Source organism: Streptomyces monticola (assembly GCF_042665355.1).
GTDB lineage: Bacteria > Actinomycetota > Actinomycetes > Streptomycetales > Streptomycetaceae > Streptomyces > Streptomyces monticola.
This window is the reverse complement of the sequence record NZ_JBHTCF010000003.1, coordinates 225329-281305: the sequence shown is the minus strand read 5'-3', so window position 1 is coordinate 281305 and position 55977 is coordinate 225329. Positions and strand designations below refer to the sequence as shown.

52 protein-coding genes (2 of these 52 only partly in view) are annotated in these 55977 nt (G+C 72.0%); 23 read left to right on the top strand and 29 right to left on the bottom strand.

Annotation, left to right across the window (positions count from 1 at the left end):
• On the bottom strand, window positions 1-335 hold the 5' portion of the coding sequence (locus tag ACFQVC_RS09680; protein WP_381828943.1) for a hypothetical protein. 2038 nt of this gene lie to the left of the window's left edge; only the first 335 of its 2373 coding nucleotides appear in the window; its start codon is at window positions 333-335; the stop codon falls past the left edge of the window.
• Window positions 336-509: 174 nt separating this feature from the next.
• Here ACFQVC_RS09680 and ACFQVC_RS09675 point away from each other — a divergent pair, with 174 nt between their 5' ends.
• Together ACFQVC_RS09675 and ACFQVC_RS09670 are read left to right on the top strand one after the other, a co-directional pair.
• Window positions 510-1553 (top strand): esterase/lipase family protein, encoded by a 1044-nt coding sequence (locus tag ACFQVC_RS09675; RefSeq protein WP_381828941.1) that lies wholly within the window; start codon window positions 510-512, stop codon window positions 1551-1553.
• Window positions 1554-1672: 119 nt separating this feature from the next.
• Window positions 1673-3931: a sulfatase-like hydrolase/transferase gene (locus tag ACFQVC_RS09670; protein WP_381828939.1), complete on the top strand. Its 2259-nt coding sequence runs from the start codon at window positions 1673-1675 to the stop codon at window positions 3929-3931.
• Window positions 3932-3967: 36 nt separating this feature from the next.
• Here the strand turns inward: ACFQVC_RS09670 and ACFQVC_RS09665 are convergent, their stop codons facing one another.
• From ACFQVC_RS09665 to ACFQVC_RS09630, 8 genes are all read right to left on the bottom strand, one after another.
• Window positions 3968-4600, bottom strand: a complete 633-nt coding sequence (locus ACFQVC_RS09665) for a hypothetical protein (protein ID WP_381828937.1) — start codon at window positions 4598-4600, stop codon at window positions 3968-3970.
• A gap of 145 nt (window positions 4601-4745) precedes the next feature.
• Complete coding sequence (locus ACFQVC_RS09660) at window positions 4746-6002, bottom strand: amidohydrolase family protein (protein ID WP_381828935.1); 1257 nt, start codon at window positions 6000-6002, stop codon at window positions 4746-4748.
• 71 nt (window positions 6003-6073) lie between these two features.
• Entirely contained in the window at window positions 6074-7276 is a 1203-nt protein-coding gene (locus ACFQVC_RS09655; protein ID WP_381828933.1) for a DUF6545 domain-containing protein, read from the bottom strand.
• Entirely contained in the window at window positions 7269-7706 is a 438-nt protein-coding gene (locus ACFQVC_RS09650; protein ID WP_381828931.1) for a hypothetical protein, read from the bottom strand. The genes ACFQVC_RS09655 and ACFQVC_RS09650 overlap by 8 nt, the downstream gene beginning before the upstream one ends.
• 167 nt (window positions 7707-7873) lie before the next feature.
• Window positions 7874-9241, bottom strand: a complete 1368-nt coding sequence (locus ACFQVC_RS09645) for an acyl-CoA dehydrogenase family protein (protein ID WP_381828929.1) — start codon at window positions 9239-9241, stop codon at window positions 7874-7876.
• A gap of 78 nt (window positions 9242-9319) precedes the next feature.
• On the bottom strand, window positions 9320-10321 hold the full coding sequence (locus ACFQVC_RS09640) for a sulfite exporter TauE/SafE family protein (RefSeq protein WP_381828927.1): 1002 nt from the start codon (window positions 10319-10321) through the stop codon (window positions 9320-9322).
• Between the two features lie 172 nt (window positions 10322-10493).
• Window positions 10494-11351 (bottom strand): crotonase/enoyl-CoA hydratase family protein, encoded by an 858-nt coding sequence (locus ACFQVC_RS09635; protein WP_381828925.1) that lies wholly within the window; start codon window positions 11349-11351, stop codon window positions 10494-10496.
• A gap of 81 nt (window positions 11352-11432) precedes the next feature.
• Window positions 11433-11891 carry an RrF2 family transcriptional regulator gene (locus ACFQVC_RS09630; RefSeq protein WP_381828923.1) on the bottom strand — a complete coding sequence of 153 codons (459 nt, stop codon included), beginning with the start codon at window positions 11889-11891 and terminating at the stop codon, window positions 11433-11435.
• A gap of 150 nt (window positions 11892-12041) precedes the next feature.
• Between ACFQVC_RS09630 and ACFQVC_RS09625 the strand changes: the two genes are divergently transcribed.
• Together ACFQVC_RS09625 and ACFQVC_RS09620 are read left to right on the top strand one after the other, a co-directional pair.
• Window positions 12042-12134 (top strand): putative leader peptide, encoded by a 93-nt coding sequence (locus ACFQVC_RS09625; protein WP_381828921.1) that lies wholly within the window; start codon window positions 12042-12044, stop codon window positions 12132-12134.
• A gap of 297 nt (window positions 12135-12431) precedes the next feature.
• A complete protein-coding gene (locus tag ACFQVC_RS09620) occupies window positions 12432-12962 on the top strand; it encodes a winged helix-turn-helix domain-containing protein (protein WP_381828919.1) in 531 nt (176 codons plus the stop codon).
• 52 nt (window positions 12963-13014) lie between these two features.
• Here ACFQVC_RS09620 and ACFQVC_RS09615 read toward each other — a convergent pair whose 3' ends face one another.
• From ACFQVC_RS09615 to ACFQVC_RS09595, 5 genes are all read right to left on the bottom strand, one after another.
• Window positions 13015-13878: a maleylpyruvate isomerase family mycothiol-dependent enzyme gene (locus tag ACFQVC_RS09615; protein WP_381828917.1), complete on the bottom strand. Its 864-nt coding sequence runs from the start codon at window positions 13876-13878 to the stop codon at window positions 13015-13017.
• Between the two features lie 147 nt (window positions 13879-14025).
• Window positions 14026-15720 carry a dipeptide ABC transporter ATP-binding protein gene (locus ACFQVC_RS09610; protein WP_381828915.1) on the bottom strand — a complete coding sequence of 565 codons (1695 nt, stop codon included), beginning with the start codon at window positions 15718-15720 and terminating at the stop codon, window positions 14026-14028.
• The gene (locus ACFQVC_RS09605; protein ID WP_381828914.1) at window positions 15717-16724 is read right to left on the bottom strand and encodes an ABC transporter permease; all 1008 of its coding nucleotides are present in this window, start codon (window positions 16722-16724) and stop codon (window positions 15717-15719) included. The genes ACFQVC_RS09610 and ACFQVC_RS09605 overlap by 4 nt, the downstream gene beginning before the upstream one ends.
• Complete coding sequence (locus ACFQVC_RS09600) at window positions 16721-17779, bottom strand: ABC transporter permease (RefSeq protein ID WP_381828912.1); 1059 nt, start codon at window positions 17777-17779, stop codon at window positions 16721-16723. Before ACFQVC_RS09600 ends, ACFQVC_RS09605 begins: the two co-directional genes overlap by 4 nt.
• Window positions 17779-19515: an ABC transporter substrate-binding protein gene (locus ACFQVC_RS09595; protein WP_381828910.1), complete on the bottom strand. Its 1737-nt coding sequence runs from the start codon at window positions 19513-19515 to the stop codon at window positions 17779-17781. Before ACFQVC_RS09595 ends, ACFQVC_RS09600 begins: the two co-directional genes overlap by 1 nt.
• Before the next feature lie 462 nt (window positions 19516-19977).
• On the opposite strand from ACFQVC_RS09595, the gene ACFQVC_RS09590 reads away from it, so the two are divergent.
• Both ACFQVC_RS09590 and ACFQVC_RS09585 read left to right on the top strand, forming a co-directional pair.
• On the top strand, window positions 19978-20406 hold the full coding sequence (locus ACFQVC_RS09590) for an Hsp20/alpha crystallin family protein (protein WP_381829526.1): 429 nt from the start codon (window positions 19978-19980) through the stop codon (window positions 20404-20406).
• 164 nt (window positions 20407-20570) lie between these two features.
• On the top strand, window positions 20571-20969 hold the full coding sequence (locus ACFQVC_RS09585) for a DUF2267 domain-containing protein (RefSeq protein WP_381828908.1): 399 nt from the start codon (window positions 20571-20573) through the stop codon (window positions 20967-20969).
• Window positions 20970-20975: 6 nt separating this feature from the next.
• On the opposite strand, the gene ACFQVC_RS09580 is transcribed toward ACFQVC_RS09585, so the two are convergent.
• From ACFQVC_RS09580 to ACFQVC_RS09565, 4 genes are all read right to left on the bottom strand, one after another.
• Window positions 20976-22046 (bottom strand): LLM class flavin-dependent oxidoreductase, encoded by a 1071-nt coding sequence (locus ACFQVC_RS09580; RefSeq protein ID WP_381828906.1) that lies wholly within the window; start codon window positions 22044-22046, stop codon window positions 20976-20978.
• A 51-nt stretch (window positions 22047-22097) separates the two neighbouring features.
• A complete protein-coding gene (locus ACFQVC_RS09575) occupies window positions 22098-22865 on the bottom strand; it encodes an amino acid ABC transporter ATP-binding protein (protein ID WP_381828904.1) in 768 nt (255 codons plus the stop codon).
• Window positions 22862-23812: an ABC transporter substrate-binding protein gene (locus tag ACFQVC_RS09570; protein WP_381828902.1), complete on the bottom strand. Its 951-nt coding sequence runs from the start codon at window positions 23810-23812 to the stop codon at window positions 22862-22864. Before ACFQVC_RS09570 ends, ACFQVC_RS09575 begins: the two co-directional genes overlap by 4 nt.
• A 101-nt stretch (window positions 23813-23913) precedes the next feature.
• Window positions 23914-25077 (bottom strand): LLM class flavin-dependent oxidoreductase, encoded by a 1164-nt coding sequence (locus ACFQVC_RS09565; protein ID WP_381828900.1) that lies wholly within the window; start codon window positions 25075-25077, stop codon window positions 23914-23916.
• 537 nt (window positions 25078-25614) lie between these two features.
• On the opposite strand from ACFQVC_RS09565, the gene ACFQVC_RS09560 reads away from it, so the two are divergent.
• Both ACFQVC_RS09560 and ACFQVC_RS09555 read left to right on the top strand, forming a co-directional pair.
• A complete protein-coding gene (locus tag ACFQVC_RS09560; protein WP_381829524.1) occupies window positions 25615-26643 on the top strand; it encodes an amino acid ABC transporter permease in 1029 nt (342 codons plus the stop codon).
• Window positions 26640-28706: an FAD/NAD(P)-binding protein gene (locus tag ACFQVC_RS09555; RefSeq protein ID WP_381828898.1), complete on the top strand. Its 2067-nt coding sequence runs from the start codon at window positions 26640-26642 to the stop codon at window positions 28704-28706. The genes ACFQVC_RS09560 and ACFQVC_RS09555 overlap by 4 nt, the downstream gene beginning before the upstream one ends.
• On the opposite strand, the gene ACFQVC_RS09550 is transcribed toward ACFQVC_RS09555, so the two are convergent.
• Window positions 28664-29806: an aryl-sulfate sulfotransferase gene (locus ACFQVC_RS09550; RefSeq protein WP_381828896.1), complete on the bottom strand. Its 1143-nt coding sequence runs from the start codon at window positions 29804-29806 to the stop codon at window positions 28664-28666. The genes ACFQVC_RS09555 and ACFQVC_RS09550 overlap by 43 nt on opposite strands.
• 192 nt (window positions 29807-29998) lie before the next feature.
• Between ACFQVC_RS09550 and ACFQVC_RS09545 the strand changes: the two genes are divergently transcribed.
• Complete coding sequence (locus ACFQVC_RS09545; protein WP_381829522.1) at window positions 29999-30559, top strand: helix-turn-helix domain-containing protein; 561 nt, start codon at window positions 29999-30001, stop codon at window positions 30557-30559.
• A gap of 517 nt (window positions 30560-31076) precedes the next feature.
• Here the strand turns inward: ACFQVC_RS09545 and ACFQVC_RS09540 are convergent.
• Window positions 31077-31286: a hypothetical protein gene (locus ACFQVC_RS09540; protein ID WP_381828894.1), complete on the bottom strand. Its 210-nt coding sequence runs from the start codon at window positions 31284-31286 to the stop codon at window positions 31077-31079.
• A 338-nt stretch (window positions 31287-31624) separates the two neighbouring features.
• Between ACFQVC_RS09540 and ACFQVC_RS09535 the strand changes: the two genes are divergently transcribed.
• Both ACFQVC_RS09535 and ACFQVC_RS09530 read left to right on the top strand, forming a co-directional pair.
• Window positions 31625-32344: a hypothetical protein gene (locus ACFQVC_RS09535; protein WP_381828892.1), complete on the top strand. Its 720-nt coding sequence runs from the start codon at window positions 31625-31627 to the stop codon at window positions 32342-32344.
• Complete coding sequence (locus ACFQVC_RS09530; RefSeq protein WP_381828890.1) at window positions 32269-32658, top strand: hypothetical protein; 390 nt, start codon at window positions 32269-32271, stop codon at window positions 32656-32658. The genes ACFQVC_RS09535 and ACFQVC_RS09530 overlap by 76 nt, the downstream gene beginning before the upstream one ends.
• Before the next feature lie 570 nt (window positions 32659-33228).
• On the opposite strand, the gene ACFQVC_RS09525 is transcribed toward ACFQVC_RS09530, so the two are convergent.
• A complete protein-coding gene (locus tag ACFQVC_RS09525; protein WP_381828888.1) occupies window positions 33229-34947 on the bottom strand; it encodes a cation:proton antiporter in 1719 nt (572 codons plus the stop codon).
• 234 nt (window positions 34948-35181) lie between these two features.
• On the opposite strand from ACFQVC_RS09525, the gene ACFQVC_RS09520 reads away from it, so the two are divergent.
• The gene (locus ACFQVC_RS09520) at window positions 35182-36231 is read left to right on the top strand and encodes an NAD-dependent epimerase/dehydratase family protein (protein ID WP_381828886.1); all 1050 of its coding nucleotides are present in this window, start codon (window positions 35182-35184) and stop codon (window positions 36229-36231) included.
• 88 nt (window positions 36232-36319) lie between these two features.
• Here the strand turns inward: ACFQVC_RS09520 and ACFQVC_RS09515 are convergent, their stop codons facing one another.
• From ACFQVC_RS09515 to ACFQVC_RS09505, 3 genes are read right to left on the bottom strand one after another with little or no spacing between them, the layout of a single operon-like run.
• Window positions 36320-36463, bottom strand: a complete 144-nt coding sequence (locus tag ACFQVC_RS09515) for a hypothetical protein (RefSeq protein WP_381828884.1) — start codon at window positions 36461-36463, stop codon at window positions 36320-36322.
• A 39-nt stretch (window positions 36464-36502) separates the two neighbouring features.
• Window positions 36503-37630: a sensor histidine kinase gene (locus ACFQVC_RS09510; protein WP_381828882.1), complete on the bottom strand. Its 1128-nt coding sequence runs from the start codon at window positions 37628-37630 to the stop codon at window positions 36503-36505.
• 1 nt (window position 37631) lies between these two features.
• Window positions 37632-38408 (bottom strand): response regulator transcription factor, encoded by a 777-nt coding sequence (locus tag ACFQVC_RS09505; protein ID WP_381828880.1) that lies wholly within the window; start codon window positions 38406-38408, stop codon window positions 37632-37634.
• A gap of 115 nt (window positions 38409-38523) precedes the next feature.
• Between ACFQVC_RS09505 and ACFQVC_RS09500 the strand changes: the two genes are divergently transcribed.
• Genes ACFQVC_RS09500 through ACFQVC_RS09490 form a run of 3 tightly spaced genes read left to right on the top strand, consistent with a single transcriptional unit; the run spans window position 38524 to window position 40579 of the window.
• Window positions 38524-39240: a glycosyltransferase family 2 protein gene (locus ACFQVC_RS09500; RefSeq protein ID WP_381828878.1), complete on the top strand. Its 717-nt coding sequence runs from the start codon at window positions 38524-38526 to the stop codon at window positions 39238-39240.
• Entirely contained in the window at window positions 39237-39884 is a 648-nt protein-coding gene (locus ACFQVC_RS09495; RefSeq protein WP_381828876.1) for a TIGR04282 family arsenosugar biosynthesis glycosyltransferase, read from the top strand. Before ACFQVC_RS09500 ends, ACFQVC_RS09495 begins: the two co-directional genes overlap by 4 nt.
• A complete protein-coding gene (locus ACFQVC_RS09490; protein ID WP_381828874.1) occupies window positions 39881-40579 on the top strand; it encodes a class I SAM-dependent methyltransferase in 699 nt (232 codons plus the stop codon). The genes ACFQVC_RS09495 and ACFQVC_RS09490 overlap by 4 nt, the downstream gene beginning before the upstream one ends.
• A gap of 41 nt (window positions 40580-40620) precedes the next feature.
• Here the strand turns inward: ACFQVC_RS09490 and ACFQVC_RS09485 are convergent, their stop codons facing one another.
• Window positions 40621-41058 (bottom strand): hypothetical protein, encoded by a 438-nt coding sequence (locus tag ACFQVC_RS09485; protein ID WP_381829520.1) that lies wholly within the window; start codon window positions 41056-41058, stop codon window positions 40621-40623.
• A gap of 110 nt (window positions 41059-41168) precedes the next feature.
• On the bottom strand, window positions 41169-42329 hold the full coding sequence (locus ACFQVC_RS09480; protein WP_381828872.1) for a molybdopterin-dependent oxidoreductase: 1161 nt from the start codon (window positions 42327-42329) through the stop codon (window positions 41169-41171).
• A 326-nt stretch (window positions 42330-42655) separates the two neighbouring features.
• Here ACFQVC_RS09480 and ACFQVC_RS09475 point away from each other — a divergent pair, with 326 nt between their 5' ends.
• Together ACFQVC_RS09475 and ACFQVC_RS09470 are read left to right on the top strand one after the other, a co-directional pair.
• The gene (locus ACFQVC_RS09475) at window positions 42656-43921 is read left to right on the top strand and encodes an LPXTG cell wall anchor domain-containing protein (RefSeq protein WP_381828870.1); all 1266 of its coding nucleotides are present in this window, start codon (window positions 42656-42658) and stop codon (window positions 43919-43921) included.
• A gap of 160 nt (window positions 43922-44081) precedes the next feature.
• Window positions 44082-44942, top strand: a complete 861-nt coding sequence (locus ACFQVC_RS09470) for an alpha/beta fold hydrolase (RefSeq protein WP_381828868.1) — start codon at window positions 44082-44084, stop codon at window positions 44940-44942.
• 32 nt (window positions 44943-44974) lie between these two features.
• Here the strand turns inward: ACFQVC_RS09470 and ACFQVC_RS09465 are convergent, their stop codons facing one another.
• Window positions 44975-45430 (bottom strand): MarR family winged helix-turn-helix transcriptional regulator, encoded by a 456-nt coding sequence (locus tag ACFQVC_RS09465; protein ID WP_381828866.1) that lies wholly within the window; start codon window positions 45428-45430, stop codon window positions 44975-44977.
• 193 nt (window positions 45431-45623) lie between these two features.
• Between ACFQVC_RS09465 and ACFQVC_RS09460 the strand changes: the two genes are divergently transcribed.
• The 4 genes from ACFQVC_RS09460 (at window position 45624) to ACFQVC_RS09445 (ending at window position 51605) form a co-directional block, all read left to right on the top strand.
• Window positions 45624-47216 (top strand): MFS transporter, encoded by a 1593-nt coding sequence (locus tag ACFQVC_RS09460; RefSeq protein ID WP_381828864.1) that lies wholly within the window; start codon window positions 45624-45626, stop codon window positions 47214-47216.
• Window positions 47213-48028, top strand: coding sequence for an SDR family NAD(P)-dependent oxidoreductase (locus tag ACFQVC_RS09455; protein WP_381828862.1), 816 nt, complete (start codon window positions 47213-47215; stop codon window positions 48026-48028). Before ACFQVC_RS09460 ends, ACFQVC_RS09455 begins: the two co-directional genes overlap by 4 nt.
• Window positions 48029-48123: 95 nt before the next feature.
• Window positions 48124-49977 (top strand): flavin-containing monooxygenase, encoded by a 1854-nt coding sequence (locus ACFQVC_RS09450; protein WP_381828860.1) that lies wholly within the window; start codon window positions 48124-48126, stop codon window positions 49975-49977.
• Entirely contained in the window at window positions 49977-51605 is a 1629-nt protein-coding gene (locus ACFQVC_RS09445; protein WP_381828858.1) for a hypothetical protein, read from the top strand. Before ACFQVC_RS09450 ends, ACFQVC_RS09445 begins: the two co-directional genes overlap by 1 nt.
• A gap of 16 nt (window positions 51606-51621) precedes the next feature.
• Here ACFQVC_RS09445 and ACFQVC_RS09440 read toward each other — a convergent pair whose 3' ends face one another.
• Window positions 51622-52140 carry a hypothetical protein gene (locus ACFQVC_RS09440; protein WP_381828856.1) on the bottom strand — a complete coding sequence of 173 codons (519 nt, stop codon included), beginning with the start codon at window positions 52138-52140 and terminating at the stop codon, window positions 51622-51624.
• A 354-nt stretch (window positions 52141-52494) separates the two neighbouring features.
• Here ACFQVC_RS09440 and ACFQVC_RS09435 point away from each other — a divergent pair, with 354 nt between their 5' ends.
• On the top strand, window positions 52495-53934 hold the full coding sequence (locus ACFQVC_RS09435; protein ID WP_381828854.1) for a glycosyltransferase family 87 protein: 1440 nt from the start codon (window positions 52495-52497) through the stop codon (window positions 53932-53934).
• A 50-nt stretch (window positions 53935-53984) separates the two neighbouring features.
• On the opposite strand, the gene ACFQVC_RS09430 is transcribed toward ACFQVC_RS09435, so the two are convergent.
• Complete coding sequence (locus tag ACFQVC_RS09430) at window positions 53985-55565, bottom strand: class I adenylate-forming enzyme family protein (RefSeq protein ID WP_381828852.1); 1581 nt, start codon at window positions 55563-55565, stop codon at window positions 53985-53987.
• Between the two features lie 337 nt (window positions 55566-55902).
• Here ACFQVC_RS09430 and ACFQVC_RS09425 point away from each other — a divergent pair, with 337 nt between their 5' ends.
• A protein-coding gene (locus ACFQVC_RS09425; protein ID WP_381828850.1) for a hypothetical protein crosses the window boundary here: on the top strand, window positions 55903-55977 show its 5' portion. It continues 1092 nt past the right edge of the window; only the first 75 of its 1167 coding nucleotides appear in the window; it begins with the start codon at window positions 55903-55905; its stop codon lies beyond the right edge, outside the window.

Genomic DNA, 55977 nt, shown 5'->3' with positions numbered 1-55977 from the left:
GCGGGGGTGGGGCGCGCGGCGGCGGTCGCCTCTTTGTGCGCGGCGGTCCCGCTCTTGTACGTGGCGGTCCCGCTCGTGTACGCGGCCGCGTGTGCCGAGGGGAGGGCGGCCGTGCACAGGAGTGCGCAGGCGATGAGGGCGCCGAGGAGTCCGCGGTGTCCGAGGAGTCCGCGGTGTCTGCGGCGCACCCGGTATCCGTGGCGTCCGCCGTGGCGGCCGTATCCGCTGTGACCGTCGTGACCGCTGTATCCGTCGTGTCCGTCGTATCCGCCGTGTCCGTCCAGTGCGCGTCCGCGCTCCGGGCCGGGCGCGGCGCCCCCGTTCCGCTTGCTCATTCGCGGCACTCTACCCAGGCGCCGCACGGCCCCTGACGCGGCCCGGTCCTTGCCGTGTGCGCGGGCGGTCCGAGTGCGGAGGGTCATCAAATGGAGCAGTCCGTGATGCGCAGAGTGACGGGCTGGATGACGGTGGAGACCTGCCATGCCCCTGACGTAACTGCGAGGTCCCGTATGCCTGTTCGCTCTCTCTCCCGGTGGGTCCTGCCCCTCTCCCGGTGGTCCAGGCGTGCCACCGCCGTCTGTGCGGCCACCGCGGCCACGGCGGTGCTCATGACGGCGCCCGCCGCAGCCGTGGCCGGGCCCGCCGGCAAGCCGGCCGACGAGCCGTTCGGTGACAAGGTGGCCGCCGCGAAGAAGTTCGAGACCAAGAACCTGCCAGGGGTCAACGACTGGTCCTGCAAACCCTCGGCGGCACACCCACGGCCCCTGGTCCTGGTGCACGGCACCTTCGACGCGGGCCGGGTGTGGGGCGAGACGGCCAAGGACTACAAGAAGGCCGGGTACTGCGTCTTCTCGCTCGACTACGGAAAGTCCGGCGGACTGCTCAGCCTCGTCGTCGGCGGCATCGACTCCGTCGCGAAGTCGGCGAAGGAGCTCGCCGTCTTCGTCGACGGCGTCCTGCAAGCGACCGGCAAGAAGCAGGTCGACATCGTCGGGCACTCGCAGGGCGGCATGATGCCCCGCCAGTACATGAAGTTCGAGGGCGGCAAGGACAAGGTCCGCACCCTGGTCGGCATCTCCCCGTCGAGCCACGGCACCGGCAACTCCGACTTCCAGGAAAGCCTGATCGAGAGCAACCCCGATCTGGAGGGGCTCCTGGAGAGCGTCAAGGGCATGACGGACATCATCGTCGGGCCGATCGTCGACATCCCGTGTCCGGCCTGCAACGACCAGCGGATGGGCTCGCCGTTCATGAAGAAGCTGAACGCCGGCGGGGACACCCTGCCGGGAGTCGACTACACGGTCATCGCCACAAAGAAGGACTCCGTCGTCACCCGCCCCAAGGACCAGTTCCTCAAGCCGACCGAGCCGAGCCACAAGGTCAAGAACATCCTGCTGCAGGACGTGTGCCCCGACAACGACGCCAGGCACCCGAACTCGGTGTCCGACCCCGTCGCCACGCGCCTCGCCCTCAACGCCCTCGACCCCGAGCACGCGGTGAAGCCGACGTGCCCGACGCTCGCCGACCGGCTCAAGGAGCTGCTCCCCTTCTGACCTTTCCGGCCTTCCGAGGAGCCCGCGCGGAGCTCAGCCGCGCACGGCCCTTGTGGTCTCGGGGCGGACCCCGCACACTCGCCGGGTCCGCCCCGCAGCCGTTTCCGGGAGGCCGAGCCGTGCCCCGCGAGCCGAGACCGGACCCCGCAGGATCCGATGCCGCCTCCGGCGCGGCCGCCGCCCCCAATGTCGTCGTCATCGTCCTCGACGACCTCGGCTTCGCCCAACTCGGCTGCTACGGCGCCGACATGGACACCCCGCACATGGACCGCCTGGCCGCGGGCGGCCTGCGCTTCAACCGGTTCCATGTCACGGCCATGTGCTCGCCCACCCGTGCCTCGCTGCTCACCGGCCGCAACCATCACGCCGTCGGCATGGGCTTCCTCGTGGACCTGCCGATCGCGTACCCCGGCTACACCGCGCGGCTGCCCAAGTCCGCGGCTCCGCTGCCGCGGCTCCTGCGCGACGCCGGATACTCCACGCTCGCCGTCGGCAAGTGGCATCTGACCCCGCGCTGGGAACGCACCGCGTCCGGGCCCTTCGACCGCTGGCCGCTCGGCTACGGCTTCGAGCGCTTCTACGGGTTCCTGCAGGGCGACACCAACCACTGGGCGCCCCAACTGGTGCGCGACAACCACTACACCGAGCCCCCGGCGGGCCCGGACGACGGCTACCACCTCAGCGAGGACCTGGCCGGCACCGCGATCCGCATGGTCCTCGACCAGCATCACGCCACTCCGCACAAGCCCTTCTTCCTGTACTTCCCGCTGGGCGCGATGCACGCCCCGCACCATGTGGGGCGCGCGTGGAGCGACGTGTACCGCGGCCGCTTCGACGAGGGCTGGGAGCGCTGGCGCGAGCGTGCCTTCGCCCGCCAGGTGGAGCGCGGCATCGTGCCGGGCGATACGACGCTCACGCCCCGGCCGCCGTGGATCCCCGACTGGCGCGCCCTGGACGGCGACGAGCGGCGGCTGTTCGCGCGCATGCAGGAGGTGTACGCCGGGTTCCTCACGCACGCCGACGCCCAGATCGGCCGCCTCCTCGACTTCCTCGACCGCATCGGACGCCTCGACGACACCCTCGTCCTGCTCATGTCCGACAACGGCGCGAGCGCCGAGGGCGGGCAGCTCGGCACGCCCAACGAGCACCGGTTCACCGCCCGCATGGGCGACACCGCGGCCCGCAACCTGGCCGCGCTCGACGACTGGGGCGGCCCCGCCACGTATCCGCACTACGCCTGGGGCTGGGCCTGGGCGGGCAATACGCCGCTGCGCCTGTGGAAGCGCTACACGTGGCTGGGCGGCACACGCGCCCCGCTCGTCGCGCACTGGCCGCGCCGGATCCGCGACGCGGGCGCCGTCCGCCCGCAGTTCGCGCATGCCGTCGACCTGATGCCGACGATCCTGGACGCCTGCGGTGTCGCGGCACCGGACGTCGTGGACGGTGTGCCGCAGCAGCCGGTGGACGGCCGCAGCCTGCTCCCCGTGCTCGACGCGGCGGACGCGCCCGCGCCCCGGGGCACCCAGTACTTCGAGATGCTGGGCTCCCGGTCGATCGTGCACGGCGGCTGGAAGGCCACCACCGACCATGTCTCGCGCGGCGTCGCCGACGAGGAGCGGCTCCTGCCCGGCAGCCGGGACTTCGCCACCGACCGCTGGTCACTGTTCCGCCTGGACGAGGACTTTGCCGAGGCCCACGACGTGGCGGACCAACACCCCGATGTCGTAGGCGAGTTGGCGGAGCTGTGGTCGGACGAGGCCGAACGCAACCAGGTCCTGCCCCTGGACGACCGGATGCAGGAGCGCCTCTCGGCGATGATCCCGCCGGCACAGCCGCTGCCCGCGCGCGCCGTGTATCTCCCCGGCGGCGGCCCCGTCCACGACGAGGCGCTGCCCCTGCTCTTCGGCGGGTTCACGCTCACCGCCGACGCCGAAGTGCCCGCGGCCGGGGCGGAGGGAGTGCTGTGCGCACTCGGCGACCTGACGGGCGGCTTCGTCCTGTACGCCGACGCCGGGCGGCTCGCGTTCGCCTGCTCCCGCGCCGGTGACCTGGACGAGGTGCGGGCCCCCGAACCGCTGCTGCCGGGGCGGCAGTTGCTCGGTGTGCGCTACGACGCGAAGAAGGCCGTCTTCACCCTCTTCGCCGACGGCACGGACCTCGCGGAGGCCCCCCTCGGCGGCGCCTTCCCCTACACCTTCCAGCACGGCGGCACGGGCCTGTGCGTCGGCCACGACCGCGGCCTGCCCGTCGTCCCGGGCTACCGCCCCCCGCACGCCTGGACCGGCCCCCTGCACCACGTGGTCATCGACACCGCCCACGACCCGGCCCCGGTCCGCCCGGTACGCGACGCGATCCGCGACGCCCTGCACGGCGACTGAACTCGGGGGCAGTATCGGCGCGAGACCGCTGACGGCTCAGCCGCGGAACTCGGTGAGCTGCAGTCCGGCCATCACGACCGCCAGCGTCAGGAGGACTCGGCGGGCGAGGGCCGCCTCGGTGATCTCGGGGGTGCAGATCTTGCAGTCGAAGGCTCCCCGTCCGACGGTGAAGCCGTAGGCGTCGCCCTTGCGGAACTCGTACCGGTAGGGCATGTCCTCGGCGACGTCGACCGGGGAGCAGGTCCGGATGCTGGTCGGCATCAGGTGCCATGCGCGCCGCGCCACCGCGCGTGAGCGGCCCTCGTTGCCGAGGCAGAGACCGAGGCCGGGCTGCTCCAGACGCCAGGTCGGGCGCAGGGCCGAGCGTTTGACGTCCCGCCCGAACGTCCCGAGGGTCTTGCCCCGCGCGTCCGTCACCGTGTACGAGGACAACTGGCGGCTGGCGTTGCTGGCCGTGCCGTGCGCGACCACCTGCGTCCGGGCCTCGTCGGCGCTGAGGACGAGGTGCTGCTTGGCGCCCGATTCGCGGCCCTGATGGACATAGGCGACGGTGTTGCCGTCCTTTCCGTCGGGCAGCACGAGGCGCACCTCGTACGGGCCCTTGTGCAGCTTTCCCACACTCAATTGCCGCTGCCGCTGGAGCGCCGAGACGAGTTCGTCGACATTCATTCCCGCCTCCTTCGGCCATAGGGGCGCATACGGGGCCACGGCCCCGATGCTGTGCGGCGGGTCCGGTGAGTGCCACTCGACATCGGTCTCGATGCTCGCGGCCGGTCTGAGTCCTGGGCCGGTCTTGTGAACCTGGCCGGATCGGTCAGCTGCCCTGTCCGGCCCGCGAAGGCATCGTGGTGCCCGTGGTGCCCGTGGTGCCCGTGGTGCCCGTGGTGCCCGTGGCGCCCTCAACGACCGGGCGGCCCGCGAGGTACACCGCGTGAACCCGGCGCAGGGCCGTCAGGTCGTCGAGCGGATTGCCCGGTACGGCCAGGAGGTCGGCGTCGTGGCCGGGGGCTATGCGGCCCTTGTGGCCGGTGAGGTTCAGGGCTTCGGCGGCCAGGGAGGTGACCGAGGCCAGGGCCGAGGTGGGGGTGCCGACGCGGGAGGCGAAGTAGGCGAGGTCGGCGGGCAGGATGTCGTGCGGCTTGTGCGGGTTGATGCCCGCGTCGGTGCAGCACAGGGTGCGCACGCCCAGGCGGTGCATGGTGGCGTGGTTCCCCCAGTACGGGTCGAGGGTCCCGAGGACCGCGGGCGGCATATCGGCCCGGGGGCGTGCCACCGTGCAGCCGACGAAGACGCCGCGTTCGGCGATGGCCTCGGCGGTGCGCGGATCGAAGCGGATGCCGTCCGGGGTCATGAACGTGCAGTGCTCGATGCCGTCGACTCCGGCCGCCACGGCGTCCGCGATGCCCTGCGCGGCGTGGGCGTGCGCGGTGACGGGCAGGCCGTGGGCGTGTGCGGCCTCGGTGACGGCGCGCAGTTCGGCCAGGTCGTACTGACCGCCGCCGGGCCGTGAGCCCTTGGTGGTCATGCCGCCGGTCGCCATGATCTTGACGAGGTCCACGCCGTTGCGGGCCCGCTCCGCCACGGCGGCCACCGCCTGTGCCACGCCTTCGGCCTCGCCGCCGAGGTACCAGCAGTGGCCGCCGGCGCTGGTGAGCGGGGGGCCGGATGCGACGATCCGCGGTCCAGGGACCCCGCCCGCGTACTCCTCGCGAAGGCGGAGCGCCAGGTAGCCGCGGTCGCCCAGATCGCGGACCGTCGTGACGCCGGCCCGCAGCGCGCGGGCGGCATGGGCGCGCATCCGGGACAGCACGGTGGCATCGTCGTCCGCGACCATCTGCCGCTCCGTGTCGCCCGCCGGGTCGAAGGCGAGATGGGTGTGGGCGTCCACCAGGCCCGGCAGGAGCGTGACATCGCCGAGGTCGGTGACCGCCGCGTCGGCGGGCGGTGCGGCCCCGGTGAAGTCGACGTCGCTGATCCGCCCTTGCTCGACCAGGACCATCACAGGACCCGGTCGCAGGGCTTCGCCGTCGAAGAGCCGGGCGGCGCGCAGGGCGAGCCGGGGGTTGTCCATGCGTGCTCCGCTTTACGGTACTTACGTGTGGGGGGTGTGCGTGTGCGGACCCGTGGGAGTGGGCGTGGGCCTCAATTCACCGCGCCCTGTGGGCTTTTGTGTACCTGCGTGGCGAATTCGGTGACGCGCCGGGATCCGAGGAAGCGGTAAAGGCGGAGGAGATAGCTGATCTCGCGGTGCATCGTCGATTCGCTGCCGTGTACCTCGGGCAGCAGATCCTGCTGCAATTCCTCGTGAATCTTCGGGGCCCCGGCGAGCGCGTCACGGCGGGCCGCCTCTATCCAGCAGGCGGTGGCCAGGAGCCGGTCGCGTTCGTGCCGGTCCGCGTCGGGCGCCTGCTGTGCGGCCTGCCGCAGAAGCTGTTCCGTGGCCCAGCCGTCCCGCAGGAAAATGATGCTGTCGCGGATGTCGATGACCCGCTGGTGCAACAGCTCCCAGGAATTGCGGAACGTCAGCAGATCGGACATACGTGACTGCGGTGTCACCACCAGGAGTTCGGGTGTCGCCTGCCGCAGCATCCGCCAAAGGCGGAAGATCCGCTGGCGCCGGTACCAGAACAGGGACGCCTTGCGCAGCGGGTCGATCGCGGCGAGCGAGCAGCCGATCGCGACCAGGACGAAGCGCGCGAACGAACACCAGAAACCGGCGAGTTGAAGTGACGAGGCGACCTGCGGGTCAAACCAGCGGATGGCCCGGATCGCCAGATACGGCACCTCCGCCGTGGTGCCGACGGCGAGCAGCAGCACACTCAGGCGCAGTACCGGGCTGACCATCTTCAGGCCGTAACGCCAGAACACCGCGCCCGCCCCGATGGCGGTGAGCAGCCCGTAGCCGATCCAGACGATCGCGTACGCCACCCACCAGCCGCGCGCCTGCTCGCCGTAGCGGTCCTGCTCGGGAGTGAGGACGAAGAACACGACGGCGAGGACGGCCACGGTCGCCGCGCACACCAGCGGGGCCCGCCGCAGCCAGGCCGGCGTCGGATGCCCGACGGTGCGAAGCGAGAGGGCGAACCACCACACGACGGCGAAGTCGGTGAGCGCGATCAGGGCGACGGCCAGCTCACCGGCCTTGGGGACCCCGGTCGTCTCGTCGACCCAGGCACCCACCTCGGCCTGGATGAACAGGGAACCGGCCGCGAGCACCAACAGCACGACCCAGACGGGGCGTTGGCGGGAGCGCCACAGCGCGGGGATGCGGACGACGAGCACGGCCCAGACGATGGCGAGAATGACGCCGCGCATGGTCTCGACCCAGGCGGGGACGTTATGCACCGCACGTTCCTCCGAGCAGTTCTTCGGCGCGTAGCTCCACCGGTCCAACGCCCTTGGGGCGCAACCGGCCGACCTTCTTCAGGGCGAGGGCCGCGAAGGTCTCCGCGAGCTCCTCTTCCGCGTCGCTGTGGGCGGTGGGCGTGCGAGTCGCCACTCTTTGTGCTGCCTTTCCGGGGCCGACGAGCATATGGCAGATTTCGTGCAGAATGATGTGATCCCTGTGGTAGCCCGTGGCCGACGACCGGTACAGAATGCGGTCGCCCCTGCCGTCGTCGATCCACATGCCGAAGGGAAATTCGGGCAGATCGACCGCGTGCAGCGTCAACGGCCGGCCCCGGCTCTCGGACAGGGACCGGCAGAGGGCTTCCACGTCCCACGGCCGGGGAAACTCCGGGAGCCGCGCGAGGAGCCTCTTCGCGGTGCGCCGCATATGCCTGTGAGTTATGGGCTCGGAACCTTCCGTGTGTACGCGGTCGCCGTCGGCTCATCGCTCCTGAAGGGATTACGCGATACGGCGCGGTACATGTAACAGCGTGATTCCGGTGCCAGCCAGAAGAAAACAAGTCATCTGCGGACTCAGGTGCGGGCCGCGGTCGTTCAGGCGCGCAGCGTCAGCGGTGGGGGAGTGCCGTTGAGGTAGTGGTCGCCGATGGCGCGCAGGCGGCGGCTGGGGGAGTCGAGTGCGGTCAGGACCCGCGCGTTGCGCCAGAACCGGTCGAACCCCGGCGGCTGCCCCGTGCCTTCGGTCCGCGCGGTCGCCGTGTCGTCGGCCCGCGCGGTGAGTTCCAGGACGCGGGTCGTGATCCGCAGCGCGGCCTGCGCGGTGACGGCTTCTGCCGCGGACACCAGGACGGCGATCTCGGCGCGCTCGTCGATGTCGAGCGCCGCTCCCCGCAGCAGCCCCTGAGCAAGGGCCTCGGAAGCACGGGCCACGACGGCACCGGCCGTGTGCGCGGAAGTCGCCAACTCCCCGTAGGCGAGAAGGAGATAGGGGTCATCGGCCGCCGGGCCCACGTCGTACCGGTCGCTGCCGCCGTACCCGTACCCGTCGTCCCTGTGCCCGTGTCCGTATCCGTCCGCGTACCCGTCCGCGTATACGGGCAGGTGCCCACCGGTGCCTGGCGCGGCCACCGGGCCGCCGTGCGGGGACGCGAGGCTGGCGTCGCGGGCCTCGGCGAGCGCTCCCTCCGCGTTGCCCAGGCCGACTTGGGTGAGCATCAGGCGCAGGGCGAGCGGCGCGAGCGCGGTGAACGGGGAGATCGCGTGCTCGTCGCGCGGCACCAGGCCCAGGATGTGGGCGGCGGCGACCGGCACGTTCTCCATGCCGAGCGTGCCCGCCCCGGTGAGCCGCTGCCCGAGCCGGTCATGGGCCGGTTCCGCGCTCACGCCCGGGTGCGCCGGGTCCACGACCGCGATCAGCGTCTCACCGGTGTCGGCGCGCGGTGCGGCGAGCACGAAGCGGTCGGCGACGGATGCCCCGGCCGCGAGCGCCCTGCGCCCGTTGAGGACATATCCGCCGCGCGCGGGGGTCAGGGTGAGCCGGCCCGGTGAGCGGCCGTGTGCCTCGGCCGGTTCGGTGGCTCCGCCCCACAGCCAGTGCTCTGCGGCGGCCCGTGCCTCCAGGGTGCCGGCCGTGCGCGGGCCGCCGAAGAAGCGCGGCGCCCATCCCGATACGTAATGGTGGGCGAGGAGTTCACCCACGGAGCTGTCCGCCGCCGCGATCTGCCGTACGACGGCACAGGCGGTCAGCCAGTCGGCGCCGCGCCCCTGCGGGCCCGGCGGGGTCAGGAAGGCGAGCAGCCCCGCCTCCCGGAGCCGGGCCGCCTCGTCGAACGGCGGCTTGCCCGCGCGGTCCCTGGCCGCCGCGTCGACGGCGAGGTCGTCCGCGACCTCTTGGGCGACGCGTGGCCACCTGCCCTGGCCTGCGGGGGCGTTCGGCGCATCCGGTGCGGTTGGTGCGGACACGCTGGACCTCCGCGTCGGGTCGGGTGGACGGATGGATGGATGGGCGGATGGATGGTCGGGCCCCTCATGTCGCCGCCATCAGACCCTGGAGGTCTCGTCGACAGGGGCGGCGCGGGTGGCACCGGCGTAAGTGGTTTCGGAGATGCCGGTGGTGTCGGCGGTGTCGGCTGCGCCTGGCGCGCCGGACCCGGCGGCCACGGGCTCACGGGGCGCGGTCCGCTGACGCAGGTGGGCCCGGATCGAGTACGCGAGGGCCGCCGCCCACACCGCGTAGATCAGGCCGTACGCCGCCCACTGCACGCCGTCGGACGCGCCGAGCCAGTCGCTCCGCAGCAGGGTGCGGACGTTCGTGAGGACGATGATGCCGCCCACGGCCGAGCCGAGGACGCGCGGCGGTACATGGCGCACCAGCCAGGCGGCGACGGGGGCGGCGATCAGGCCGCCCGCCAGCAGGGCGCCCGCCCAGGCCATGTTGACGCCTTCGGAGCCGAGGCCGACGAGGAAGCCGAGGCTGGCGGCGACGGCGACGAGGAACTCGCTCGTGTCGACCGAGCCGATCACCTTGCGCGGTTCGAGCCGCCCGCTGGCCAGGATCGCCGGGGTGCCGACGGGCCCCCAGCCGCCGCCCCCGGTGGCGTCCAGGAACCCGGCGACCACGCCGAGCGGCGACAGGAACCGTTTGCGCAGCGGCTTGCCGAGATTGCCGGACGGCAGGCCCATGAAGGTGAAGCGGGTCAGTACGTAGAGGCCGAGCGCCAGCAGGATCAGGGCCATCGCGGGCTCTGCGAGTTCGGTGGAGAGGCTGGACAGGAAGGTGGCACCGGCGAACGCGCCGACCGCTCCGGGCAGCCCGATCTTCGCCACGACCCGCCAGTCGACGTTCCCGAACCGCCAGTGGGCGACTCCGGACGCCAGCGTGGTTCCGATCTCGGCGAGGTGCACGGTGGCGGACGCGGCCGCGGGGTTGGTGCCGATGGCGAGCAGCAGGGTGGTGGACGTGACGCCGTAGGCCATGCCGAGGCTGCCGTCCACCAGTTGGGCACCGAGCCCGGCCAGGGCCAGCAGGATCAGTGTTCTCACGTCCACCTCGCAGGTTGCTTCCCTAGTTTTCCCACTTGATTGATAGGAATAGTGAGTGCGAACGGGCCGTAGAACAAGGGGGTGTTCAGTCACTGGACAGCACCGCCTCGAATAGTGAGACGAGCGTGCGGCTGGCGGTGCGGCGGGTCTCAGTCGGGGCCCGGTCCGTGTCTCAGTCGGTGAACGAACCGTGGCGGCCCGCGCCGGACGCGAACCGGGCGGCGCCGGACAGGGTTTCACCTGCGGTGAGCGGCACCAGGCCGTGCTGGAACTCGGCGGCCAGGGCGTCCGGTTCGCTCAGTCCGTGCTGTTCGCGTACGGAGAGACGGTCGTGGCGCATGCACAACTGCGGGAACGCGGCGAGCTCGTGGGCGAGCCGCTCCGCCGCCGCGCGGGCCTCGCCCGGCGGGACGAGGCGGTTGGCCAGCCCGATGTCGTACGCCTCCTGCGCGGGGACGGCCCGGCCCGTGAGAATCAGGTCCATGGCGCGGCTCTCGCCGATCAGGCGCGGCAGCCGCACCGTGCCGCCGTCGATGAGCGGCACGCCCCAGCGGCGGCAGAACACGCCGAAGACCGCGTCCTCCTCGGCGACCCGCAGGTCGCACCAGAGGGCGAGTTCGAGTCCTCCGGCCACCGCGTGGCCGCTCACCGCGGCGATCACGGGCTTGGACAGGCGCATCCTGGTGGGGCCCATGGGTCCGGCGCCGTCGGCCGCGAGCCTGTTGCCCTGCTCGGTGCCGACGGCCTTGAGGTCGGCGCCGGCGCAGAACGTGCCGCCCTCGCCCCACAGCACGGCGACCGCGGCGTCCGGGTCGGCCTCGAACGCACGGAAGGCGTCGGCGAGTTGGGCGGCCGTCGGGCCGTCGACCGCGTTGCGGACGGCGGGCCGGCTCAGCACGACGGTGCGGACGGGGCCGTCGTGCTCGGTCCGGACCGCGGGACGGGGCGACTCGGGTGAGTTGGCCGGGCCTGCTGAGTTGGATGACTCGGGCGGGTTGGGCGACTCGGGTGAGTTGGGTGACTTGGGCACGGCAGAACCCCCAGGTGGTCTGTGGTGCGCGGGTGTCCGCAGCGTATCTGTGCGGGTCCCGCCGGGCTCAGGGGGTGGGCGTCAGGGGTTCGTCCAGGCCGCCGGGTTCTTCGTCAGGCCGATCACGTTCTCGGGGAGTCCGGCCGAGGCCACATCCGCGAGCGAGACGCCCTCCAGGATCTGGCGGACGTTGGCCCGCACCGCGATCCACAGCGGCAGCAGGGACTCGGCGGGCCCGGAGTACGACAGCTCGGGCGGACGCACTCCCCGCACCGAGACCAGCGGTCCGTCCACGGTGCGGATGACATCGGCGATGCTGATCTCGGACGCCGGGCGGGCGAGCCGGTAACCGCCGTTGCCGCCGCGCTGGCTGAGGACGAGGCCGCCGCGGCGCATGTCGTTGAGGATGCCCTCCAGGAACTTGTGCGGAATCTCCTGCGCACCGGCGATGGCCTCGGCCTTCAGTGGCCCGGCGTCCGTGCACGCGGCTAGCTGGAGCGCGGCGCGCACCGCGTAGTCCGCCCTGGCTGAGATTCGCATGCCTGCAGTATTCCGTACGCCATTCCGTACGCCATTCCGTCCGCCATTCCGTACGTCCGGGGCGGACGCTTTCCCCGTTCCCGGGGTGCCCTCAATCTTTCCCTAGTATTTTGCTAGGAAACATTGACGCAGGTCCCGCGGGCACGGAGGATGGGGGACATGTCCCGTACGCAGCAGCCGCTCGTCCGCCGCAGGCACGTCGACTTCCGTCGCGTCGCCAGCGCCGTCTGCTGTCGCGCTTAAGAGGCGCTCGGGACGGGATCCGGCCCCGGAGGCGAGGGCGCCGCTGCGCCGATCGCCGTGAGCCCGGACAGCCGCGGGATCCAGGGCCCGCAAGGGTGTACGTCCGAACCCGCGCTCTCAACTCCCCGCGTCACCGGGCCAGTTGCCGTCACGGCGGCCTTTCTCACCCTCCCGGTTTCCCGGCTTCCCGGCCTCCCGCCTTCTCGCTTTCTCGGCGTGAGGCCCCCGTCGCATCCTCCCGGCTGCGGCGCCCGCTCCGCCGTATCCGGCCCCAGCGAACAGTGAATGAGGATCGCCATGACCACGGCCCTGCCCGTCTCCGCCCCCGCCGCGCCCTCCGTCCCGCGCCACCTGCACCCGGTTTCCGAGGGTGCCCGGGGGTTCGTCGGATATCTCGTCCTCCTGCCGGAGGGCACCGATCCCACGGAACTCTTCGCCCGCCACGGCATCAGGCCGCAGCTCCAGGCACTTCCTGCCGCGGACGCTCCGTATACCGGCACCCCGCCCTCATCTCCGTCGCCGTCGCCGTTCTCGCCGCGCGGTGGTGTGCGGATCGACTCCGAGCGGCATGTCGCCGAGCTCGACGGACGTGAACTCGACCTCACATACCTGGAGTTCGAGCTGCTCGCGCAGTTGGTGGGGCACCCGCAGCGGGTGCACTCGCGCGAGTATCTGGTCTCCCGTGTGTGGGGCTACGGCCACGTCGGCGACGGCCGTACGGTCGATGTCCATATCGCCCGGCTCCGTCGCAAGCTCGGCGAGGCCCATCGCCGGAGCATCGTGACGGTGCGGCGGGTGGGCTACAAGTACGTACCCGTCGAGGACTGAACGGCGACGCACGTCGTCAGTGCGTCAATACCTTGGCGCCTCAGTAGACGATTCAGTAGATGATGGACACGATCCGGCAGGCCGCTTCGGCGAGTTGAGGGTCGCCGTCGATGTGCGCGCGGCTCAGGGCGGTGGCCGGGTGGATGCCGCGGGTGCAGAGCCGCCAGGCCGTCTCCGCGTCCAGGCCGAGGCGCGCGGCCGAGTGCCCGGCGGCGGGCTCGGCCAGCGTCCAGCGGTCGCCGGTCGCGGTGACCGTCCACGTGCCCCCGGCCGGTCCGCCGACGTCGACCCGGACCTGTGTGCCGGCGGGCGCGTCGACCTCGCGCAGCGTGTGCGGCAGCGCCCGCATGAACGTGTCCAGGACCACGGACAGGAGCCGTGGCTCGGGGTCGGTGTCCTGGCCGGTGGCGTGCCGGATCTGCTGGCGATGCGTCCAGAACTCGGTGAAGTCACGGGCGCAGTCGAGCCACATGGGCGCCGGGTCGGCGCCGGCCCATGACACTCCCATCGAGGGCGCGTCGGGGTCGACGCCCGCGAAGAAGCGGGCGAGCTGCGCGCCGACCAGGTCCAGGGTGTCGGTGAGCGCTGCGGGGCTCACCCGCGTGTGAGCGTCCACCCACTCCTGGTTGATGCGGTGGATGAACGCCTCCAGCGTCTCGCCCGGCGCGGGGGCGGGGCCTCCCCGGTGGCCGTCACGGGCGCTTCCGAGCCGGCCGTAGAAGTCGCCGAGCAGATGCGCGGCCAGATCGCGCACGGTCCACCCCGGCAGCGCCTCCCGCCCCCAGTCGGGGGCCGCCAGGCCACGCAAGGTGGCCATCAGCGCGGCCTGTTCGGGTACGAAGAGCGGACGGGCGTCGATCGGGTCACCGAGCCAGGCGTACTCGCGTTCCGGGTTCCTGTGGTCCTTGGAACTCATGCGGCCAGTGTGACGAGCGGGCTCCCGGGTCTGCCACGCGATTTCCTGCACCCGGACTGCTCCGGCACCGCTCACCCGCCGAAGCGGCCCCTGGCCTCCCCCCTCCGGACGCCAAGGGCCGGCACACGCCGGTGGCGCCCCCTCACCTCACCCCGCCATCCGCATCCCCTCCCGCGTGGCCGAGCGGGCCGACCTGCGGGCCGTGGCCTCCTGCGGGTCGAGGACCGGCACCGCTGCCAACAGGGCCTTGGTGTACGGGTCTTGAGGGTGGTCGTAGACCGTGTTCACCGGGCCCTCCTCGACGATCGCACCGGCGCGCAGCACCGCGACCCGGTCGGCGGCCTGGCGTACCACCGCCAGGTCGTGGGCGATGAGGACCAGGGCGAGGCCCAGTTCGCGCTGCAGTTCGCTGAGCAGGCCGAGGACCTGGGCCTGTGTCGTGACGTCGAGCGCGGAGACCGGCTCGTCGCACACGATCAGCTTCGGCTCGGGTGCGAGCGCGCGGGCGATGCCGACGCGCTGGCGCTGGCCGCCGCTCAGCTCGTGCGGGTAGCGGTGGTACCAGCGCGGGTCCAGGCCCACCCGTTCCAGGAGTTCACCCGCGCGCCGGGTGATCTCGGTGTCCGTGAGGGCGCCCGCCGCGCGCAACGGGTCGGCGACCGACTCCCCGATGCCACGGCGCGGATTCAGCGAGGACACCGGGTCCTGGAACACCATCTGCAGTTCGCTGCGCATCCCGGTCAGCGCACGGCCCCGGTAGCGCACCTGTCCGCCGCTGGGTTCGAGCAGCCGTACCAGCATCCGGCCGAGGGTGGTCTTGCCGCTGCCCGACTCCCCGACGACACCGAGCGTCTCGCCCTCCGAGACGGTCAGGGACACCCCGTCCACCGCCGTCGTACGCCTCTTCCTGCGCCCGAACTCCCTCCGTACCGCGACGGTTTCGAGGAGCACATCGCCGCCTGAGGCGGGCGCTGCGCCGCGCGGCGCCTCGGCACGCGGCGTCTCCACGCGAGGCACCGCCGCCAGCAGTGCCCGCGTGTACGGCTCCGCCGGTGCCGTGAGGACGCGGCCCACGGGGCCGCGTTCGCCGGCCCGGCCGTCGCGCATGACCAGCATGTCGTCGACGCTGCCCGCGACCACGCCGAGGTCGTGCGAGACGAGGACCAGGCCCATGCCGGTCTCGGCCCGCAACTCGTGCAGCAGGTCGAGGATCTGAGCCTGCACGGTGACGTCGAGCGCCGTGGTCGGCTCGTCGGCGACCAGGACCCGCGGCTCGCAGGCGAGGGCCATCGCGATCAGGGCCCGCTGGCGCATACCGCCGCTGAACTCGTGCGGCCGTGACCGCGAGCGGCGGGCCGCGTCGGCGATGCCGACCCGGTCGAGCACCGTGACCGCCCGGTCGCGTGCGGCCCGGCGTGACACCTGCGGCGCGTGGGTGCGGTGGACCTCCGCGATCTGGTCGCCGATCGCCATATAGGGGTCGAGGGACGACAACGGATCCTGGAAGATCATCGCGGCCGTGTCGCCGCGCAGCCGCTTGAGTTCACGCGCCGACGCGGCGCCCACGTCGATGCCGCCGACACGCACCGTGCCGGTCAGCCGCGCCCCCGTACCCCGGTGCAGGCCGAGCAGCGCACCGGCGACGGTGGACTTGCCGGATCCGGACTCGCCGACGATGCCGAGCGCCCGCCCGGGGGAGAGGGTGAAGGAGAGGTCGTCCACCGCGCGCACCGAGCCGCCGCCGACAGGGAATTCGACCGTCAACTCCCGCACATCGATAAGCGGTTCGGCCCCTGCGGCCCCCGTATCCGTAGCAGCGAGTTCTTCGCGTACCGCCGTCACGACAGCACCACCCTTCGGTCGGCGAGCGCGTAGACGACATCCGCCACGGCGCTCGCGAGGACGACGGCGGCGCCGATGACGAGAACCACGCCGACGACCACCGGCAGATCGACCTTGTTGACGCTCTCGATGAGCAGACGGCCGAGCCCCGGCAGCCCGAACAGCGACTCGGTGAGCATGGCGCCGCCCATCATGGAACCGAGGTCGACGGCGGTCAGGGCCACCACCGGGGGCAGCGCCCCGCGCAGGGCGTGCCGCGTGACCACGGCACGCTCACTCACCCCGTACGCACGGAAGGTGCGGATGTGGTCCTCGGCGAGAACCTCCAGGGTCGCGGAGCGGGTCAGGCGCGCGTACTTGGCGCTCTCGAACAGGCCGAGCGTCAGCCAGGGGAGCAGCATGTTCCACGCCCACTGCTCCGGGTCCTGCGAGAGCGGGACGTACGACGGGAACGGCAGCCACTGCAGATACGCGCAGACCAGCATCAGCAGAAGCAGACCCAGGATGAACACGGGAGTTCCCGTGCCGGCCAGGGTGAGGACCGTCAGCACGCGCTCGGTGAGGCCGCCGCGGCGCAGCGCCGAGAGCAGCCCCGTGCCGACGCCGAGCACCAGCCACACCACCATCGCGCCGAGCGCGAGGGACAGCGTGACCGGCAGGCCTTCGAGGATGAGGGCCGTCACGGCCTGGTCGTTCTGGTGCGACAGGCCGAGGCAGGGTGCGCCGCAGTGCTGGACCGCGGCGCCGGAGCCGAAGTCGCGGCCCGCGAACAGGCCCTGCAGGAAGTGCAGATACTGCGCGTACACCGACTGGTCGAGGCCGAGCCGCTCGCGGACCTGGGCGACCTGCGCCGGGTTGCAGCGCTCCCCGCAGGCGAGCCGCGCCGGGTCGCCGGGGACCAGGTAGAACAGCGCGTACAGGGCGATGGACAGGACCAGGAGCACCAGGAGCGCTCCGGCGAGGCGTTGGGCCGCGAACCTCGCGGCCGGGAAACGGTCAGTCATGCTTCTGCCCCCCCGCTGCCCCCGCTGCCCCCGCTGCCCCTGCTTTCCTGCTTCCCCCCGCGCCTCGTACCGGGTCGGCCCGTCTCGCGTCCCACCCGCAGCCGGCTCGCCTCGCGCGGATCGAGCGCCGTGCGCACCGCGTCGCCGAGCACCGTGAACGCGAGCACGGTCACGAACAGCAGTCCGGACGGCACGAGCACGTACATGGGGTCGGCGCGGAACCAGGTGCTCGCCGTCGACAGCATCTGCCCCCACGACGGCGTCGGCGGCTTGACGCCCATGCCGAGGAACGACAGGGACGCCTCCAGGACGATGTTGACCGGCAGCAGGATCGCCGCGAACGTGAACACAGGGGCCGCCAGTGACGGCAGCAGTTCGCGCCGCACGACCCGAAGTGGCCCGGAGCCGCCGAGCCGCGCGGCGGCGACGAAGTCGAGGCGGCCGAGGGTGAGCGTCTGGGCCCGTACGAGGCGTGCCGTACCGGCCCAGCCGAGCACGCCCATGACGAGGATCAGCAGCAGCGGCCGCGGGAAGTCCTGCGGCACCACCGTGGTCAGGGCGATGGCGAGGACCAGCATGGGCAGCGCCACCATCACGTCCGTGACGCGGCTGAGCACCTGGTCCGCCCAGCGCCGGCCGAGCGCCGCTGCCAGACCGACGCTCACCCCGATCACCAGCTGCAGGAGCGTCGCACCGACCGCGACGAACAGCGAGATCCGCGCCCCGTACACCAGACGCGCGAACAGGTCGCGTCCCGTGCCCGGTTCGACGCCGAGCCAGTGCTCGCCGCTGACCCCGCCGAAGGCGCCCCTGGGTGCGCCGCCGCTCGCGGAGTCCACCAGGCCGTCGTGGTACGTGTACGGGTCCTGGCCGTTCAGGTGGGTGAGCAGCGGCGCGGCGAGCGCCGCGAGGATGAGTACGGCGAGCACCGCGGCCGCGACGACGGCCGAGCGGCGTGCGCGCAGGCGCCGCCACACGCCGTGCGCTCCTTCGGAAGGCCCCGGGGCGGCGGCCTGCTCGGCCGCCCCGGGAGCCAACACGTCCTGTACCGCCATTACTTGACCGCCACCTGCGAGATGTCCAGGACGCCGGTCCAGTCGCTGATGACGACGTTCTTGATGTCCTTGCCGACCAGGCGCTGGTAGACCGGGTGGTACAGCGGCACGGAAAGGGCCTGCTCACCGATCTTCTTGTCCAGGGCGCCCCAGCGCTTCGCGGCTGCTTCCAGATCGGTGATCCTGCCGATGGCGTCGATCTCCTTGTTCACGGCCGGGTCGTCGAGCTTGGCGTGGTTGAAGTTGGCGCCGTTCCGCACGATCTGCCGGCCGTCGAAGATCGGGGCGAGGAAGGGGTAGCCGGCCGGCCAGTCGGCGCCCCAGCGCGAGAGGAAGAGGCCGGGGGAGTTCTCGGCGTCCCAGCGCTTCTCGTCGAACTCGTTCTTCTCCAGGCCCCGCAGCTCGACCTTGATGCCGGCCTTCGCCAGCGACTGCTGGATCGCGGAGGCCACCTTCGGGCCGACCTCGCCCTCCTCGGTGGAGTGCGTGAGGGTGATCGTGAGGCCCTTCTTGTAACCGGCCTTCGCCAGCACCTCCTTGGCCTTCTGCGGGTTGCCGTTCTTCCCCGCGGGGAAGTGGTCGTACGGCGTGTGGCCGAAGGCCTTCTGGTTCGGCAGGAACGTGGTGGCGGGCTCGGCGAGCGAGCTGCCGCCGACGGCGTTGACGACACTGCCGCGGCCGATCGCGTACGAAATCGCCTGGCGCACCGCGGGCTTGTCGAAGGGCTTCACGTCCGGGTTGAACGCCAGGTAGTTCGTGTAGCCGAAGTGGCCTGTGCCGACCCGGGACTTGAGGGCCTTGTTCTGGCCGATCTGGGCGAGCTCGGCCGGGCCGAGGTTGGTGTCGGTGGTGATGGCCGCGGCGTCCGCGCCCGAACTGGTCGAAAGCCGCTGGTTGATGACGGCCGGGTCGAGACCGGAGCGCACATCGATGGTGTCCGGGTAGGCCTTGCGCTGGTCGTCGGTCGAGGGCGACCAGTGCGGGTTGCGCTCCAGCTGCAGCCGCTCCCCGTCGTTGGTGTTCTCGACCACCTTGTACGGGCCGGAGGACAGGGGGTGCTCCTCGTACTTGGTGACCGTGTCCTTCTTCTTCGGCACCGGCGTGAACTGTGTCTGGGTGGCCAGATAGGGGAAGTCACCGACGGGCCGGTTCAGCTTGAAGACGATGGTGTGCGCGTCGGGCGTCTCGATCGAGTCGAGGCTCTTCTTGCCCTGCTTCCCCTGCTTGCCCTTGCCGAAGGGGCCCTCGTAGTCGGCGCCGCCGATCAGCCAGTCCCTCAAGTACGGTGCGCCGCCCGAGAGTTCGGCCGCGAAGGAGCGCTCCACGCCGTACTTGATGTCGGCGGAGGTGATCGGCGAGCCGTCCTCGTACTTGAGGCCCTTCTTGAGCTTGTACGTCCACACCGTGGCGCCCTTGCTCGGCGTGCCGAGCCCGGTGGCGAGGTCGGGGACGACCTTGGTGCCCTCGGCGCCGTCGGCCCGCTTGCGGGTGGTGAGCGTACGGAAGACGAGCGAGGGCACATTGCCGCCGCCCGAGGTGTACTGGCGCGCCGGGTCGAAGTCGGCCAGCGGGTCGGTGTTGAGGACCGTGAGCTTGCCGCCCTTGGCGGGCTTGCCGCCGCTCTGCGCACCGCCCGCGCCGCCGTCGGGGCCCGCGCAGGCGGCGAGCCCGCCGGCCAGGGTCAGGCTGACGACGGAGGCGGCGGCGCGCCGGTACATGGCTCTGCGATCACGCATGGGAAAGATGCCTTTCGGGGCAGGAGATGCCGTCGGAAGGCGGGCGTGGCAGCGGGAGTTCGCTCAAGCCGTGCGGGGCGCACCGACGGCACAGGGAAAGGGTTCTGTGCCGGAGTCCGGGCGCGGAGGCGGCGCGGCTTCACACCCCGCCGGGGCCCGGAGGGCTCAGCGACAGTGGATGTCGGAGACCGCGAGTGCGTGCACACCGATGAGCACGAGGCGGAAGCCCGTGCGCTCAGGGGATCGGTGGATACGCGGCATGCCGGGAACCCTGACCGAACTCGTGCCCGAACTCAAACGGGTCTCACTATCCGGGACGGCTTGTCTCGGCTCCACCCTGACCTGCGCTGTTTGACCGTCGATCTCCCGGCCTGAGTCGGGTGTTGTCAATTTTCCTCCCCCGAGCTATATAAGTAGGCGTACGGGCATCGCACCCATAGTCAAGGAGAGGAGTGACCCGTGATGCTCATGCGTACCGACCCCTTCCGGGAGTTCGACCGCCTCGCTCAGCAGGTCTTCGGCAGCACCGACCGTCCCGTGGCCATGCAGATGGACGCCTACCGCGCGGGCGACGACTTCGTCGTCCACTTCGACCTGCCGGGCGTCGACCCCGAGAGCATCGACCTGAGCGTCGAACGCAACGTCCTGAACGTACGCGCCGAACGCCGCGCGCCCGCCCCCGAAGGCGCGGAACTCATCGCCTCCGAGCGCGCCACCGGCACCTTCTCGCGCCAGCTGTTCCTCGGCGAGACCCTCGACACCGAGCGCATCGACGCCTCCTACGAATCGGGCGTCCTGACCCTGCGCATCCCGGTCGCCGAGCAGGCCAAGCCGCGCAAGATCCAGATCAGCGGCGGCGGCAGCGGCGAGCGCAAGCAGATCGCCGGCTGACCCGCCCCGGCGCACACGCATACATCCGGCGAAGCCGGTTACAGGCGGACGAAGGCAAGCGAAGGCAAGCGAAGACACCTGACGACACCTGAAGACACCTGAAGAATCCCGAAGACACCTACTCACCGAAGAAGACAACGACGAAGTGGAGGAACGACCGCGCCATGCGATGGAGCCGACTGATCGACGGGGTACGGCGGGCGGGCCAGTACGGGACGGCCGCCGAGGCGGAGCACGTCACCCGGATCGTGCTGTCCGCCCTGGGCGGCCAAGTGGTGGGCGAGGTCCGCGTGGAGCTCGCCCACCGGCTGCCCGAGGAGGGCGCGCGCGTCCTGGCCGCGCAGATCCCGGTGACTCAGCCGCTGACGGCCGCCGAGTTCGTGGATGACGTCGCGGCCCGTATCGAGGGCGCCACGGCGGCCACCGCCCGCTGGGACGTCAGCTCCGTCCTGAGCGCGGTCGCCGAGTGCGTGGGTGGCGAACTCGTCACCCGCACCCTGGCCGAACTGCCGCGCGGCTACGCCCTGTTGTTCGGCCGGGCCGACCTCGTGCCGGCCGCTTAGCCCCCCTCATGCGGCGGGCGGTTCCCACAGCGTCGTGGGCGCTGCCCGCCGTACCACCGGGGCGATCTCCTCGGCGAACCACTGCAACTGCTCGCGCTGCGCCGCCGGTTCGAGCCCGAAGCCGTCGACCGTGACCGACTGCAGATCGTGCCCGTATGCCTCCTGGTAGCCGAGGATCTTGTCGATGATCTGCTGCGGGCTGCCGATCAGCTGCGGTCCGTCCGTGATGGCCTCCTCGATCGTGCGGAACGGTGTGTTGTAGCCCGCCCGGCCCTCGAGGTGCGGCTTGAAGTTCTGCCGCACCCTGGCCTCGTACAGCTCCTTGTAGCGGGCGATGGCGTGGCGCTCGCTCTCCGCGATGAGCAGTCCGCCCGAGCCGGCCGCCACATGCGCGCGTGCCGGGTCGTGGCCGTGGGCCGCGAAGCGTTCGCGATAGTGGCGGATCAGCTTCGCGTACGCCTCGCGGGGCTGCACGGCATTGGCGGTGAACAGCGGATCGCCGTGCTTGGCCGCCAGCTCGGGGGAGTTGAGGCTGGTGGCCGAGCCGTGCCAGACGCGCAGCGGCCCCGCGTAGGGCCGTGGCACCGTCGTGACGCCCTTGAGCGGCGGGCGGAACTCGCCCTCCCAGTCGACGCCCTCCTCACGCCAAAGACGGCGCAGCAGCTCGTACTTCTCCGCCTGGTAGTCCCACTGCCTGGCCTCGTCCAGGCCGAACAGATCGAAGTGACCCGCCTCCGCGCCCTTGCCGATGACCAACTCGACGCGACCGCCGGAGAGTTGGTCGAGCGTCGCGTACTCCTCGGCGACCCGTACCGGATCGAGGATCGCCACGACCGTCACTCCGGTGAGCAGTCTGATGCGCGAGGTGCGCGCCGCGAGCGCGCCGAGCACCACCGCGGGACTTGATGACAGGAACGGGCCCGCGTGCCGCTCCCCGACCGCGTACGCGTCGAAGCCAAGCTCCTCGGCCGCCACGCCGGTGTCGACCACCTCGGTCAACCGCTGGGCAGCCGTGGGCAGTTCACCGGTCAGCGGGTGCGGGGCGTGCGGGATGATCGACAGGACCTGGAATCTCATGAGGTGTTCGGTGCTCCTTCCGGGTCACAGAGGTGCGGGTGGCGGTGGCGGTCACAGGACTTTGGAGAGGAAGGCGCGGGTGCGGGCCTGGCGCGGGCGGTCGAGCACCTCGGCGGGCGGGCCCTGTTCGACGATCACCCCGTCGTCCATGAAGACCACGGTGTCGGCGACCTCCCGGGCGAAGCCGATCTCGTGCGTCACCACGATCATCGTGGTGCCCGTGCGGGCCACGTCCTTGATGACATCGAGTACCTCGCCCACCAGCTCCGGGTCGAGCGCCGATGTCGGCTCGTCGAAGAGCAGCACCCGCGGATCGAGGGCGAGCGCGCGGGCGATGGCCACGCGCTGCTGCTGACCGCCGGACAGCTGACGCGGATAGGCACGCGCCTTGTCGGCGAGACCCACCCGGTCCAGGAGTTCCTCGGCGCGCGTGAGTGCCGCCGCACGAGGGCGGCGCAGCACCGAGACGGGGGCCTCGGTGATGTTCTCCAGGACGGTCAGATGCGGGAACAGGTTGAAGTCCTGGAAGACGAAGCCGATCCGGGTGCGCCGGCGAAGCACCTCCCGCTCCTTGAGCTCGTAAAGCTTGTCGCCACGGCGCCGGTAGCCGACGAGCTCGCCGTCGATGCTCACCGAGCCCCGGTCGAGCTTCTCCAGGTGGTTGATGCCGCGCAGCAGTGTCGACTTGCCCGAACCCGAAGGGCCGATCACCACGGTGACATCGCCGGTACGCACTTGCAGGTCGACACCGCGCAGCACCTCATGCGGGCCGAAGCTCTTGTGGACGCCGCGGATGTCCACCATCACGGCAGCGCTCATCGCCGCTCCCGGGGGGCCCGCACCTCGGGCGGGCTGATCCGTGACTCGGTGAGCGCCGACTCCTGCGTGCCCCACTTCTTGAGGATCCTGTCGTACGTGCCGTCCTCGATCAGCTTGTTCACGGCCGCCTGGAACGCCTTCGCCAGCGGCGAGCCCTTCTTCAGCGCGAACCCGACGTCCAGGCGCGCGAATTCGCCGAGGAACTTCACGCCGGCGGCGGGCTGCGCGGCCTGGTAGCGCAGGCCGTTGATGGTCGACATGATCACGTCGATACGGCGTTGCTGGAGACTGGTCAGGGCGGCGGCGTTCTCCGCGTACACCTTCACGTCATAGGGCTCTTCGCCGCTCGCCGCGCACACCTTCTTGTTCTCTTCGAGGGTGGTCTCGAAGGTGGTGCCCGCGCCGACCCCGACGGTCTTCCCGCACAGCTGCTCCAGGCTTGTGATCTTCTTCTGGCCGTCGTCCCTGCGGACCGAGAAGCCCTGCCCGTCATTGATGTACGTGACGAAGTCAATGGTCTTCAGGCGTTCCTCGGTGACCCCGAAGTTGCCCGTGCCGAAGTCGAACTTGCCGCTTTCCAGGGCGGGCAGGATCGCCTCGAAGCTCGCCTCCTGGCGTTCGAGGCGCACTCCGAGCACCCGGCCCACCGCGTCGGCGATGTCGATGTCCTGCCCGGCGGGCGCGTTGCTCTCCGTGCCGGGGTGGAAGGCGCTCGGCGGGCTGCCGATGGAGGTGGCCAGGCGCAGCGTGCCGCGCTCGCGCACCTCGGCGGGCAGCAGCCCGGCCGCATCGGGGTCCTTGTGGACCGCGCCGACCACATCGGCGGTGGGAACCGCGGAGGCCGCGCCTGCGGGCTGCCCGTCCGCGGTCCCGCCGCTGCCGCAGGCCGTCAGGGCGAGCAGCGGCAGCACGGCAGCGGCGACGGCGGCGGGCGTTCGTATGCGCATGGGTCTCAGGCCTCGCTTCGAGGTGGGTGGTGCTGACGGCGGTCGGGCCGGGGTGTCAGGGGCCTCGCCGGAACGCGCCCCCGGCCCGGCGACGGACGAGGTCATCCGGAGACCGCCAGGGGTGCGGCGCCGAGGTCGAGGCCGAGCGCCGGGTCGACTGCGCCCGGGCCGCGCGGGGCCCGCTGCCTGTCCCGCTTGGCGACTTCCTCGCGCACGATCGGGATGACGTGCCGGCCGAAGTCGATGGCGTCCCCGAGCAGGTCGTAGCCACGTGCGGAGAGGATGTCCACGCCCAGGTCGTAGTAGTCGAGCAGGGCCTGGGCGACCGTCTCGGGGGTGCCGACGAGGGCGTTGGAGTTGCCCGCGCCGCCGGTCGCCGCGGCCGTCGGCGTCCACAGCGCCCGGTCGTAGCGCTCACCCTGCTCGGCGAGGGCGATCAGCCGCTGTGAGCCGGTGTTCTGCGGGCGGTCGCCGCGATGATGGCGTACGAGCCCCTCCTCGCGGCGCTGCTTGATGGCGCCCACCGTGCGCTGCGCCTTCTCCCGGGCCAGCTCCTCGGTCGGCGCGATGATCGGCCGGAACGCCACTTGGATCCGCGGCACATCGCCGCGGCCCGCCGCGGCGGCGGCCGCCTTGACCGACTCGATCTGCTGCGCGGTCTCGGCGAGCGGCTCACCCCACAGGCAGTAGATGTCCGCCTCGGCGCCGCCCGCCGCGTACGCCGCGGGCGACGAGCCGCCGAACGAGACGCCGGGGCGCGGCTCCTGCACGGGGAAGACATCGGAGACGAAGTCGTGGAAGCGGTAGTGCTCGCCCTCGTGGTCGAAGGCCTCGCGCCGCGTCCACACCTGCTTGACGATGTCGATGTACTCGCGGGTGCGGGCGTAGCGCTCGTCCTTGGTGAGCGTGTCGCCCTCGCGGCCCTGCTCCTGGTCGCTGCCCCCGGTGATGAAGTGCACGGTGAGGCGGCCGTCGCTGATCTGGTCGAGGGTCGCGAAGGTACGGGCGGCGTACGTCGGATACGCGACGTTGGGCCGGTGCGCGAGCAGGATCTGCAGCTTCTCCACCTTGGCCGCCAGATACGCGGCGGCCGGGGCCGGAATGGGAGAGCCGGACGAGTAGGCGAACAGGACCCGGTCCCAGCCGTGGTCCTCGTGGGCGCGGGCGAGCCGCAGTGTGTAGTCCTTGTCGAAGGCGGCACCCGAGCGGGCGCCGGTCTCGGAGCCGTCGTTGGTCGCGGCGATACCGAGGAACTCCACAGGCATGACGGGCCTTTCATGGGCGTACGAACATGGGCGTACGAAGCGAAAGCCGACAGGTGCAACGGGCATGCGAGGGCACACCGGGGTGCACGGCGGCGAGGAACCGGGGTGCGACGGCGTTACGGCTGACGACGGCGACGCGGAACGCGAGGGAGGGAGTGCGCCGTAACGCGTGCAGGGGAGCGGACCGGCCACGACGCACCCGCAGGTGCTACGCCGGACTCACCGCTGAGCGCTTGGTCAGACAGGACACGCGGCCGACCACACCCGACCGAAGTCGATGTGGTCGCGGGTGACCAGATGCAGCTCTGCGGACATGCCGACAGTTGAGCACCGAACTTTCCGGGCCGTCAACCGCCACAGGGCCCGCGACCGGCAGCTGCCACACGCTGTTCACACGACCGCAGCAGCACCGTCGTAGGCTCGACGGCAGGAACGGACCGCGGGGATCAACGCCCGCCCCCTCCAGCCGTGTTGAGGGACGCGGCGGACGACGACGGCGCACAGCGCACCCCGTCCTGCCCGAGTCCCGGAGCCCCGATGGCCACCCTGCACCAAAAGCCCGTCACCGATCCCGCGCGCCCGAACGCACCAGAGCCGGCCGCCGCAGCGCAGAGTCCAGGCGTGCGCACCGTCGCCCGCCGCCACCCCGGCCGGTGGCTCGCCGCCGCCGTGGCGCTGCTGCTCCTCGTGATGGCCGTGAACTCGGTCATCCGCAACCCGCGCTTCCAATGGGGCGTCGTGGGCGACTACTTCACCACCCCCGCCGTGCTCGACGGGCTGCTGCTCACCCTGTGGCTCACCGCCGCTGTGATGGTCCTGGGCTTTCTCATCGGCACCCTGCTCGCCGTGCTTCGCCTCTCCGCCAACCCGGTGCTCCGCACGCTCAGCTGGGGCTACATCTGGATCTTCCGGTCGACGCCGCTCCTGGTGCAGCTGCTGTTCTGGTTCAACATCGGCGCCCTCTACCCGACGCTCGGCCTCGGCATCCCCTTCGGCCCCGAGTTCCTCACCCTCAAGACGAACGACCTCTTCGGCGCTGCCGCCACGGCCCTGATCGGCCTGACCCTGCACGAAGCGGCGTACGCGGCCGAAGTGGTGCGCGGCGGCATCCTCTCCGTGGACGCGGGCCAGACCGAGGCTGCCCAGGCGCTCGGCCTGAGCCGGTGGCGCCTCCTTCGCCGCATCGTGGTGCCGCAGGCCATGCGCTCGATCGTGCCCACCGCGGGCAACATGCTGATCGGCACCCTGAAGGGCACCAGCATCGTGTCCATCCTCGCCGTCCAGGACCTGCTGTACTCCGTGCAGTTGGTCTACAACCGCACCTACCAGGTGATCCCGCTCCTGATGGTCGCCACCCTCTGGTACATCGCGGTCACCACCGTCCTGACCACCGTCCAGTTCTACGTCGAACGGCACTACGCCCGCGGCGCCGAGCGCACTCTGCCGCCCACGCCGCTGCAACGCCTGCGCGCCCGCGCCGTGGCGCTGCGGGCCCGCCTGTGCGCGGCGACGGCACGGGACGCCGCTCCCGCGGGAGGATCCGTGCGGGCGGGGGAGCGCCGATGACGCGCGACGCCTTCGCCCACCCGGCTGTGCCCGCCCGCCCCGCCGTGTCCGCCGTGCCCGCCCGCCCTGCCGTGCTCGCCGTCGTCGGCGCGGGCCCGCGCGCCACCGGCCTCCTTGAGCGGCTCGCGGCCAGCGCGCCCGAACTGTGGGACACCGCACGCCCGTTGCGCATCCACCTCGTCGACCCGCACCCGCCGGGCCCCGGCCGGGTGTGGCGTCACGACCAGTCGCCGCTGCTGCGCATGAACTCCATGGCCGAGGACGTCACCATGTTCACCGATGCCTCCTCGACCCTGAAGGGGCCGGTGAGGACCGGGCCCTCGCTCGCCGAATGGGCCGCGCACCCCGAGCTGCACCCGCCGTACCGGCCCGTCGCCGACCCGGACGTCCGCGCCGAGCTGGCCGCGCTGCGGCCCGCCGACTTCCCCACCCGGCGGGCCCAAAGCGCCTACCTGGACTGGGTGTTCCGGCGCGTGGTCACCGAGCTGCCGCCGCACATCACCGTGCGGGTGCACCCGACCACCGCCACCGCACTGACCGGTCCCGCCGACGGGCCGCAGCGGCTGCACCTGGCCGGCCGCACCGAACCTCTGGAAGCCGACCTCGTCGTCCTCACCCAGGGCCATCTGTCCGCGACACCCACCGAAGAGCAGCGGCGCCTGGCGGCCTTCGCCCGCCGCCGCCGACTCCGCTATCTGCCACCGGAGTTCTCCGCCGACGCGGAGCGCGACCTGAACGGCATCGCACCCGGTGAACCCGTCCTGCTGCGCGGCTTCGGCCTGGCCTTCGTCGATCTCGCCGTGCTGCTCACCGAGGGGCGCGGCGGCCACCACACCACCGGTCCCGACGGCGAGCCGGTCTACCGGGCGTCGGGCCGTGAGCCGGTCCTGTACGTCGGCTCACGGCGCGGCGTGCCCTATCACTCCAAACCCGGCTACCAACTGCAGGCCGAACGCGCCCCGTTGCCCCGCTACTTCGGCCCCGAACGGCTCGACGCCCTCGCGGACGGCGCCGCCCGCCGCGGCCGCCGTCTCGATCTGCGCCGTGACGTCTGGCCCCTGATGGCCAAGGAGACCGGCTACGGCTACTACCACGAGCTGTTCCGCGCCCACCCGGACCGCACCACCCTCGACTGGCCCCGGTTCCTGGCCGCGTACGAGCAACTCGACTGGTACACGCCCGAGATGAGGGCCTTCGTGGCCCAGGCCGTGCCGGACCCGGCGGACCGCCTCGACCTCGAAGCTCTCGACCGGCCCCTGGACGGCCGTACCTTCCCCGGCCCCGACGCCTTCCGTGAACATCTGCTCGCCTACGTCGACGCCGACGTGGCACGCCGCTCGGACCCGGCGCACAGCGCCGACCTGGGCGCCTTCTACGCCTTGCTGTCCGTCTACGGCCAGCTGCCGCGCCTGGCCGCCTCCGGCAGTCTGAGCGCCGACTCCGTGGCGCGGCAGCTGGACGGCTGGTGGCACGGCTTCTTCAGCTACTTCGCCTCCGGGCCGCCCGCGTTCAGGCTGCGGGAACTTCGGGCCCTGTCCCGGGCCGGGATCGTCCGCTTCCTCGGCGCGGGCCTCGAGGTCGTGGCCGACGAGGAACACGGCGTCTTCCGCGCCCGCTCGGCCTCCGTGCCCGGACACACGGTGACCGCCACCACCCTCATCGAGGCCCGGCTGCCACAGCCGACCCTGGAACACACCGCCGACCCGCTCCTTCGCCGGCTGCGGCAGAGCGGCGGGATCAGCGAGGAAGTCCTCACCGACGCCGACCCGGGTGCCGACACCCACACCGGCTCCGGCGCCCGCCACCGCACCGGCCGGATCCGCACCGACCCCGGCGACGGGCGCCTGTACACCCCCGAGGGCCCGCACCCGAGGCGCCTCGCGCTCGGCGCCCCCACCACCGGCCGTGCGGTCGCCGCCTTCGCCCGCCCCCGCACCGACGCCCCCGCGTTCCGGCAGAACGACACCACGGCCCGCACCCTGCTGCGCGCCCTGGACCGGATGGCCGCTCAACTCCCCGCTCAGGAAGGGGTGGTGAGCCAGGGCAGCTCGGCCGCGGTGTAGCGATAGGCCCGGAACACCGCGTTCGGCTCCGCCGGAAACAACCGCCGCACCTCGGCCTCCGCGTAGGCGCCGAAGTGCGGCACGACGTACTCCCAGCACAGATAGCCGTCCGCGGTCACCTCGAAGAGCCGGCCCGCGGGCGAGTCGGTCACCAGCGTGTTGCCGTTCGGAAGGCGCTGCGCCGCACCCATGAACGGAGCGAAGAACGCCTCGCGGGCGGGGTCGTGGTACTCCCACACGACCTTCCCGCCCGCCCGCTCGATCTCCACCACGCGCGAGTACGGCACATCGTGGCCCGGCCGGAACACTCCGTTGTCGAACACCAGGAAGTTCCCGTCCGGCAGTTCGACCGGGCAGTGCTGCTGGGAGACCGTGCCCGGCTCGGTGCGCCACAGGATCTCCCCGCTCGCCCGGCTGATCACCACGACGGCGGAGACGCTGCGCAGACTGGCCAGGACATTGCCGTCGGCGAGCGGCGTCACGCTGTTGACCAGCGGCCAGTGCTCGCGCGCGTAGGCGGGGTGCAGCGCGTACTCCGCGCGGTCCAGATGCTCGGCCGCGCGCCACGACCACGTCACGTTCCCGTCGGCGTCGACTTCCTTGATGGTGTCCGCCCACACCGTCCCGTCCGCCTCCGAGCCGGGAACGCCGCCGCGCACCGCGGCCGCGTCGGACCCGCGCAGCGGCTCCAGGCCGGTGTAGAGGATCCCGCCGTCGTCGAGATGATGCGCGTCGTGGTGCTGGAACGGATCCAGGTGCTCGTGCAGCACCGTGCCGTCCGGGGCGGCCCGCAGCATGACGCCGCCCCGGTACTTGTGCCACATCGGGAACAGCGACTCCCGGCCGGGCAGCACCCCGTTGTACGCGAGCGTCCCGCCGTCCAGGATCCGGGCGTGCCGCCCCGGCCGGTACGGCAGCCGCCAGGTGTGCACGGTGTGCCCGTGCAGATCGACGAGATACACCTCGCCGCTGCCGGTCAGCGGCGCGTACAGCGTGTATCCCGGGCTCGCGGCGTCCGCGTCGAGTGCGATGAGGCCACTGCCGCGACGGCGGCGCTGGTTCTGGTCGACCTTGGGGTTGGGGGCCGGGTTCCGGGGCACGTGAAGAACTCCTTCAAGCTTTCTTTGATGTACTCAAACTCCTTTGAAGCTAGGGGTGTTGTGTGTCGGCGCCATGAAGGGCGTACGAAATCACCCGGGGCGGCTGCGTACGCTGCCGGGGTCGGAGGCAGGGTGGACGCCACGATGCACGGCACCGAGCACCGAGCACCGAGCACCGAGGGCAGGGGCGGGATGACGGACGAGGGCAGGGCGGGGCAGCCGCCGCGCCTGGGCGGTGCGGTGCGCAGGCGGCGGCGGTCGCTCGACCTGACGCTGGCGGCGGTCGCCGGACGCAGCGGTCTGTCCGCCCCGTTCCTCAGCCAGATAGAGAACGACCGGGCCCGGCCCAGCATGCGTTCCCTGCAGCGCCTCGCCGACGCCCTCGCCACCACCGCCGTGGAGCTGCTCGCCGCGGCGGAGTCCGTCGACGGTGCCGTGGACGTCGTCCGCGCGGGCGCCACCGCCCCTCTCGCCCCCGACGCCCGGGTCCGCCCGCTGGTGCGCGGCGACCGGGAGCTGCACGCCCTGGAGTTCACCGGCGAACAGTCCGCCGACCGTGAATTCCTGCACGGCCACGACGAGTTGATGTACGTCGCCGACGGCGGCGCCGAAGTGCGGGCCGAGGGGCACACGTACCGCCTGACGGCCGGCGACACCCTCTATCTCACCGGCGGTGTGCGCCACCGCTGGCGCTCCACCCTGCCGGGCACCCGCGTCCTGATCGTGGCGGCTTCGGGGCGCAAGGGCGCTTGAGGGGGGCTCGGGGTGCCCTGGGCAGGAGCTGACCATGGCTGGTCGTGGGCAGGGCTACCGCCTCGAGTTGATGTGTTGGACGGGTTCCTGAGAGGCGTGCCGCTGATTCCGTGTTCGAGGCATGCCCCTGGGCCGAGCCGGCAGACATCGGGTGCCCGAGACGCGACGGCGGTGTTCTGTACGTGCACGATGTCCCTTCCTGTCGGGTGACGAACCGAGTGGCGACGGTGACCCACCCCTGGAGGGAGCAGGGGAAAAGGGTCCCCGTCGCCGCCAGTTGGTTTAGGTGGTGGGAGAGGTAACGGGCCCTCTGCCTTTCTTCCTGGCGTTCCTGCGCTGTGGGATCCCGTCGCGCGCCATGGGGTCATCGGCGAGCGTGGTGATCCTGTAGTCCGTCACGCACGTCGGGCAGGCATGGACGCTGCCGCCGATGCCGCTCATCGATTCATCGATTCGATGAGCGCGACGAGTACGGGTGCAGCGGTCTTCCCGTCGTGCCCGGAACACCACTGATAGCTCATCGAGAGGCCCTTGCGTTTCGGCACCACATGCAGGCGCAGGGCGGGTACTTCCGTGGCGAAGTGATCGCGATGTCTTCGTCGCAGCCGTCGAAGCCGCGCACGCCCGTATCGCTGGTGACAGCACCTTCGCGGTTCACCGTGTAGATCCGAAGCCGCATCCTCGGCGCGATGTCGCAGTCTTCGTCCTTGGCCCTGATCTGATCCACGTCGACTCCTGGTCAGTCGGCCATGTCCCGGGGCCGTTCGCGCGGTCGCCTGGGTCCGTATGCGTCGATGCTTCGATGACGGCGCGCGGAACACGAGTTGACGGTCGGTGACTACTCTGGAAGTCATCGGTCAACGCCTCGTCGGGAGCCGACCCATGAGCGATTTCGCAGCCCGCGCCCGCGCCGCTCCGGAGGGCACAGGCACTTCCGTCGGTCAGGCCGCCCGCGATCTCAACTAGGACGCCGCGTATCCGAGCCGAGTCCTCAACGGTCGCCAGCAGCCATCCGCGAAGCTGGCCCAGGGCCTTGACCGACTCACCGGTTCCGAGGGCGCCCTGATGGCCTTGGCAGGGACGGATCCCGCTCCGGACGCCGACGCTCACCCGCCCTTCACGGATCCCGGCACGGACGGCGGCCCGGACGATGATCTGGAAGCTCTGGAACTGGCGCGCAGGGTCGAGGCGAGCGACATCGGACGCGAGACCCTCGAACGGCTGGAGGCCGCCTTCGACCTGATGGCCGTGCGCTATCAGACGGACGATCCGTCCGTCCTGCTGCGCGATGTGCGACGTCACTGTGCGTACGTGACCAAGCTCTTGGACGAACGCAAGACGCTGGCCGAGCACCAGGGCCTGTTGGTGATCGGTGGCTGGCTCTCGCTGCTGGCCGCCACGCTGCACGTGGATCTGAAGGAAGGCGGTGCCGCCGGCGCCAGGCTCCGGACGGCGGCTCTCTTGGCTCAGCATGCGGGGCATGCCGAGATCCAGGCGTGGACGTATGAGACCGAGGCCTGGCGGGCCTTGACGGCGGGGGATTACCCGCGTTCCGTCCAACTCTCCGCAGCTGCCCAGAACATCGCTCCCCGGGGCAGCTCGGCCGAGGTGCAGGCCACGGCGCAGGAGGCCGGGCGCAGGCCCGCCTCGGGGAGAAGAGGCAGGCGTATGCGGCGATCGACCGGGTTCAGCGACTCGCCTCGTCGGTCGTGCTGCATGCGCAGAAGGAACATCACTACCAGTACGACCCGGCCAAGGCGACGTCGTACCTGGCGACCACGCTGAGCTGGATCGGCGACCCCGCCGCCGAAGCCCCGGCCCGAGAAGTGATCGGCGCTCTCCATCCCGGTGTCGAGCCGCGCACGTGGCCCCGCCGTATCGTGACGGCTCATCTCGATCTCGCGCTGACGCTGCTGTCCCTCGACCGACTCGACGAGGCGTGTGACGCAGCCCAGAACGCCGTCCTCTCCGAGCGCTTGCTCCCGGCCAACCACTGGCGGGTGCTGGAGATCGTGCGATCGGTGGAAGCACGCAAGCTGCCCGAGGCGCCGGAGCTGCGCGAGGCGTATCAGGACCTGAACCCTGCGATTGGGTACTGAGCGACGGGCGGGGCCTGTCACAGGGGCGTCGAACGGCAGGAACTGTCCGCGGCGTGTCGAAAGAGCCTCAGCGGCGTGTCGAAAGAGCCGGGAAAACCGGCCTCTTGAGGTGGAGGACATCCGTCTGAAGAGGAGCCGGACATGGTGCGGCACCTTCGCCCGTGCCGTCCCAGCAACGCAGGGACGGAAGCACCCGCCACTGCACGGGAACAGACCCGGCCGAGCCGCCTGTGCTTCTCGTACCGGCGGGCGCTGCACGGTACGACGCGCGGCAGGCCCGCCAGAGTCGTACGTCAGCCCTGCGCCAGGCCATCGCCGAGACCCGGGCCAGGGGCAGGCGGCTGATCCGCAGTCCTGAACTCGTCGACGCTCCCGGTCAGGACTTCGGGCGCAGTATCCGTGACCGCAGCGTCGAGCTGCGTGCAGAGCAAGAGGGGCTGCGGCGTCAGCCGGCGGATCTGGAGTCCGAGATCTACGAGGCGCCGAACCCCGAGCTGCTCAGTGAGCTGGGCGCCCCAGGTGTGCTCACGGGTTCTCAGGGGTACTTGCGGGCGGGCCGCGTTTCGGCGGTCACGCGTCGGCGGTGCTCTCCGCGAGCTGCTCCATGCGCGCGGACTGCAGATCGAGAACCTGCTGGGCGTGGCCGAGCGCCTGTGAGCTGTAGCGGTGCTGGGAGCGCAGGGTCAGGAGCCGGTCGCGTTCGGCGTCGAGCACCTTCAGGCGCAGCGTCAGGTACTGCTCGCGCGCCTCGTCGAGACCGTCGGCCGACATGGGCTTCGAACCGCCTCGTGGGCGGGCGGCGAGGCTGTCGCCGCGCACCTGCTCCAGGACCCCGGGTGCGTAGCCGCCGGAGTTCGCCGCCTCGGCGAGGACGGCCTCGCGGCTCTCGCCGAGCTCCGAGACGAGCTGTACGAACTCCTCGCGCAGCTTGGCCCTGTCGTCACCCGGCACCTTCACACGGCGGATCAGCGCGGGCAGTGTCAGGCCCTGGAGGAGCAGCGTGGTGACGGCGACCACGAAGGCGACCAGGATCAACTGCGGGCGCAGGGGCGTGTCCTCGGGCAGTGTCTGTGCCGCGGCCACGGTGATCGCGCCCCGCATCCCGGCCCACGCGAGGACCACACCGCCGCGCTTCCCCAGCGCCTCGTTGAGCTTGAACTCCACGTCGGCGGCGCCGCGCGTGACCCGCAGGCGCATCCGCTCGGCCTGCCTGGGACCGAAGCGGCTGTCCGTGTCGAGGTCGTCGATACGGGCCTGCAGCGACTCCAGTCGCGGCTTGAGTTCGGCGGCGCGCCGGGCGTCGTTGCGCATCACGGCGATCAGCGGGGCGACGAACGCGATCCGGACGACGATCACGAAGGCGGCGGCCACCAGACCGATGAGCAGGGCGCGTCCGGAGCTGTACCCGGCCTCGTGCACCTCGTCGATCAGAGTCTTCAGGCCGAGGCCCATGAGGAGGAAGACGGCGCTCTCCAGGAGGAAGGCGAGGGTGCGCCAGTTCATGGCCTCACCGATCCGGTCCTGTGCGCGCAGATACCGCGGGCTCTGATGTCCCGTCACCAGGCCGGCGACGACGACCGCGAGGACGCCCGACGCCTCGAACTCCTCGGCGGGCAGGAAGGCGACGAAGGGTACGACGAACGAGATCGCGGTGTTGAGGACGGTGTCGTTGAGCAGGGCCCGTACGCGGACGTTCACGAGGCCGACGGCCAGGCCCACGCCGACCGCGATCACCACCGAGAACGCGAAGTCCCCCGCGACTCCCCAGATGGACACCGACCCCGCCATCGCCGCGATGGCCGAGCGGAGCAGTACGAGCGCCGACGCGTCGTTGATCAGGCCTTCGCCTTCGAGGAGGGTGAGAAGGCGTGACGGCAGGCCGAGCTTCTTGCCCACCGAGGTGGCGGCCACGGCGTCCGTGGGGCTGATCACCGCGCCGAGCGCGAAGGCTGCGGGCCAGCCGATCTCGGGAAGGAGCCAGTGGAAGAGCCAGCCCGAGCCGAGCGTGCTGACCGCGACGAGCACCACCGCGAGGCCGCTGATCGCCCCGAAATTGCGGCGGAAGTCGGTGGCAGGCATGTTCACGGCCGCCGAGTAGAGGAGCGGCGGCAGTACCCCGGCCAGGATCAGCTCGGGCTCGACCTCCAGGGCCGGCACACCCGGCACGAAGCTCAGGGCGATACCGACCACGACCAGGCTCATCGGGGCCGCGATCCCCAGGCGCTTCGAGAAGGCGGCGACGGCGACCATGCTGATGACGCCGACGACGGCGACGAGGGTGAGTTCCATGAGGGCTTTCGGGGGCTGGTGGGGCGTGCGGGGCCAGCCCAGCGTACATATCGGGCGAACGGTGACATTGGCCCGGTGGTCGCTGGTCTCGCCCCCGGGTCACCTTGCCGCGGCCCTCGGGTCTCCTTGCCACGGCCCTCGGGCCCCGTGGCCGAGGTCACGAGTTCTTACGGGTCCGTGACGGGGGCGTGCGTGGAGCGCCCGTAGCGGCGGGCGGGGCCTAGCGTCGACGGCATGCGAGTACTCGTCACCGGCGGCGCGGGCTTCATCGGCTCGCACGTCGTCGAGGCCCTGACGGCGCGCGGGCACGAACCGGTCGCCCTGGACGCCCTGCTGCCCACCGCGCACGGCGGCGGTACGCCCGAACTCCCGCAGGCGGACTGGGTGTACGGCGATGTGCGTGACCCGGACGTGGCCCGGCGGGCGTTGCACGGCGTGGACGCGGTCTGCCACCAGGCGGCCATGGTGGGGCTCGGCAAGGACTTCACCGACGCGGCGGCCTACGTCGGGGCCAACGACCTCGGCACGGCGGTCCTGCTGTCCGCGATGGCCGAGGCGGGCGTGGCGCGGCTGGTGCTCGCCGGGTCGATGGTCGTCTACGGCGAGGGTCGCTACGACTGCCCGCGCCACGGGACCGTACGCCCAGGGCCGCGCGCCGAACGCGATCTGGCGGCCGGGCGGTTCGAGCCCCGCTGCCCGGTCTGCGGCGCCGAGCTCGCGCCCGGCCTCGTCGCGGAGTCCGCCGCGGCCGATCCGCGCAACGTCTACGCCACCACCAAGCTCGCCCAGGAACACCTCTCCGCCGCCTGGGCGCGGTGCACCGGCGGCCGGGCGGTGGCGCTGCGCTACCACAACGTGTACGGCCCACGGATGCCGCGCGACACCCCGTACGCGGGCGTCGCCTCCCTGTTCCGCTCCGCGCTCGCCCGGGGCGAGGCGCCCCGGGTCTTCGAAGACGGCGGTCAGCGCCGGGACTTCGTGCACGTCCGCGATGTGGCCGCCGCCAATGTCACCGCCCTGGAAGCGCTCGGTGAACGCGAGCCGGGCGCCCTGACCGCGTACAACACGGGCAGCGGCGAGCCGCACACGGTGGGGGAGATGGCCACGGCGCTGGCCACCGCGCACGGCGGCCCGCCCCCTGTGGTGACGGGCGAGTACCGCCTCGGCGACGTACGGCACATCACCGCGGACTCCACACGCCTGCGCACCGACCTCGGCTGGAAACCGGAGGTCGGATTCGGGGAGGGAATGGCGGAGTTCGCGGGGGCGGCGCTGCGGAGATAGCGGCCGCCCCCTCTCGCACCGTGCGGCGTCACTGTGCGGACCGACACGGAGCCAGGCCCCGGCCCCCCGTCGCCCTTCGGGCTCGCCCTCACGCTCCGGACGGGCCGACCGTCGCCGCGGGCAGCGTCACCTCGAAGCGGCAGCCGCCGGTTGCCTTGCGGGTCTCGGTGCGTTCCCGGGCGGCCTGGAGGAAGTCCGCTGTGCTTTGGTCCGTGCGGGAACGGCCAGTCACGATGCGCGCTGTTGATGGACCGGACCGCCCGCGGGGCGCTCAGGCTCCGGATGGGCCGACCGTCGCCGCGGGCAGCGTCACCTCGAAGCGGCAGCCGCCCGCCACATTGCGGACCTCCGTGCGTCCCTTGTGCGCCTCGACGATGCCGCGGACGATCGCGAGGCCGAGCCCCGCGCCCGCCGGGGGTGTGCGGGCCTCGCTGCCGCGCCAGCCGGTGTCGAAGACCCGGGACAGGTCCTCGTCGCGGATGCCGCCGCAGCCGTCGGTGACGGCCAGGACCACGGTGCCCGCGCGGCGTTCGGCCGATACCGCCACCGTGCCGTCGGCCGGGGTGTGCCGGATCGCGTTGACGAGGAGATTGGCCAGGACCCGGGTCATCTCCTTGCCGTCCACCTCCACCGGCACCGCCTCCACACCGTCCCCGACGAGCCGTACCCCGTGCTCGCCCGCCAGCGGGCGCGCCCCGGCCAGGGCGTCGCCGACCAGGTCGTAGACGGACATCCGGGCCGTGGTGAGGGCGAGGGCGCCGGCATGGATACGGGACAGCTCGAAGAGGTCACCGACCATGGCGTTGAGCCGGTCGACCTCGGTACGCATCTGGCGGTGGTAGCGGGCGGGGTCGTCGGCCACCCCGTCCTCCAGGGCCTCGGACATCGCCCGAAGCCCGGCCAGCGGGGTGCGCAGATCGTGGGAGATCCAGGAGACCAGCTCACGCCGTGAGGCCTCCAGGGAGCGCTCCCGCTCCCGTGACTCGGCGAGGCGCAGGCAGGTCGCCGCCAACTCGTCGCTCAACGCGGTCAGTTCAGCGGGCGCGGCGCCGTGGGGCGGGGTGAACGTGCCGCTGTCCCCGAAGTCACGGGCGGCGAAGGCGAGTTCACGGCAGTTGACGACCACCCGGCGGCCGAGAAGCAGCGCGGTGGCGAGCGAGACGACCGCCGCCATGGCCGCGACCGTGGTCACCACCGTCAGGTCGTGCGAGCTCAGGAACATCGCCCAGGCCACCGCCAGCGTCCCGGCGAGCATCGTGCCCACGGCGACGGCGGCGACGACGCTCAGCGACGCCGCCACCGAACGGCGGCGCACGAGCCGCAGCGCGAGCGCCCCGAGGAGCCCGGCGGCGGCCGCGCCCAGGAAGGCGTACAGGGCGATCAGCAGGGTGTCCCGCATATCAGTTCCGCCCGCCTTCCGGGGCTTGCGGGGCTTCCGGGCCTCGTGCCTGGCCCGCCTCACCTGCCGCCGCAGAGGCGTCCGCATCCCCCTCCGGTGCCCCGGGATCGAAGCGATAGCCCGCGCCCCACACCGTCCGGATCAGCCGCGGCCGGGCCGGATCGTCCTCGATCTTGCCGCGCAGGCGCCGTACATGGACCGTGACGGTGGACAGGTCGCCGAAGTCCCAGCCCCACACCTGCTGCATCAACTGCTCGCGGTCGCAGACCTGCCCTGGGTGGCGCAGGAAGAACGCGAGCAGATCGAACTCGCGCAGTGTCAGGGCGAGCGGCCTGCCGTCCTTGGCGGCGCGGCGCGCGGCCGGTTCGAGTTCGAGGCCCGCGGCCCGCAGCCGCGCACCCGGCTGCGGCGCGAGCGTGGCGCGGCGCAGCACCGACGCGACCCGGAGCACCAGTTCCCGTGGGCTGAAGGGCTTGGTGACGTAGTCGTCCGCCCCCACCTCGAGGCCGAGGATGCGTTCCTCCTCGTCGCTGCGGGCCGTCAGCATGATCACGGGAACGGGGCCCTGGGCCCGCAGCTCGCGGCAGACCTCAAGGCCGTCCATGCCCGGCAGCATCAGGTCGAGGACGACCAGATCGGGCCGGTGCCCGGCGGCGGCCCGGAGCGCGGCGGGGCCGTCGGCCGCGCGGGACACGGCGAATCCGGCGCGCTCCAGATAGCCCGCGACCACCTCGGACACCGTGGGGTCGTCGTCCACGACCAGGATGTGCTGCTGCATGCTCCCAGCCTCGCACCACACGGCCGGGCCTGCGGGGGTCACGGCGGGCGGCGGGCGGCGACGTCCGCGTTTCGTAAGGTCTCCAGATCCGATATATCCGATTCGGATTCGTACGGTGAAAGCCGTGACCGATGCGAATTCCACGGCCCCCGGAGCCGCGAACCCGGTGGATGTCGTCCTTCCCTGCCTCGACGAGGCCGAGGCGCTGCCCTGGGTGCTGCGCCGGATTCCGCCCGGCTGGCGGGCGATCGTCGTCGACAACGGCTCGTCCGACGGCTCCCCTGGGCTGGCCCGCTCCCTGGGCGCCACGGTGGTGACCGAACGGCGCCGCGGCTTCGGGGCCGCGTGCCATACGGGCCTGCGCGCGGCGAGTGCCGACATCGTCTGCTTCTGTGACTGCGACGCCTCGCTCGACCCCGGGCTTCTGGTGCCGTTCGTCCGTCAAGTGGCGGACGGCGAAGCCGACTTGGTGCTCGGACGGCGCCGCCCGCAGGGCCACGGGGCCTGGCCCGCGCACGCCAGGGCGGGAAATCTGGCCCTCGCCCGGATGCTGCGCCACCGTACCGGCCTGCGCCTTCGGGACCTGGGCCCGATGCGGGCCGCACGCCGCGAGCCGCTGCTCGCCCTCGGCCTCACCGACCGGCGCAGCGGCTACCCGCTGCAGATGGTGGTGCGCGCCGCCGACGCCGGCTGGCGGGTGGCGGAGCGGGACGTCCCGTATCTGCCCCGCTCCGGGAAGTCGAAGGTCACCGGTACCTGGCGCGGCACCTGGCAGACGGTGCGCGACATGCGCCGCGTCCTGTCCGAGCCGCCGCTGGAGGTGCTCCGGTGAGGCCGCCGTGCGGGACATGCCCCGCGTCGCTCCTTGTGATCGCCAAGGAGCCGGTGCCCGGACGTGTGAAGACCCGGCTCGTGCCGCCGTTCAGTCCGCAGGAGGCCGCCCGGCTCGCCGGGGCCGCGCTCGCCGACACTCTGGAGACGGTGCTCGCCACCCCGGCCGACCGCCATGTGCTGGTGCTCGCGGGGGCGCCGGGACCCTGGCTGCCGGCCGGCTTCGAGGTGTGGCCGCAAGGGGCGGGCGGGCTCGACGAACGTCTGGCCGCGGCATTCGCCGCGTGCACGGGACCGACGCTCCTGATCGGCATGGACACCCCGCAGGTGACGCCCGGACTCCTCGCCCGTGGCCTTGAGTTCGCGGACTGCGGCGCCTGGTTCGGGCCCGCCGCGGACGGTGGCTTCTGGGCCCTAGGGCTCGCCGCACCGGATCCGGAGCTGGTGCGCGGCGTGCCCATGTCCGTCCCCGGGACCGGCGCCTGCCAGCGGGCCAGGCTCACCGCGGCCGGGCTCGTCGTGCGCGACCTGCCGGTGCTGCGCGACGTCGACACCGCCGACGACGCGCGGACGGTGGCGGCCCTCGCCCCCCGTACCCGGTTCGCGGCCGAGCACCGGGCCATCGGCGGGGTGGGCGCGCGATGACGGGCAGCGTGACGCAGCCGGGTGCGGCGCAGGCGGGCGCGGCGCAGTCCCTAGGGGCGCGGCGCGCCTGGCGGGCCGATCCGTACACCGATGCCCTGCGGACCGGGCGCGGCCCGCTGTTCCTGCGGCGCGGCGACGGCTGGCTGCTGCCTCTTGAAGTGGAGCGCTGGTGTGCGACGCCGGACCACGCCGACTCGACCGTGCTCGCGCGCTGCGAAGGGCCGGTCCTCGATGTCGGCTGCGGACCCGGGCGCCTGGTCGCTGCCCTCGCCGCACTCGGCCACCCCACCCTCGGTATCGACGTGAGCCAGGAGGCCGTGGACCGTACCGTGCGCCAGGGCGGCAGCGCGCTGTGCCGGTCCGTCTTCGAGCCGCTGCCCGGTGAGGGCCGCTGGCGTACGGTCCTCATGATCGACGGGAATATCGGCATCGGCGGCGAGCCCGCCGTGCTCCTGGCGCGGGGCGCCGAACTCGCGGGCCGCGACGGCACGTTGATCGTGGAGGCGGCGGCCGAGGAGGTCGACGAACGCGTGGAGGTACGCGTCGACGACGGCCGTGGCGCACGGGGCGCGGCCTTCCCCTGGGCCCGGGTCGGCACCCGCGCCCTGCTCGCGTACGCCGACGGCACGGGGTGGCGGGCCGCAGGGCGCTGGCGGGCGGGGGAGCGGCGGTTCGTTCAGCTGCGCCGCTGCTGACGCGGCTGCGGCTGCCGCTCCTGCCGTTACCGCTGCTGCCCTTACCGCTCCTGCTGTTGCTGTTGCCGCTGCCTCAGCCGACGTGCGTGCCGTCGTGAGCGTGCCCTCGTGAACAGCAGGTACGCGCCCGTGCCCCCCGCCGTCGCCGCGAGGAGCAGCAGCCAGTTGCGCACGTAATCAAGGGGCAGCACCGAGGAGTTGGCGGGCGTGCCGGGCCGCAGCAGCACGGGCAGCGCCACCAGGGTCAGGCACCCCGCGACGATCAGCGCGCCGCGCACCGGAGCCCGGCCGGTGCGGAGGCCGCCCAGGAGCACGCCGGCTCCCAGGACCAGCGGGGCGAGCAGGCCGTCGTGCAGGACCACCGCACCGGCCAGCCACACGAGGACGTCCAGGGGATCGCGCAGACCGGCCACAAGCCAGGCGCCGACGCCCATCAGGGCGGCACCGGCCGCGCCGACCGCGTGCCGCACGGTGACCATGTCCTTCACGGCACTCCTCACGGTTTTCGCCACGGTTCCTGTCGCGGATTTCGTCGCGGATTTCGCCATGGCCATCCTGGTGGTCACGGCGGTATGGATCCCGGATCTCCTCACAGCACCTCCAGGCCGCTGACCCATTTCGTCTGCCAGACCCCCGGGCGGTTCGGCGCGATGATGCGGGCCGGATAACCGTGGTCGGCGGACAGGACATGGCCGTTGAGCCGCAGCGCGAGCAGGGTCAGCGGATCGCCGGCGTAGGCGGCGCCCATCTCCATCACCCGGTAGGCGCCGCGCCGTTCAAGGGAAACCACTCGCACGCGCGCGTGGGGCCCGGCACCGGCGCGCTCCAGGAGGTCCCGTACCCGCACCCCCGTCCAGCGCGCGGACTTGCTCCATCCCTCCACGCAGGCGATCGGCAACTCCGTCTCGTACTGCGGCAGGGCGCGCAGCTCGTCGTAGGTGAGGGAGTAGGACCGCGGCCCTTCGACCGTCAGGCGCCAGTCGGCCGGCACGGCCGTCACCCCGGCCGCCGCGGCGGTGCGGTTCACCGGCAGGCCTTGCGAACCGTGGTCCGGGTGGCGTGGCGCGAGCAGATCGAGCTTCTTGAGCGGGGTGAAGGACTGTCCCGCGGTGGTGAGTGTCACCGCGCCGACCGCGGCGGCGACCCCGGTCAGCAGGGCCCGCCGGTCGGGTCCGTCCGCGGCGGGCAGTTCCCGCGTACCGGACGAGCCGCGGCCCCAATGCGCCGCGATCGTGGGCCACTTGACGGCGATATGCAGGACCAGGGCCCCCGCGAGCAGCCATGCGACGGCGAAGTGCGCGGGCACGAAGGAGAACGGCCACGGATACCACTGCACGGTGTTGAGCAGCCCGGTGAACAGTTCGAAGACCGTGGCGGCCACCAGCACGCCGACCGAGAGGCGCTCCAGGGCATGCCGCACCGAGCGCACCGCCGGCCACACGAAGAGCCGCGGATACACGGCCCACAACTTCGCGAGGAGCAGCGGGACCGCCGCGATGCCACTGGCCACATGCAGGCCCTGGGTGACGCGGTAACCCCACACCGGCCGGCTGGGCAGCGCGTCGGCGAGCCAGTCGGGCGGCCGCTGCAGATAGTGGCTCAGCACACCGGTGACGAAGCACAGGGCGATGGCCGCGCCGAGCAGCCGGCCTAGGGACACCGCGGTGCGGGCGTCGTGCAGCCGGCCCCTGAAGGACGGCCCGCGGGAAGCCCGGGGCGGCGGCGATTCGCGTGGGTCCATACCGTCCATCACACCGCCCGCGGGGCGCCTTCGGGGCCTGCGACTCCTTACGGAACGCGGACGTCGGGAGCGGCGGCAAGGGAGCCCGGCGGGCGCGGTGGCCACGGCCTATGGCATATGTCACAGAAGAAAGGAAGGCATCGTGGGCAACTGCTCTGATCTATGCCGCTTTAGGCCTGGGAAGTCCAATCAAAGTCGGCCATCGAAGCCCATCAGCCATCACCAGCCGCTGTAAATCAGCCATAAGCTCACCGGCACTTGAGCCGCACCCGCCCGCCGTGGCGCGGCTGTTCGTCCCGTACCCCGACTGATGTCTCCGACTCGGAAGGCCCCCAGTGAAGCTTCGCCGTACCCTCACGGTGGCCGTCGCCGCCGCCGTGGCCACGCCGCTCGCGCTGACCGCCGCCGCTCCCGCCGTCGCCGCCACGGCGCGCATACAGGACCAGCCCACGTACGCGGAGCTGGAGAAGGCGGCGGCCGACGCGGACAAGGCCTACAAGAAGGCGGCCGCCGCCGAGGAGCAGGGCCGCAAGGACGTCGAGGCCGAGATGGCGGCCCTGGACTCCGACACGCACCCGCTCAAGGCGGCCTCGCTCGCCGCGGACAAGGCGGCCAAGGAGGCGGCCGAGGCACGGACCGCCGCCGAACAGGCCGTCACGGACGCCGAGGCCGCGCTCGAAGCGGCCACGACCGAGGCCGAGAAGGCCGCGGCGCAGAAGGCTCTGGACGAGGCCGAGGCCGCACGGGACAAGGCCGTCGAGGCCGAGCGGGAGGCCAAGGAGAAGGCGAAGGCGGCGCGGACCGCACTCGACGACGCCCGGGTCGCGGCGCTCCGCAAGTACAACCTGGTCAAGGAAGCCCGCAAGAAGGCCCTCGCGGCCAAGGAGGCGGCGGACACGGCACTCGCCGAGGCCAAGAAGTGCGTGCGCGAGAACGGGCTCACCTCGCGTGCGGTCGGCCTGCCGTCGAAGGTCGTCGCCGGCACCACCGTCGACTTCACCCTCCGGGTGACCAACGGCACCGAGCGCACCGTGAGCGTGGACCCGCTGGTCTTCGTCAACGCGCAGGGCGGACAGCAGGAACTCCTGAAGACACAGTGGTACGACGGCTCCGGCTGGCAGACCCTCAAGGGCGACGAACCCGAGCACCTGGACCGCATCGAGACCATGAAGCCGGACGCGCGCACCGACCTGAAGCTGCGCCTGAAGGTGGCTGCCAAGGCCAAGTCCGGTGACGCCCTGGCCCTGTTCGCCGCCGACGCCTTCGACGCGTACAAGCCCTGCGTCCTCGGTGTGATGGCCCGCTACGACTTCAAGCTGCTGCCCGCCGGCAGCAAGCCCGGCGACGTCGACGACGCCGAGCCCGGCAAGCCGGCCGAGAACGACGACCAGCGGCCCGGTGCCGCGAAGCCCGGCTCGGGCACGTCGGCGCAGGGCGGTTCGTCGAAGCAGCCCGCGGCCGCGGGTGCCGAGGCCGAGGGCGACCTCGCCACGACCGGCTCGTCAGGCGTGACCCCGATCGCCCTCGCGGGCGCCGCCGCCGTGGCACTCGGCGCGGGCGCGGTCTTCGTCGTACGCCGCCGCAAGGCCACCGACAACTGAGCAGATCCGGTCGGTTCTCCGGCCGGTTCACGGAAGTCCCCGTCCGCGGCGATGAGCCGCCGGGCGGGGGCTTCGTGCCGTCCGGGCGGCCGCCCTCTCCGGTGGCCGTGGCCCCGTAACTTGGTTGTCCCGCCCCCGCGCCGGTGACAGGGTCTGCGCCATGCCCACCTTCTACGCGCCCGACGGCACGCCGCTCGCCTGCCACTTGTCCGCTCGTGCGTCCGGCGGGAGCGAACCGCCTGTCGTCTGCGTGCCCGGCGGCATGCAGGACTCCGTGTACCTCGGCGATCTCGGCGGCCTCGGCGCACACCGGCGACTGGCGCTGCTCGACCTGCGCGGCACCGGCCGTTCGGGGACGCCGCGGGATGCCGCCTCGTACCGCTGTGACCGCCTCGTCGACGACGTGGAGGCGCTGCGTGCGCACATCGGCCTGGAGACGATGGATCTGCTCGCGCACAGCGGGGGCGCGAATGTGGCCGTGCAGTACGCGGCCCGGCACCCCGAGCGCGTCGGCAGGCTCGCCCTGATCACACCGAGCACCAGGGCCGTCGGGATCGAGATCACCGGCGACGTCCGGCGCGAAACGGTGGAGCTGCGCCGGGACGAGCCATGGTTCGCGGAAGCGTCCGCCGCCCTGCGGAGCATCGTCGCGGGCGAGGCGACCGACGAACACTGGCAGGCCATCGCGCCCTTCTACTACGGCCGTTGGGACGCCGCGGCCCGGGCCCATCACGCCGCCGAGGACGAGCAGCGCAACCACGAGGCGCTGGCCGCCTTCGGCGCGGACGGCGCGTTCGACCCCGACACCACCCGCTCCGCGCTCGGGCGGCTCGATGCGCCGGTGCTGCTGCTCGCCGGTGAGGTCGACCTGGCCGCCCCGCCGTCCACGACCGCCGAGTTCGGCAAGCTGTTCCCGAACTCCGAGTCCGCCGCGGTCGTCGTGCAGCCCGGCGCTGGCCACTTCCCGTGGCTGGACGACCCCGGCCATTTCGCGGCGACCGTCGGGGCGTTCCTGGCCTGACCGCCGGGCCCGCCCCACCGGGAAACAGGGCGTCAGGGGCGGGGCCAGGGCCTCCCGTCGAGCCGCTCGATGTCGCGGTTGAAGCGGTTGAGGATGGCGGCGAATTCGGCCACTTCGTCGGGCGTCCAGTCGGAGAGGACCTTCTCCAGGCCGCTGATGTTCGTGGCCCGGTCGGCGTCGAGGCTCGCCTCGCCGTCGGCGGTGATACGGAACTTGCGGGCCATCCCGCCCTCCGGGTCCGGGATCCGCTCGACCAGTCCGGCGCGCAGCATGGCCGCGGTCTGCCGGTTCAGGGTGGAGGTGTCCAGGCCGAAGGCCTCCCTGAGCTGCCCGATGGACATCGGGCCGTCCATCTGGAGCCGGCTGAGCAGGACATAGGCGCTGCGGTCCAGCTGCCAGCCGTCCCTGCGGGAGCGGGTGTTGAGAAGGATCCCGTGCCGCCCGAGCAGCATGGTCTCGAACTCGATCAGGTGCGTGGGCTTGTCCATGCTGGGGCGTCCTTCCCGGCGCGGGGCGCACCGTGAACTGCGGCTTTCTGCTGCCGGTATACCACGGCCGATATGCACCATGCATCTATTGTGCATGATGCATATCGCCTGTACGGTCCATGACCATCGCCGCGAAACCGGTGGCACGGCCGGTGTGAGATGCCGCAACTCGTGTGAGACGTAAGGGAGATGCATGGCCGCCCCCGACCATGGCGCCGAGCGCGGCCGTGACCCCGCCCCCGGCCCCGGCCCCGAGCAGCGTCCGGGGCCGATCATCGGTGTCCTCGCCCTCGGGGGCATCCTGGCCGCGGTCATGCAGACCCTCGTGGTGCCGCTCATCGGCGATCTGCCGCGGATCTTCAACACCTCGGCCTCGAACGCGTCCTGGGTGGTGACGGCCACGCTGCTGTCCGCCGCCGTGACCACGCCGATCGCGGGCCGTCTCGGCGATCTCCACGGCAAGCGGCGGATGCTGCTCGTCTCCACGGTGCCGCTGACCGCGGGTTCGGTCGTCGCCGCCGTGGCCACCGAACTGCCCACGATGATCGCCGGTCGTGGACTGCAGGGCATGGGCATGGGCGTGGTCCCGCTCGGTATCAGCGCCCTGCGGGATCTGCTGCCGCCCGAGCGGCTCGGCACAGCCATCGCGCTGATCAGCGCCTCACTCGGGATCGGCGGGGCGCTCGGCCTTCCGTTCGCCTCGGCCATCGCCGAATACGGCAGCTGGAGAACGCTGTTCTGGGTGACCGCGGGGCTCAGCCTGCTCGTCGCGGTGCTGATCAAGCTGATCGTGCCGGCCGCGGAACCGCCGCACCGGACCGGCCGGCGTTTCGACCACGTCGGTGCCGTGGGCCTCGGCGCCGCCCTGGTGGCCCTGCTGCTGGCCGTGTCCAAGGGCGCCGACTGGGGCTGGGGCAGTGCAGCCACCCTCGGCCTGTCCGCGGCCGCGGTACTCGTACTGCTGCTCTGGGGGTGGTGGGAACTGCGCCACCACGAGCCGATGGTGGATCTGCGCGCCACCGCACGGCCCCAGGTGCTGCTGACCAACGCCGCGTCCATAGTGGTCGGTTTCGCGATGTACGCCTCGGCCCTGATCGTGCCGCAGCTCATGCAGCTGCCCGAGGAGACCGGGTACGGCCTGGGCAGGTCGATGATGGAGATGGGCCTCCTGATGGCCCCGGCGGGCCTGATGATGATGCTCGTCGCACCCGTGGGCGGGAGGCTGACGACGACGTCGGGGCCGAAGGTCACCCTGTTCCTCGGCGGCGTCGTCATCGCCGCCGGTTACGGCCTCTCGCTGTTCCTCATGGACGCCGCGTGGACCCTGGTGCTCGCGATGTGCGTCGTCAACGGAGGCGTCGGCCTCGCCTATGGCGCGATGCCCGCGCTGATCATGAGCGCGGTGCCGCAGTCCAGGACCGCGGCGGCCAACAGCTTCAACACCCTGATGCGTTCCATCGGCACCTCGGTCTCGGCGGCCGTGGTCGGGGCGGTCATGTCCCAGATGACCGTGACCACGGGCGGATTCACGCTGCCCACCGAGGACGCCTTCCGTACCGGCATGCTGATCGGCTGCGGCGTCGCCGTCGTCGCCGCCCTCATCACGCTGACCATTCCCTACCGGAAGCCCGATGAGCATCCCGCGGCTACGCCCCTGACCCAGACCAGTCCCAGCACCAGTCCCAGCACCAGTCCCAGTGCCAGCTCCGGTCCCAGTGCCAGCTCCGGTCCCAGCCCCAGCTCCAGCCCCACGTCACCTGTCTCCCAAGAGAAGAGCACCTCATGAGCAGCGGTACCAGTGCCAATACCAATACCAATGCGAACACGAGCGCCGGTCACCGTGACTTCGCCGGCCGCAGCGTCATCGTCACCGGCGCGGGCTCCGGTATCGGCCGGGCCGGCGCACTCGCCTTCGCCGAGCGGGGCGCCAAGGTCGTGGTGGCCGACCTGAACGCCGAGAGCGCCGCCAAGGTGACGGCCGAGATCGAGCAGGGCGGCGGCGCGGCCGTGACCGTCGTCGGCGACCTGAGCGAACAGAGCGTCGTCGACCGGGTCACGGCCACCGCCGTGGAAACGTTCGGCCGCATCGACGTCCTCGTCAACAACGCCGGAATCATGGACACCATGTCCGCAACGGCCGATGTGACGGACGCCGAATGGGAACGGCTGATACGGATCAACCTCACCGCCCCGTTCCTGCTCACCCGGGCCGTCGTCCCGCACATGCTCGAAGCGGGCAGCGGCGCCATCGTGTTCACGGCCTCCGAGGCCGCACTGCGCGGCAGCGCCGCGGGCGCCGCCTACACCGTGTCCAAGCACGGCATCGTGGGTCTGACCAAGAACCTCGCGATCACCTACCGCCGGCACGGCATCCGCACCAACGCCATCGCCCCCGGCGGCACGATCACCAATATCCGCCTCGACGTCGACTGGGACGCGCTCGGCCCGCAGGCTCTACGCCCGTACATGGCGGCCAACGTCGGGGAGCCGGCCGCGGCAGAGACACAGGCCGCCGCCATCGTGTTCCTCGCCTCGGACGCCGCGGCCAACATCAACGGCGCCATCCTGCCCGTGGACAACGGCTGGTCCGCCGTCTGACCCCACGGCCCCCGCGCCCTCCGCGGCCCCGCACCCCCGCCTCGCGCCGAGCGACCCCGCCTGCGCCCCTCACCAGGACAGCAGAGAGGACCCGCATGTCCGCCCCCCAGCAGCCGTCCACGCCCTCGCCCGCGTCCGCACCGTCGGAGCCGGGCGGACCCGACCCGGCCGCGCTCGGCCTCGACATCGAGGCGCTGCGCGAGCGGTACCGGGCCGAGCGCGACCGCAGGATCCGTCCCGAAGGCAACCGCCAGTACCGCCGCACCACCGGCGAGTTCGGCACGTACGCCGAGGATCCGTACACCGGACCCGCACCCGCCCGCGAACCCCTGCACGACCGGGTCGAAGTGGCCGTCATCGGCGGCGGGTTTGGCGGTCTGCTCACCGGGGCACGCCTTCGCCAGGCAGGTGTGGCGGACATCCGGATCATCGAGAAGGGCGGGGACTTCGGCGGCACCTGGTACTGGAACCGCTACCCGGGGATCCAGTGCGACATCGAGTCGTACGTCTACCTGCCGCTCCTGGAGGAACTCGGCTACGTACCGAAGTGGAAGTACGCGCCGGGTGAGGAGATCCGGCAGCACGCGCGGGCCGTCGCCCGCCACTTCGACCTCTACCGCGACGCCTGCTTCCAGACCCAGGCCACCGAACTGCGCTGGGACGAGGGCGAGTCGGAGTGGATCGTCGCCACCGACCGCGGCGACCGGATGCGCGCCCGGCACGTGGTGGTGGCGAGCGGTGTGCTCAGCCAGTCCAAACTCCCCGGCATCCCCGGCATCGAGTCCTTCAAGGGCCATACGTTCCACACCAGTCGCTGGGACTACGGCTACACCGGCGGCGACGCGGACGGGAATCTGCACAAGCTCGCCGACAAGCGCGTCGCCGTCATCGGCACCGGAGCGACGGCCATCCAGTGCGTACCGCACCTGGGGCGCGACGCCCAGGAGCTCTATGTGTTCCAGCGCACCCCGTCCTCGGTCGACGTGCGCGGCAACCGCCCCACGGACCCGCAGTGGGCGAACTCCCTGACGCCCGGCTGGCAGCGGCGGCGCCGTGACAACTTCCTCACCCTCGTCACCGGCGGCCGGGCCGAGGAGGACCTGGTGTCCGACGGCTGGACCAGCAGCGCCCGGCTCCTGGAGAACCTCATACCGACCCGGAGCGAGGGCCATCTGCCGCCCGAGGAGCGGGAGCGCGCCGGAGAGATCGTCGACTACCAGAAGATGAACGAGATCCGTGCCCGCGTGGACGATGTCGTGGCCGACCCTGAGACGGCCGCGCTGCTCAAGCCCTGGTACCGCTACATGTGCAAGCGGCCCACGTTCAGCGATACCTACCTGGACACGTTCAACCGGCCCAACGTGACACTCGTGGACACCGCCGACCACGGGGGCGTCGAGCGCATCACCGAGAGCGCCGTCGTGGTCGGCGACACCGAGTACGAAGTCGACTGCGTCATCTTCGCCACCGGTTTCGAGGTCGGCATCTCCGGCGTCCTGTCCGGAATGCTCCCGGTGTACGGCCGCGACGGGACGCTGCTGACCGACTACTGGAAGAGCGGCCCGCGCACCCTGCACGGATTCACCAGCCACGGCTTCCCGAACCTCTTCCACCTCGGGCCGCTGCAGAACGCCAGCTCCGTGAACTTCGTGCACATCCTCGACGAACAGGCCGGGCACGTCGCGGCCGTGGTCGCCGAGGCCCGTGAACGCCGGGCCCGCTGTGTCGAGCCGAGCGCCGAGGCGGAGGCCGCCTGGATCAGCACGATCCGGGAAAAGGCCCATGACCTGTACAAGTTCCAGGCCGAGTGCACCCCCGGCTACTACAACAACGAGGGCAGGCCGAGGCCCCGCAGCGAGTCGTTCGGCGACGGCCCCATCGCCTTCCACGAACTGCTCGCGCGCTGGCGCACGGAGGGCGGCATGAACGACGTCATCAGGGAGGGCTGATGTCCCCAAGGGCCCCCCTCGGCCCCAGCCGTTACGACCCCACCGGCCGCCGCCGGCCCACCAGCGAGCGCTGGGACATCCGCCGCCTCAACCCGCCGAACCGCCTGTGGGGTTCGAACGGTGTCACCTTCGGACCCGACGGCCGCCTGTACGCCGCCCAGTTCATCGCCGGGCAGATCAGCGCCGTCGACCCCGCATCCGGAGACGTCGAGGTCGTCGTCGGCCTCGACGGCCCCGTCCAGGCCCCCGACGACCTGGCCTTCGGCGCGGACGGCTCGATGTACATCGCCGACCTGACCCCCAACCGGGTCTGGCGCCGCGACCCCGGGGGCGAGTTCAGCCTCGTCTCCGACACGGTGCAGGTGCCCAACGGCATCACCTGCGTCGGCGACCGGCTCTTCGTCAACGAGATGAAGACGGACGGCCGTCTACTGGAACTCTTCCCCGACGGCGGCGACCCGGTCGTACTCACCGGAGGACTGGCCCTGGGCAACGCCATGCAACTCGGCCCCGACGGCTGTCTGTACTACCCGCACATGATCAGTAACGAGGTCTGGCGGATCCCCGCGGACGGCGGAAGCCCCGAACTGGTCGCCGCCGGTGTGCACGACCCGGTGGCCGTGCGCTTCGACAAGGGCGGCACCCTGGTGGTCCTCTCGCGCGGCGTCGCCGGCATCGTGACCCGTATCGATCTGGCCACCGGGGTACGGACGACGGTCACCTCCGGGGTCGCGGGCCTGGACAACGCGGCCTTCGACGCGGAGAACCGGATGTACGTCTCCAGCTTCGCCAGCGGTGGTGTCACCGAGATGCACCCCGACGGCAGAACCCGGGAGATCGTGCCGCGCGGCCTCGACGGTCCCTTCGGGATCGCCGTCGACCTGGGCGGCACCGTGTACGCGGCCGACCACTACCGCCTGGCCCGCCTCACCGGCACAGGCGCGGACGAACCCGGCGGCGCCACCCACGCACTCCTGCAGTTCGCCCACGCCGTGACCGCCGACGACGGCCTCCTCCACCTCACCTCCCAGCAGGGCGAAGTACGCACCCACGACCCCCACACCGACACCACGCGGGTACGGGCCACCGGCCTGAGCGAGCCGAGCGGCCTCGCCGTGGCACCCGACGGCGCGCTCGTCGTGGCCGAGACGGGTGCGGGCCGCGTCGTACGCATCGACGCGACGGACACCCTCACCGTCCTCGCCGAAGGCCTCGACCATCCCATGGACATCGCCTTCGACGGCCGGGGACGCTGTTACGTCAGCGACGACCGGCTCGGCGCAGTACTCCAAATAGGCCCGGGAGACGGCGAGTTGACGACCCTCGCGGAAGGGCTCGGCGCGCCTCAGGGGCTCGCCGTCAGGGGCGAAGACCTGTTCACCGTCGAGGTCGCCCACCGCCGTCTGCGGGCGATCGGCCTCACCACCAGTGACAGCCGGATCGAGGCCGAGGACCTGGCGGTCGGCCTGCCTCCGGGCAGCACCCGCGCCCACCCCGAGCAGGCCCCGGCCTACACCAGCCCGCCGCACCAGTTCGCAGGCCTGGCCGTGAGCCACGACGGCACCCTGCTTCTCTCGGCCAACGGAGAGGGAACGGTTCTTCGCCTCACCGAAAGGCCCGAACGCTGAGATCCCGCGGGCCGGTTCAAGCCCGGGCCCTGGGTGCCGCGGCGGCCCGCACCTGTTCGTGCGGAGCCTGCCGCACCGGCCGGACCGGCTCCAGCGCGGCCTGCTGTGGCTGCTGTGTCTGCTGGCGCAGCTGCACCTGATGCCCCATCAGTGTGGGCCTGGTCAGCGTCAGGAACGCGTTGTCCAGGTCGAGTTGGAGACCTCGGGCCCGCGCGGCCCGCCTGCACGCGCGTATCCCCTCCAGGCTGACCACCCAGCGGGGCCGGGCCACGGCGACGACCGTATGCACATAGGGGAGGTCCGATGACAGGTCGTCGGCCTGCAGGACGACCAGGCGCCGCGGCGAGATGACCGCGGGCAGGGCGCGGGCGATGGTGCTCGACTCGGGCAGCAGCGCCACGGGGTCACCCTCGGGATGGATCAGGCCGACGGGTTCCAGATGCGGGAGGCGGTGGTGGTTGATGGCCAGCCGCCCTGCCGTGGCGGTGGCCAGCAGGTCACGGCATTCCTGTTCGGTGAGTTCCTGGTGTTCCACGCTGCGGCCCTTCGCCGGGTGCCTGCGCACGACGGACACGGACGGGTCTGGATCACATCCCTCGGGGGGCCTGCGCGACGACGCGATGCGCGGCGGAAGAGGCCCTGGGGCGCACGGCCGGAATCCCGGGCCGTGCGCGGCCGTCGTACTCGGTGGCCGAGCCACCGGGGTCCCGGGCGGCACCGAAGCGATGTAGGGACATCCTGCCCGGTCAGGGGCGTTCCTATCCTTTCTCGACAGTGCTGCGCAAGAGGTGCACCAGGCGGGCACGCCGTCCACGCGGGATCCTTACGATTCACGGACGTCACGGGTCCGCACGCCCCGTCGGCGTCGCGGCGCTGTGAAGGTGGAGAGGTGATCAACCGCCGCACCAGCTGCCGCACCGGCCCTCGCGCCGACCGCCGTACCCTCCTCGCGGGCGCCCTCGTCGCCGCCCTGACCGCCGCCTCGCTCCACACTGTCCGCTACGACGGGTTCCACGACGACCCGGCGGGTCTCTCCTGGCGGTACGCGGTCTGCTGGCTGCTGTTCGCCGGTGCGGTCTGGTCCGTGCGCCGGGTGCCGTTGCGGCAGGCGGTGGTCCTGGTGCTCGCCGGGTCGGCCGTCCTTGCGGCCACCGGCCTGGCCGCGCCCCCGCGCACCAGCACGGACGCCTACCGCTACGCCTGGGACGGCCGGGTGCAGGCGGCGGGCATCTCGCCGTACGACCATGCACCGGGCGATCCCCGACTGATGCACCTGCGCGACGACTGGCTGTTTCCGCGCGGCGCCGCCTGCGCGGGCCCCGACCGCGCCCGCGTCGGCTCCGCCGGCGGCAGCACCGTCTGCACCCGGCTCAACCGCCCGTCCGCGCAAACCATTTATCCGCCGGTCGCCGAGTCGTACTTCTACGGTGTGCAGCTGCTGTCGCCCGCCGATGCGCGCCTGAAACCGCTGCAGATCGGCGGCGCCGCCCTGTCCGTGGGCGTCACCGCCGCCCTGGTGCTCATCCTGCGCCGCCGTGGTGACCCGCGCACCGCCGCCTGCTGGGCGTGGTGCCCGGCCGTGCCGGTCGAGGCCGTGAACAACGCCCATGTCGACGTGCTCGGCGTCCTGTTCGCCGTCACCGGACTCGGCCTGGTCGCCGCGCGCCGCCGGCTCTCCGGCGGCGCCATGCTCGGCGCCGCCGTCGCCACCAAGCTGATGCCCGCCGTCGTCCTGCCGGGCGCACTCTCGGGTGTGCGGCGGGTGCGGGACGCCGCCGCGGTCCTGCTGCCCGCCGCGGCCGTCGTCGGGCTGACGTATCTCCCGTATCTGCTCGGATCGCGTGCGTCCGTACTCGGCTATCTCGGGGGATACGTCGAGGAGGAGGGCTACGAAGACGCCTCGGCCGGGGGCCGGTACGCGCTCCTGCGTCTCGTCCTGCCCGCGTCCTGGGCCCTGCCCGTCCTGCTCGTCGCCATGGCGGGCGTGTGCGCCCACGTGCTGTGGCGCGGTGACCCCGAACGTCCTTGGCGCGGCGCTCTGTTGGTGACCGGCACCGCCTTCCTGCTGCTGACCCCCGGCTACTCCTGGTACGCCCTGCTCCTGATCGCCCTGGTCGCGCTCGACGGCCGCCGGGAATGGCTCACCGTGGCCGCCGCGGGAGCCGCCAAGTACGTCACAGGCCGCGCCTTCGACGCCCCGGACACCGTGGGCACGGTGGCGTACGCGGCGGCAGCCCTGACGGTCGTGACGGCGACACTGGTACGACGACGCCGAGCGGCGGAGCCCCGGGCCGCGCGCCCGTCGGCGGCCACGCCTGCCGAGTCGTAGCTCCGCCCGCCCCGCGCCCCGCCCTGTCGCGGTGCTGCCCGGCTCTCGTCTCACCCGGTGTGCGGCCGCTCCGGCGTGCGGGCGAGCGCTCGCAGCGCCTTGCGGTCCAGTTTGCCCACGCTGGTGAGCGGCAGCTGATCCAGGACGCGCACCTCGCGCGGGTACTTGTGAGCCGCCAGATGATCCTTGGCGTACATCATCAACTCATCTTCGTCCAGGGGGTGTTCGGAGCGCAGCGCCACGAACGCCACGACCTCCTCGCCGAGGCGCGCGTCCGGGCGGCCGACGACACCGGCCGAGGCCACCTGCGGGTGGGTGACGAGGACGTCCTCCACGTCACGCGGAAAGACGTTGAAGCCGCCGCGCAGGATCAGATCCTTCTTGCGGTCCACCACATAAAGGAAACCCTCTTCGTCGAAGTGCCCGATGTCGCCGGTGTGCAGCCAGGCGTCCCGCACGGTCTGCGCGGTGAGCGAAGGCGCGTGCCAGTAACCGTGCATGACGCCCGCCGAGCGGACACAGATCTCGCCGTCCTCGCCCGCAGGCAGGGCCAGGCCCTCGTCGTCACGGATCTCGATGTCGTAGCCGGACAGCGGCTCGCCCACCGAGCCGGCCCGCACCCGGCCGGGCCGGGTGGTGGAGATCACCGAACCGGACTCCGTGCAGCCGTAGCCCTCCATGATCTCGCTGCCCGGCACCCGCCGTTCCCACTCCAGGCGCGTCTCGTACGGCAACGGGGCCGCGCCGCTGCTGACATAGCGGAGGTCGGACAGGTCGGCCTGCTCCAAGGGGTGCGCGAGCAGCATCTGGATCATGCTGGGCACGAGGGTGGTGCGCTGGATGCGGTGCTTCTGGGCGAGGTCGATCCACTCGGCGGGGTCGAACCAGCGCTGCAGCACGGCGAGATGGGGTTCGACGGCATGCCAGCCGACCAGGGTCACGATCAGTCCGTACGCATGCGACAGCGGCACCGGCACCAGGGTGCGCGTCAGCGGTTCGTGCTCCTCCGGCAGCTGTGTGGCCGTGTGGGCGGCGGCGGAGCAGGCGTGCAGATTGCGGTGGCTGAGCATGACGCCCTTGGCGCGTCCGGTGGTGCCGCCGGTGTAGAGCAGTGCCGCGAGGTCCTCGTCGCCGCGCGCCACGAGGCCGCCCGGTGCGGCGTTCTCCAGCTCGGCGAAGTCGGCGGCGTGGACGTGGCCGGGCAGCGCCGGTGCGCCCTCGGGTATGCCGTCCACCACCAGGACATGGCGCAGCTCCGGCGCGGCGGGTGCCGCGGCCGCGACGGTGGGCAGGAGTTCGGGGCTGGTGACGAGCACACGGGCACCCGAGTCGGAGAGGATGTGCCCGAGTTCGTCCGGGCTCACCAGGAACAGCACCGGCGTCACGACGGCGCCGGCCCGCCAGATGGCGCTGTAAGTGAGCGTCACCTCGGGGCAGTTGGCCATCAGGACCACCACGCGGTCGCCGGGGGCCAGGCCGATCCCGGTCAGCGCCGCGCCGACCCGGGTCGCACGCTCGTGCAGCCGCGCCGAACGGTGCACCTGACCGTCGTACACCAGCGCATCGTGATCGCCGAGGCGGGTCTGCGCGGACTCCGCGAGGACGGCCAGATTGAGGGAGTTGTCGAGCATCGTGGGCTCCTGCCTTCTCAGACCCGAGTGACCGAGGGGTACGAGTGGTCCATGGCGTGTGCGTGCGGGTGACCCATGGAGTGCGAGCGGCTGCGGGCGGGGCGGTCCGCCGCCATGGTCGCCGAACTCGGCCTGCGCGTCGAGGAGTCGTCAGGGCCCGAGTGCGGCGGGGTTGCCGTGGGGTGCGGGGGAGTGCGCGGTCGCCGGGATCGCGTAGCCGCGCTCGCTGAGGGCTCGCTGAGGGCTCGCGGAGGCGTCGGCGGCCGCCGCTGTTCGACTGCGTATAAGCTGCAGGCTTTGTTTCCTTGCAGCCCAAAAGCACCCAGGAGGGTCACCTGTGACCGTTGCGATCGTTCCGCCCGAAACGGCCGCTTCGACCGAGCCCGACGCGGAGCCCACCGACGTGGAGCCC

What these genes read in the sequence shown, in the direction of transcription:
- ACFQVC_RS09510 (WP_381828882.1), bottom strand. Translation starts at nt 37,630, where the DNA reads ATGCGGGACACCCTGCTGATCGCCCTGTACGCCTTCCTGGGCGCGGCC.
- ACFQVC_RS09465 (WP_381828866.1), bottom strand. Translation starts at nt 45,430, where the DNA reads ATGGACAAGCCCACGCACCTGATCGAGTTCGAGACCATGCTGCTCGGG.
- ACFQVC_RS09525 (WP_381828888.1), bottom strand. Translation starts at nt 34,947, where the DNA reads ATGGAACTCACCCTCGTCGCCGTCGTCGGCGTCATCAGCATGGTCGCC.
- ACFQVC_RS09490 (WP_381828874.1), top strand. Translation starts at nt 39,881, where the DNA reads ATGACGGGCAGCGTGACGCAGCCGGGTGCGGCGCAGGCGGGCGCGGCG.
- ACFQVC_RS09460 (WP_381828864.1), top strand. Translation starts at nt 45,624, where the DNA reads ATGGCCGCCCCCGACCATGGCGCCGAGCGCGGCCGTGACCCCGCCCCC.
- ACFQVC_RS09630 (WP_381828923.1), bottom strand. Translation starts at nt 11,891, where the DNA reads ATGCGAATCTCAGCCAGGGCGGACTACGCGGTGCGCGCCGCGCTCCAG.
- ACFQVC_RS09675 (WP_381828941.1), top strand. Translation starts at nt 510, where the DNA reads ATGCCTGTTCGCTCTCTCTCCCGGTGGGTCCTGCCCCTCTCCCGGTGG.
- ACFQVC_RS09575 (WP_381828904.1), bottom strand. Translation starts at nt 22,865, where the DNA reads ATGAGCGCTGCCGTGATGGTGGACATCCGCGGCGTCCACAAGAGCTTC.
- ACFQVC_RS09585 (WP_381828908.1), top strand. Translation starts at nt 20,571, where the DNA reads ATGCGATGGAGCCGACTGATCGACGGGGTACGGCGGGCGGGCCAGTAC.
- ACFQVC_RS09580 (WP_381828906.1), bottom strand. Translation starts at nt 22,046, where the DNA reads ATGAGATTCCAGGTCCTGTCGATCATCCCGCACGCCCCGCACCCGCTG.
- ACFQVC_RS09545 (WP_381829522.1), top strand. Translation starts at nt 29,999, where the DNA reads ATGACGGACGAGGGCAGGGCGGGGCAGCCGCCGCGCCTGGGCGGTGCG.
- ACFQVC_RS09615 (WP_381828917.1), bottom strand. Translation starts at nt 13,878, where the DNA reads ATGAGTTCCAAGGACCACAGGAACCCGGAACGCGAGTACGCCTGGCTC.
- ACFQVC_RS09485 (WP_381829520.1), bottom strand. Translation starts at nt 41,058, where the DNA reads ATGGTCACCGTGCGGCACGCGGTCGGCGCGGCCGGTGCCGCCCTGATG.
- ACFQVC_RS09505 (WP_381828880.1), bottom strand. Translation starts at nt 38,408, where the DNA reads ATGCAGCAGCACATCCTGGTCGTGGACGACGACCCCACGGTGTCCGAG.
- ACFQVC_RS09660 (WP_381828935.1), bottom strand. Translation starts at nt 6,002, where the DNA reads ATGGACAACCCCCGGCTCGCCCTGCGCGCCGCCCGGCTCTTCGACGGC.
- ACFQVC_RS09560 (WP_381829524.1), top strand. Translation starts at nt 25,615, where the DNA reads ATGGCCACCCTGCACCAAAAGCCCGTCACCGATCCCGCGCGCCCGAAC.
- ACFQVC_RS09605 (WP_381828914.1), bottom strand. Translation starts at nt 16,724, where the DNA reads ATGACTGACCGTTTCCCGGCCGCGAGGTTCGCGGCCCAACGCCTCGCC.
- ACFQVC_RS09535 (WP_381828892.1), top strand. Translation starts at nt 31,625, where the DNA reads ATGGCCTTGGCAGGGACGGATCCCGCTCCGGACGCCGACGCTCACCCG.
- ACFQVC_RS09590 (WP_381829526.1), top strand. Translation starts at nt 19,978, where the DNA reads ATGCTCATGCGTACCGACCCCTTCCGGGAGTTCGACCGCCTCGCTCAG.
- ACFQVC_RS09565 (WP_381828900.1), bottom strand. Translation starts at nt 25,077, where the DNA reads ATGCCTGTGGAGTTCCTCGGTATCGCCGCGACCAACGACGGCTCCGAG.
- ACFQVC_RS09430 (WP_381828852.1), bottom strand. Translation starts at nt 55,565, where the DNA reads ATGCTCGACAACTCCCTCAATCTGGCCGTCCTCGCGGAGTCCGCGCAG.
- ACFQVC_RS09620 (WP_381828919.1), top strand. Translation starts at nt 12,432, where the DNA reads ATGACCACGGCCCTGCCCGTCTCCGCCCCCGCCGCGCCCTCCGTCCCG.
- ACFQVC_RS09555 (WP_381828898.1), top strand. Translation starts at nt 26,640, where the DNA reads ATGACGCGCGACGCCTTCGCCCACCCGGCTGTGCCCGCCCGCCCCGCC.
- ACFQVC_RS09450 (WP_381828860.1), top strand. Translation starts at nt 48,124, where the DNA reads ATGTCCGCCCCCCAGCAGCCGTCCACGCCCTCGCCCGCGTCCGCACCG.
- ACFQVC_RS09480 (WP_381828872.1), bottom strand. Translation starts at nt 42,329, where the DNA reads ATGGACGGTATGGACCCACGCGAATCGCCGCCGCCCCGGGCTTCCCGC.
- ACFQVC_RS09665 (WP_381828937.1), bottom strand. Translation starts at nt 4,600, where the DNA reads ATGAATGTCGACGAACTCGTCTCGGCGCTCCAGCGGCAGCGGCAATTG.
- ACFQVC_RS09570 (WP_381828902.1), bottom strand. Translation starts at nt 23,812, where the DNA reads ATGCGCATACGAACGCCCGCCGCCGTCGCCGCTGCCGTGCTGCCGCTG.
- ACFQVC_RS09600 (WP_381828912.1), bottom strand. Translation starts at nt 17,779, where the DNA reads ATGGCGGTACAGGACGTGTTGGCTCCCGGGGCGGCCGAGCAGGCCGCC.
- ACFQVC_RS09625 (WP_381828921.1), top strand. Translation starts at nt 12,042, where the DNA reads ATGGGGGACATGTCCCGTACGCAGCAGCCGCTCGTCCGCCGCAGGCAC.
- ACFQVC_RS09470 (WP_381828868.1), top strand. Translation starts at nt 44,082, where the DNA reads ATGCCCACCTTCTACGCGCCCGACGGCACGCCGCTCGCCTGCCACTTG.
- ACFQVC_RS09520 (WP_381828886.1), top strand. Translation starts at nt 35,182, where the DNA reads ATGCGAGTACTCGTCACCGGCGGCGCGGGCTTCATCGGCTCGCACGTC.
- ACFQVC_RS09595 (WP_381828910.1), bottom strand. Translation starts at nt 19,515, where the DNA reads ATGCGTGATCGCAGAGCCATGTACCGGCGCGCCGCCGCCTCCGTCGTC.
- ACFQVC_RS09445 (WP_381828858.1), top strand. Translation starts at nt 49,977, where the DNA reads ATGTCCCCAAGGGCCCCCCTCGGCCCCAGCCGTTACGACCCCACCGGC.
- ACFQVC_RS09455 (WP_381828862.1), top strand. Translation starts at nt 47,213, where the DNA reads ATGAGCAGCGGTACCAGTGCCAATACCAATACCAATGCGAACACGAGC.
- ACFQVC_RS09650 (WP_381828931.1), bottom strand. Translation starts at nt 7,706, where the DNA reads ATGCGGCGCACCGCGAAGAGGCTCCTCGCGCGGCTCCCGGAGTTTCCC.